At 55.8% G+C, this 57,671-nt stretch carries 47 protein-coding genes and 1 pseudogene (2 of these 48 running past the window's edge); 15 read left to right on the top strand and 33 right to left on the bottom strand.

Annotation, left to right across the window (positions count from 1 at the left end):
* From AC13E3_RS17030 to cap3, 6 genes and pseudogenes are all read left to right on the top strand, one after another.
* A pseudogene (locus AC13E3_RS17030) lies at positions 1 to 611 on the top strand (IS3 family transposase) (its annotated part extends 316 nt beyond the left edge of the window); the annotation flags it as partial.
* A 38-nt stretch (positions 612 to 649) separates the two neighbouring features.
* Positions 650 to 850 (top strand): group II intron maturase-specific domain-containing protein, encoded by a 201-nt coding sequence (locus AC13E3_RS17025; protein ID WP_482902270.1) that lies wholly within the window; start codon positions 650 to 652, stop codon positions 848 to 850.
* A 119-nt stretch (positions 851 to 969) separates the two neighbouring features.
* Entirely contained in the window at positions 970 to 2,475 is a 1,506-nt protein-coding gene (istA, locus tag AC13E3_RS17020) for an IS21 family transposase (RefSeq protein ID WP_482902267.1), read from the top strand.
* Entirely contained in the window at positions 2,462 to 3,202 is a 741-nt protein-coding gene (gene istB / locus AC13E3_RS17015; RefSeq protein ID WP_482902266.1) for an IS21-like element helper ATPase IstB, read from the top strand. Before istA ends, istB begins: the two co-directional genes overlap by 14 nt.
* 164 nt (positions 3,203 to 3,366) lie before the next feature.
* A complete protein-coding gene (locus tag AC13E3_RS17010) occupies positions 3,367 to 4,248 on the top strand; it encodes a ThiF family adenylyltransferase (RefSeq protein WP_482902265.1) in 882 nt (293 codons plus the stop codon).
* Entirely contained in the window at positions 4,223 to 4,684 is a 462-nt protein-coding gene (gene cap3, locus AC13E3_RS17005) for a CBASS system CD-NTase/cGAS isopeptidase Cap3 (protein ID WP_482902264.1), read from the top strand. The genes AC13E3_RS17010 and cap3 overlap by 26 nt, the downstream gene beginning before the upstream one ends.
* A 93-nt stretch (positions 4,685 to 4,777) precedes the next feature.
* Here cap3 and AC13E3_RS17000 read toward each other — a convergent pair whose 3' ends face one another.
* The 21 genes from AC13E3_RS17000 to AC13E3_RS16900 form a co-directional block, all read right to left on the bottom strand.
* Complete coding sequence (locus AC13E3_RS17000) at positions 4,778 to 6,388, bottom strand: Tn7-like element transposition protein TnsE (RefSeq protein WP_482902263.1); 1,611 nt, start codon at positions 6,386 to 6,388, stop codon at positions 4,778 to 4,780.
* Positions 6,342 to 7,880 carry a TniQ family protein gene (locus tag AC13E3_RS16995; RefSeq protein ID WP_482902262.1) on the bottom strand — a complete coding sequence of 513 codons (1,539 nt, stop codon included), beginning with the start codon at positions 7,878 to 7,880 and terminating at the stop codon, positions 6,342 to 6,344. The genes AC13E3_RS17000 and AC13E3_RS16995 overlap by 47 nt, the downstream gene beginning before the upstream one ends.
* A gap of 13 nt (positions 7,881 to 7,893) precedes the next feature.
* Positions 7,894 to 9,549, bottom strand: a complete 1,656-nt coding sequence (locus AC13E3_RS16990) for an AAA family ATPase (protein WP_482902261.1) — start codon at positions 9,547 to 9,549, stop codon at positions 7,894 to 7,896.
* Positions 9,546 to 11,618: an integrase catalytic domain-containing protein gene (locus AC13E3_RS16985; RefSeq protein WP_482902260.1), complete on the bottom strand. Its 2,073-nt coding sequence runs from the start codon at positions 11,616 to 11,618 to the stop codon at positions 9,546 to 9,548. The genes AC13E3_RS16990 and AC13E3_RS16985 overlap by 4 nt, the downstream gene beginning before the upstream one ends.
* Positions 11,602 to 12,423 carry a TnsA endonuclease N-terminal domain-containing protein gene (locus AC13E3_RS16980; protein WP_482902259.1) on the bottom strand — a complete coding sequence of 274 codons (822 nt, stop codon included), beginning with the start codon at positions 12,421 to 12,423 and terminating at the stop codon, positions 11,602 to 11,604. The genes AC13E3_RS16985 and AC13E3_RS16980 overlap by 17 nt, the downstream gene beginning before the upstream one ends.
* Before the next feature lie 141 nt (positions 12,424 to 12,564).
* Positions 12,565 to 14,397 (bottom strand): glutamine--fructose-6-phosphate transaminase (isomerizing), encoded by a 1,833-nt coding sequence (gene glmS, locus AC13E3_RS16975; RefSeq protein WP_008172600.1) that lies wholly within the window; start codon positions 14,395 to 14,397, stop codon positions 12,565 to 12,567.
* A 30-nt stretch (positions 14,398 to 14,427) separates the two neighbouring features.
* Complete coding sequence (glmU, locus tag AC13E3_RS16970) at positions 14,428 to 15,792, bottom strand: bifunctional UDP-N-acetylglucosamine diphosphorylase/glucosamine-1-phosphate N-acetyltransferase GlmU (protein WP_008172598.1); 1,365 nt, start codon at positions 15,790 to 15,792, stop codon at positions 14,428 to 14,430.
* A gap of 149 nt (positions 15,793 to 15,941) precedes the next feature.
* Positions 15,942 to 16,364, bottom strand: coding sequence for a F0F1 ATP synthase subunit epsilon (locus tag AC13E3_RS16965; protein WP_008172596.1), 423 nt, complete (start codon positions 16,362 to 16,364; stop codon positions 15,942 to 15,944).
* A 47-nt stretch (positions 16,365 to 16,411) separates the two neighbouring features.
* The gene (gene atpD, locus AC13E3_RS16960; protein ID WP_008172594.1) at positions 16,412 to 17,806 is read right to left on the bottom strand and encodes a F0F1 ATP synthase subunit beta; all 1,395 of its coding nucleotides are present in this window, start codon (positions 17,804 to 17,806) and stop codon (positions 16,412 to 16,414) included.
* A 55-nt stretch (positions 17,807 to 17,861) separates the two neighbouring features.
* Positions 17,862 to 18,725 (bottom strand): F0F1 ATP synthase subunit gamma, encoded by an 864-nt coding sequence (gene atpG / locus AC13E3_RS16955; RefSeq protein WP_117618961.1) that lies wholly within the window; start codon positions 18,723 to 18,725, stop codon positions 17,862 to 17,864.
* Between the two features lie 75 nt (positions 18,726 to 18,800).
* Entirely contained in the window at positions 18,801 to 20,345 is a 1,545-nt protein-coding gene (gene atpA, locus AC13E3_RS16950; protein ID WP_008172590.1) for a F0F1 ATP synthase subunit alpha, read from the bottom strand.
* Between the two features lie 28 nt (positions 20,346 to 20,373).
* Positions 20,374 to 20,910 (bottom strand): F0F1 ATP synthase subunit delta, encoded by a 537-nt coding sequence (locus AC13E3_RS16945; RefSeq protein WP_008172588.1) that lies wholly within the window; start codon positions 20,908 to 20,910, stop codon positions 20,374 to 20,376.
* A 15-nt stretch (positions 20,911 to 20,925) separates the two neighbouring features.
* Entirely contained in the window at positions 20,926 to 21,396 is a 471-nt protein-coding gene (locus AC13E3_RS16940; RefSeq protein WP_482902258.1) for a F0F1 ATP synthase subunit B, read from the bottom strand.
* A gap of 69 nt (positions 21,397 to 21,465) precedes the next feature.
* Entirely contained in the window at positions 21,466 to 21,723 is a 258-nt protein-coding gene (gene atpE, locus AC13E3_RS16935) for a F0F1 ATP synthase subunit C (protein WP_012138088.1), read from the bottom strand.
* Between the two features lie 75 nt (positions 21,724 to 21,798).
* Positions 21,799 to 22,671: a F0F1 ATP synthase subunit A gene (gene atpB / locus AC13E3_RS16930; protein ID WP_008172580.1), complete on the bottom strand. Its 873-nt coding sequence runs from the start codon at positions 22,669 to 22,671 to the stop codon at positions 21,799 to 21,801.
* Between the two features lie 19 nt (positions 22,672 to 22,690).
* Positions 22,691 to 23,089, bottom strand: coding sequence for a F0F1 ATP synthase subunit I (locus AC13E3_RS16925; RefSeq protein ID WP_008172578.1), 399 nt, complete (start codon positions 23,087 to 23,089; stop codon positions 22,691 to 22,693).
* Between the two features lie 272 nt (positions 23,090 to 23,361).
* Entirely contained in the window at positions 23,362 to 24,237 is an 876-nt protein-coding gene (locus AC13E3_RS16920; RefSeq protein WP_039881967.1) for a ParB/RepB/Spo0J family partition protein, read from the bottom strand.
* 60 nt (positions 24,238 to 24,297) lie between these two features.
* Positions 24,298 to 25,092 carry a ParA family protein gene (locus AC13E3_RS16915; protein WP_459421147.1) on the bottom strand — a complete coding sequence of 265 codons (795 nt, stop codon included), beginning with the start codon at positions 25,090 to 25,092 and terminating at the stop codon, positions 24,298 to 24,300.
* 50 nt (positions 25,093 to 25,142) lie between these two features.
* On the bottom strand, positions 25,143 to 25,787 hold the full coding sequence (gene rsmG / locus AC13E3_RS16910) for a 16S rRNA (guanine(527)-N(7))-methyltransferase RsmG (protein ID WP_273157817.1): 645 nt from the start codon (positions 25,785 to 25,787) through the stop codon (positions 25,143 to 25,145).
* Between the two features lie 9 nt (positions 25,788 to 25,796).
* On the bottom strand, positions 25,797 to 27,683 hold the full coding sequence (gene mnmG, locus AC13E3_RS16905) for a tRNA uridine-5-carboxymethylaminomethyl(34) synthesis enzyme MnmG (protein ID WP_273157815.1): 1,887 nt from the start codon (positions 27,681 to 27,683) through the stop codon (positions 25,797 to 25,799).
* A gap of 339 nt (positions 27,684 to 28,022) precedes the next feature.
* Entirely contained in the window at positions 28,023 to 29,321 is a 1,299-nt protein-coding gene (locus AC13E3_RS16900) for an MFS transporter (protein WP_062783728.1), read from the bottom strand.
* A 228-nt stretch (positions 29,322 to 29,549) separates the two neighbouring features.
* Between AC13E3_RS16900 and AC13E3_RS16895 the strand changes: the two genes are divergently transcribed.
* Positions 29,550 to 30,815 (top strand): EAL domain-containing protein, encoded by a 1,266-nt coding sequence (locus AC13E3_RS16895; protein ID WP_405417674.1) that lies wholly within the window; start codon positions 29,550 to 29,552, stop codon positions 30,813 to 30,815.
* Between the two features lie 12 nt (positions 30,816 to 30,827).
* Here the strand turns inward: AC13E3_RS16895 and AC13E3_RS16890 are convergent, their stop codons facing one another.
* Genes AC13E3_RS16890 through AC13E3_RS16880 form a run of 3 tightly spaced genes read right to left on the bottom strand, consistent with a single transcriptional unit; the run spans position 30,828 to position 35,671 of the window.
* Positions 30,828 to 33,974, bottom strand: a complete 3,147-nt coding sequence (locus AC13E3_RS16890; RefSeq protein WP_405417677.1) for an efflux RND transporter permease subunit — start codon at positions 33,972 to 33,974, stop codon at positions 30,828 to 30,830.
* 3 nt (positions 33,975 to 33,977) lie between these two features.
* A complete protein-coding gene (locus AC13E3_RS16885; protein WP_273157808.1) occupies positions 33,978 to 35,072 on the bottom strand; it encodes an efflux RND transporter periplasmic adaptor subunit in 1,095 nt (364 codons plus the stop codon).
* A 38-nt stretch (positions 35,073 to 35,110) separates the two neighbouring features.
* The gene (locus tag AC13E3_RS16880; protein ID WP_273157807.1) at positions 35,111 to 35,671 is read right to left on the bottom strand and encodes a DUF3833 domain-containing protein; all 561 of its coding nucleotides are present in this window, start codon (positions 35,669 to 35,671) and stop codon (positions 35,111 to 35,113) included.
* Between the two features lie 247 nt (positions 35,672 to 35,918).
* Here AC13E3_RS16880 and AC13E3_RS16875 point away from each other — a divergent pair, with 247 nt between their 5' ends.
* Positions 35,919 to 37,739, top strand: a complete 1,821-nt coding sequence (locus tag AC13E3_RS16875; RefSeq protein ID WP_482902269.1) for an acyl-CoA dehydrogenase C-terminal domain-containing protein — start codon at positions 35,919 to 35,921, stop codon at positions 37,737 to 37,739.
* 165 nt (positions 37,740 to 37,904) lie between these two features.
* A complete protein-coding gene (gene thpD, locus AC13E3_RS16870; protein ID WP_288365730.1) occupies positions 37,905 to 38,840 on the top strand; it encodes an ectoine hydroxylase in 936 nt (311 codons plus the stop codon).
* Between the two features lie 2 nt (positions 38,841 to 38,842).
* Here thpD and mnmE read toward each other — a convergent pair whose 3' ends face one another.
* From mnmE to rpmH, 5 genes are all read right to left on the bottom strand, one after another.
* On the bottom strand, positions 38,843 to 40,213 hold the full coding sequence (mnmE, locus tag AC13E3_RS16865; protein ID WP_288365729.1) for a tRNA uridine-5-carboxymethylaminomethyl(34) synthesis GTPase MnmE: 1,371 nt from the start codon (positions 40,211 to 40,213) through the stop codon (positions 38,843 to 38,845).
* Positions 40,214 to 40,283: 70 nt separating this feature from the next.
* Positions 40,284 to 41,999, bottom strand: a complete 1,716-nt coding sequence (gene yidC / locus AC13E3_RS16860) for a membrane protein insertase YidC (protein WP_288365728.1) — start codon at positions 41,997 to 41,999, stop codon at positions 40,284 to 40,286.
* A gap of 4 nt (positions 42,000 to 42,003) precedes the next feature.
* Positions 42,004 to 42,297 (bottom strand): membrane protein insertion efficiency factor YidD, encoded by a 294-nt coding sequence (yidD, locus tag AC13E3_RS16855; protein ID WP_008172546.1) that lies wholly within the window; start codon positions 42,295 to 42,297, stop codon positions 42,004 to 42,006.
* Positions 42,297 to 42,704 carry a ribonuclease P protein component gene (rnpA, locus tag AC13E3_RS16850; protein ID WP_008172544.1) on the bottom strand — a complete coding sequence of 136 codons (408 nt, stop codon included), beginning with the start codon at positions 42,702 to 42,704 and terminating at the stop codon, positions 42,297 to 42,299. The genes yidD and rnpA overlap by 1 nt, the downstream gene beginning before the upstream one ends.
* Before the next feature lie 14 nt (positions 42,705 to 42,718).
* Positions 42,719 to 42,853 carry a 50S ribosomal protein L34 gene (gene rpmH / locus AC13E3_RS16845; protein WP_008172542.1) on the bottom strand — a complete coding sequence of 45 codons (135 nt, stop codon included), beginning with the start codon at positions 42,851 to 42,853 and terminating at the stop codon, positions 42,719 to 42,721.
* Positions 42,854 to 43,510: 657 nt separating this feature from the next.
* Between rpmH and dnaA the strand changes: the two genes are divergently transcribed.
* The 5 genes from dnaA to gyrB all read left to right on the top strand — a co-directional run bounded on the left by dnaA (position 43,511) and on the right by gyrB (position 51,125).
* Positions 43,511 to 44,953 (top strand): chromosomal replication initiator protein DnaA, encoded by a 1,443-nt coding sequence (gene dnaA / locus AC13E3_RS16840; protein ID WP_228743933.1) that lies wholly within the window; start codon positions 43,511 to 43,513, stop codon positions 44,951 to 44,953.
* 55 nt (positions 44,954 to 45,008) lie between these two features.
* Positions 45,009 to 46,112: a DNA polymerase III subunit beta gene (gene dnaN, locus AC13E3_RS16835; protein ID WP_288365727.1), complete on the top strand. Its 1,104-nt coding sequence runs from the start codon at positions 45,009 to 45,011 to the stop codon at positions 46,110 to 46,112.
* A 15-nt stretch (positions 46,113 to 46,127) separates the two neighbouring features.
* Entirely contained in the window at positions 46,128 to 47,399 is a 1,272-nt protein-coding gene (locus tag AC13E3_RS16830; RefSeq protein ID WP_421866669.1) for an ABC1 kinase family protein, read from the top strand.
* A gap of 128 nt (positions 47,400 to 47,527) precedes the next feature.
* Complete coding sequence (gene recF, locus AC13E3_RS16825) at positions 47,528 to 48,655, top strand: DNA replication/repair protein RecF (protein WP_273083953.1); 1,128 nt, start codon at positions 47,528 to 47,530, stop codon at positions 48,653 to 48,655.
* Positions 48,656 to 48,710: 55 nt separating this feature from the next.
* Positions 48,711 to 51,125: a DNA topoisomerase (ATP-hydrolyzing) subunit B gene (gene gyrB, locus AC13E3_RS16820; protein WP_288365725.1), complete on the top strand. Its 2,415-nt coding sequence runs from the start codon at positions 48,711 to 48,713 to the stop codon at positions 51,123 to 51,125.
* A gap of 100 nt (positions 51,126 to 51,225) precedes the next feature.
* Here gyrB and AC13E3_RS16815 read toward each other — a convergent pair whose 3' ends face one another.
* The 3 genes from AC13E3_RS16815 to AC13E3_RS16805 form a co-directional block, all read right to left on the bottom strand.
* Positions 51,226 to 51,990, bottom strand: a complete 765-nt coding sequence (locus AC13E3_RS16815; protein WP_008176596.1) for a VC0807 family protein — start codon at positions 51,988 to 51,990, stop codon at positions 51,226 to 51,228.
* A gap of 205 nt (positions 51,991 to 52,195) precedes the next feature.
* Positions 52,196 to 53,473: a 4-aminobutyrate--2-oxoglutarate transaminase gene (gene gabT / locus AC13E3_RS16810; RefSeq protein WP_008176599.1), complete on the bottom strand. Its 1,278-nt coding sequence runs from the start codon at positions 53,471 to 53,473 to the stop codon at positions 52,196 to 52,198.
* A gap of 89 nt (positions 53,474 to 53,562) precedes the next feature.
* Entirely contained in the window at positions 53,563 to 55,293 is a 1,731-nt protein-coding gene (locus AC13E3_RS16805; protein ID WP_039882150.1) for an ABC transporter transmembrane domain-containing protein, read from the bottom strand.
* Between the two features lie 252 nt (positions 55,294 to 55,545).
* Here AC13E3_RS16805 and AC13E3_RS16800 point away from each other — a divergent pair, with 252 nt between their 5' ends.
* Positions 55,546 to 57,369, top strand: a complete 1,824-nt coding sequence (locus AC13E3_RS16800) for an ABCB family ABC transporter ATP-binding protein/permease (RefSeq protein WP_482902257.1) — start codon at positions 55,546 to 55,548, stop codon at positions 57,367 to 57,369.
* On the opposite strand, the gene recD is transcribed toward AC13E3_RS16800, so the two are convergent.
* Positions 57,366 to 57,671, bottom strand: the 3' end of a protein-coding gene (recD, locus tag AC13E3_RS16795; RefSeq protein WP_482902256.1) for an exodeoxyribonuclease V subunit alpha. Its footprint extends 1,962 nt past the window's final position; 306 of the gene's 2,268 nt are visible here — the last part of the coding sequence; the start codon falls outside the window, past its right edge — the gene reads right to left on this strand; its stop codon occupies positions 57,366 to 57,368. The genes AC13E3_RS16800 and recD overlap by 4 nt on opposite strands.

Below are 57,671 nucleotides of genomic sequence, written 5' to 3'. Positions count from 1 at the left end.
GTATCTGCGCAATGTGAAGGACTACACCTGGAACCATAAGCGCATGTATCGTATTTATCGGGAGCTGGAGCTGAACCTACGCATCAAGCCACGTCGACGAATCCAGCGGGATTATCCGGGCGAGCTGGATGTTCCGACGGCATCGAACCAGGTCTGGTCGATGGACTTCATGAGTGATCAACTAGTCAGCGGTAAGACGTTCCGGACCTTCAATGTGATCGACGACTACAACCGGGAAGGACTGGGCATCGAAGTCGACTTGTCATTACCCGCACTGCGGGTGATTCGTGCTCTGGATCAGGCCATTGAATGGCAAGCCCGCCGCCATTCGCTGTGACAATGGGCCAGAGTATATCTCACAGTCATTGATAGACTGGGCCAACAGAAACCGGATAACGCTGATCTACATTCAGCCCGGCAAGCCCACTCAGAATGCCTACATCGAGCGCTTCAATCGAACTGCACGGCATGAATGGCTGGATTTGCACCAGTTCGAAAGCATTGCCCATGCTCAGCTTCTGGCAACTCAGTGGCTGTGGCAGTACAACAACGAACGACCGAACACGGCTATTGGAGGAGTTCCACCTTCCAGACTGCGGAAGGCAGCTTAACCTCTACTCAAAAGAGCGGTTAAAAATGGGGGGATTACATAGCCAGCAAAGCCATCACGAAACTGAAAACCCAGATCCGGATACTGAGCCGCCGAACACGGGGCCACTCACTGGCCCAGGTGATCACAGATCTGAAAGAGACCCTGCTTGGTTGGAAAGCGTACTTCGACACAGCCGAAGTGCTGAGCCCGCTGCGGGACTTGGACAAGTGGATAAGGCGGATGTTAGTGGCCAATTAAAATGACCCACTACTGGCCATTAGTTTTGACCCACCCCCGGGTGGCCGTCAGGCCACAGAACCAGCTACTGTCCCCGGCTTTTATCGATGGCCGGGGGCATGTTAGTGAAGGAGTGGGTTGTGATACACAAGATCAAGGCACTGCACGATAACGGCAAAGGGTTGTCGATCCGCGCCATCAGTCAGGAACTGGGGTTGTCCCGCAATACCGTTCGCAAGTATCTGCGGATGGATGAGAGCGCGATTTCGGAACAGATAGAAGATCCCTCACGCACCAAGCGCCTCGATGATCACCGGGATTATCTGATTCATCTTCTCAAAGAATTCCCCAAGCTCAGCGCCGTCAAAATTGCCCGCAAGCTGCAAGCGAAGGTTGGTGAGTTGCCAGCTTCGGATCGTTCCATTCGCCGCTATGTGCGAACGCTCAAGGAGGAAGTGGCCTCAGCCCAGATGCGCTACTACGAACCCATTCTGGACGATGTGCCGGGTGTTCAGTGTCAGGTGGATCCGGGTGAGTTGCGCGGCGTGCTGATCGGTGGCGAAGAGCGGATTCTCCACTTCGTGGTGTTCGTGCTGTCCTTCTCACGGCTGATGTACGTGGGTCTGGCCTTCCGCCCGCTGGATACCCAGACGTTTATCCAGCTCCATGACGAAGCCCTGCGTTACTTCGGTGGCCTGCCAGAGGAGTGCGTCTACGATCAGACCAAGCTGGTGGTGATCAACGAGCAGTACCGGGAACTGACGCTAAACCAACGGTTCCATGAGTATGCCACCACGGCCGGGTTCCGGATCCATGCCTGCGAAGGCTATGACCCGGAGAGCAAGGGCAAGGTGGAAGCTGGCGTGAAGTACGTCAAGCAGGATTGCCTCTACGGTGAAGTCTTCCGGGACCAGGAGCACGTGCGCCAGCACGTGCAGGACTGGCTTGAGAGCGTAGCCAATGTCCGCATCCACGGCACCACCGGAGAACCACCCCGGGAACGCTTCGAACGGGATGAGCGAGAACACCTGGAGGCTTACCTGTCACCAGCTTGCGTGCAATCTGTGGCCCACGAGACACGTCGAGCCGACAAGACCGGCCTGATCGCCTGGAAGGCCAACAAGTACTCTGTGCCCATGGCCTGGCAGCAGGCCCGGGTGGGCGTTCTGGAGTCCGGCGGCCAACTCCACATCAGCGACCTGAACACAGGGGAAGTCATTGCCAGCCATGCTCTGTGTGCCGATAAAGGCAAGGTAATCAAGAACACCCACCACTACCGGGATCATGCCCAGCGGGTGGCCACCCTTGAGGGTAAGATCAACGACCTGATCGGCAGTGACATCGGGCCACGGTTGTGCCAACAGCTCAAGCGTTCCGAGCCCAAGATCTACAAGGACCAGCTGGTGGCTGCCCGTGACCTGCTCAAGCGCCATGCGCCCGTGGATCCGGCATTAATTACGACGCTGGCAGAGCGTCCCGGCATGACCGCGACACGGCTGCAAAGTTATCTGGAAGCAGCCCAGGCCGCCGTTCTCCGGGAGCGACAGCCGGAACCGCTATCGGAACCAAAAGAAACACTGGATCTGAGCGCTTACCGCCATATTGGCCGCTCCAGTGGCCAGGGGGTGACCCATGAGCCAGCTTGAACAGACCGTGGCCCGTTACCGCAGCCTGCGCCTGAGCGCGGCCGCCGACGAACTGACCAACCTGCTGGCCGAGGCTGAAGCCAACGAGATGTCCTATCTCAGCTTCGCGGACCGGCTTGCCGAGCACGAACTGACCCAGCGCCAGGACAAACGCATCCGCCGGAACCGGAAGATGGCGGCGTTCCCAGCGGAGAAGCGCCTGGAGGGCTTCGACTACCGGCACCAGACCACCATTACCAAGCGCCAGGTCAATGCCTTGCTGGACTTCCAGTTCATCGACGAGCGAAACAACCTGGTGTTCATCGGTCCGCCCGGTGTAGGCAAGACCCACCTGGCCATCGGCATTGGCCACAAAGCTGTGGAGGCCGGCTACCGGGTGCTGTTCCGCAACGCTCTCGATCTGGTGGAAGAACTAGAGCTGGCCGAGATGAAGGGTGAGCTGAAAAAGCGGGTCAGCCAACTGGCCAAGTACGACCTGCTGGTCATCGATGAACTGGGTTACCTGCCCATGACGCGGCAGGCCCGATACAACCTGTTCCAGTTGATCAACAGCCTATACGAATACCGTTCAATCATCCTGACCACCAACAAGGACTTCACCAGCTGGGGCGAGTTCTTCCACGACGACAACGTGGCGGTGCCGATCATTGATCGGGTCATCCACCATTCACACATCTTTATGCTGGGAGGAGAAAGCTATCGGCTGAAGCAGAAGACAACAAGCTAGACTATGAAAGGTGGGTCAATTTTATTGGCCAAAGGTGGGTCAAAATAAATGGCCATTGACACCAACAGGATATCGTTGGACTTTACGTAGACATAAACCTTAAGGCGACATCGTTAAGCACCTACTCAAAAAGGAGCAGTCACCAAAAAGGCAAGCGGCGCCCAGTGAAGCTTAAAACGTTGGCAGCGAGTTTATCGAGCGGTCGTGCCGTCGAAACATTTCAACGTCTTGGCGTCATCAGGGCTGATAAACAATCCATTTTGAGTCGCAACAGAAAGCGCCCCGAAATTGGTGACCTGAGCTCAAAACGCATTGCTCTAATCGGTTGTGGCACCACTGGGGGAAACCTCGCCAGCTTATTACTGCGTGCAGGTGCCGGCTGTGGAGCCGCGCATTTTCATCTTTTCGATGATGACACTTTCAACCCACACAATTTTAGCCGCCACCCACTTTCAACCTCTGACTTCGGCCATTGCAAGTCGATTGCCTTAGCCAATGCACTCAACTCCTCCACCCACATAGCCTGCAACGTTACTGGGCAAAGGCGTAACTTCACGATCACACCCGAAACGATGGAACAATATGACATTATCATTGATGCAACTGGCCGTCCTCCGGTTGCGAGGCGTCTAGCTGCGGTCGTTCGTGAACTGAAAACTGATCAACTACCGGTTTTGATCCACGGATTCAATGACGGAAATGGTCGTGCATCAAAGGTGTTTATCGACAACGGACAAAGCTGCTATGGCTGTTTACTCTCAGAGCCTGCATTTTACAAAAATGAAAGCGATATTAGATTTGGTGATATCGATCAACATGCAGAAAGGCATGTCAGTTGTGGCAGTACATACACACCATACGATGCTGCCGTTAGTGTCATTACTGCCGGCCTAATGCAAGAGGCCGCACTCAATTGTCTGGAGGATCAATTTCCTTGGACCTACAGCGAACATATGCTTGATGGCAGCCGATCAAGGCGGCCTCGAAGCATACTAAGTCAACCGAATTGTGAAATCTGTTATGGCCAACGCCGAACTAACGTTTAAAGATACCGATGCGCATCTCGTTGTGGTCATGCCTTCCGTCGTTGAGCGCTTATTGGATCACAGACAGCTAGATCCTCTTAGTGACGAGGCAGCTGGGGTATTAATTGGCGAGCGCAGAGGGCCTCACATTGTCATTCAGAGGCTATCTGAGCCGGGGAAAGGCGATATCAGGAATCGTCATTCTGTCAACCGCCTTGGGGCCCACCATCAGATCGCTGTAGACAAAGCCTTTGCCAATTCTAAAGGTACTTTTCAGTATCTTGGTGAATGGCATACACACCCTGAAGATATCCCCTCGCCTTCTCAAACCGATACGAGTAGCTGGACAATTAACCTTGTCGATGTAGAGCCAATGATCTTAATCATTGTGGGGCGTCGAAGAATATGGGCCGCTAAAAAGATTGGCCGGAAACTCATTCCACTTACCGAAGTATAATTCGTAGGAAAGTGAGGTAACCCTATGGCTGATCTGTTCTGTAATCTCTCTGACTCGCATTATCCAACAGGATTGCACGATAACTAATTATCTTCACACCATCTTCGCAAGCACCCTGTCTGCCCAATGTTGCAATGAACCAGATTCTAAAAGTCCTTTGTTGCCTGAAGGCATTCGAGGATGTGAAATGCGCTCGTGATGACCAGAAAACACCAAATTGAGGTGCGAGGACGGCCAATTCAATGATTTTTTGAGTAAATGTTGCTCTAAGGTAGCTATCTCAGCCTGCCAATCGAAATGTGGGGAAGGTTGCTTCAAGAGCAAAGTCGACAACCGGTTTTTATTATCCGATGTATCAACCTCCAAGAGAGCATAACTCTGACCACGCTTAGCCAGCAGGTGAAATGATATGCATCGCGGATTACCATCCTCTAGCAAGTGTTTCGAGTAGCCTGCAAGTACTGGCAACTTTCTGATGCCTCCATACACTTGCCGACACCCCTTTGTTAGAAGCAGTTCAACCATGGCGGAAAATGCGTCAAATTTGCGAGCGTACAGATGCAAATCATCACTTTGGTCGTCAACCGCATCAAACCCGGCAGCCGGCAACTGACCTCGGATTGTCGGTTCGTCTGTACTGACGTCTGTTTGATCGTCACCTGCCTCGCTCTCTGTTTCCTCGCTTTTTTCCGCGCCAGAACGACGACGACCAATATAGGCTTTGCGAGTCGTCATAACTGGCTGGGAAAATGAAAGCTTGACCGGTGGAACATCAAGAATGTATTCCTCCGAGTCCAGCGACGGCAGCTCTTCGTCATCAATCAGTGGCTGAGTTACAGGCGCTGATGCACCCTGAGCACCCGCACCCTTGTTTGCCTGCTGTTCTGCAAACCTGGGATCAAAAAATTCAACCGTTGTAGAACTCTGAACGGTCAAGTTCTCAACACTGTCGATCTCATAAACAAAGAATGTCCGCGATTCCTTTTGAAACTGTCCCCGCATCGTGAACTTCACGTTCGCCAATGCCGGAGGATCAAATCGAAACTTCCAACGTCTATGGCCATTTGACTCTTCACCCCCTTTTAGTTGATGTTGGGCGATGCTGCTGAAGGAGCTCCGAGTTTCTTCATCCAGCAGGATCCAGGCCAGCACTCTGCGCTGTTCGTGATCCCCACGCGCTTTCAAAGGGAGCGTGCTGGTCGGCAGGATATGAATTTCTGTTATGTCTGGCTCATCGCCCGTCTGGATATCAAACTCTTCGCTCAATCCATTGGGAAGCATCGCGAGGCGGGTCATGTAGGCGCTGTGAAAAAAGAGCACACGGGCCAGCTCTATTTGGGGCAAGAAAAACTCGATACCATCGGATTCAAAACTGAAACACCACTGGTTCTGATCTTCCTGTTCACTGACATTCTTGATCGGACATTCACGTATTCTGCGATGCGACCACATAGTTGCATCATCTACGTGTATCGTCGCTGGATACCCGGCTGGTTTGAAATTTTCCGTCGCATTCAAAACCCGTCGCCTGGCCAGCACCGTCAGCTGCGAAATAGCAAAGTTCTTTTTGTGCTGGCCTGGGTCTAGACTGATATTAATACGCCAGTCTGAGCCATCCAGACGCCGATAAACTGAGCCGAATTCTTTAACCCGACTGTTATCCTTGATTCCTTTGATGCGCAGTGTGGCTTTCTTCGAGGCCATTCAGGTAGTCCCATGCTTCATTGGTAAGTCGCATTTCACTGAGCCCGGCACGACGCAACAATCGCCAACGTGGCGGGTGCTCAAAATTCTGTTGGAGTTCATAACACGCGTTCTGCAACCGACGCACCTGATATTGAGCAACACTCTCAGAATACCGCAACAGAAGCCGCCTAGTTCGCGGCAACAGGTGTAGTTTCTTTTCCAGGGTAGAGCTCTTCCCCAACCATTTCAGGAGATAGGTTCGTGACTGCCGGGGCCCAGACGTACCTGATCGTATAAACCGGAGTATTTCTCGCAATTTTGCCAAGTAATACCGATCTCGCTGTCCCCAATCGACTCGCTGTTTTCCGTTTTCTGTTCTTGCTCGCTGTTGATCACGATTTACCTGTTTCAGCCAGAGTCGTTCAGATCGGTACAGTCTTGCATAGAGCGCCGGCTTGGCAGCCCTCGCTGCTTTCGGTGGCCACTCCTCCAGTGCTTTCATCCACCCCTGCTGATCTTCCGTTAAATCAGGTGTGGCTTCAATATTTGCTCTTGTAGGTATTGCCACCGCTGATTGAACAGGTAAATTCCGTACACGATCAATAACTTCACCAATACGCCAGAACTCCGGCAACAGCGCTTCGTGAACAATGATGTGCTGGAGGTAACTGAAAGATTTCCTGTGTTTTCGGAATATGGCCTGCAGCCACAAATTGCCTGCTTGACCTTCTATTCCCAATCGATACCGCCGCAAAAATTTCGAAGACCATTTGACTGACACGGCCTCAAGGATAGCGGTATGGTCAATTTGGGAATACCCACGGATAAAGCCATACTGTCGAGCCAGGCAATGGTAATGAACTGTCCACTGCTCAAAGCTCGGAGAAATAGTCGGCCTTTGTAACAGTAGCTGTCGGATTTGATCCAGAATTCTCACTGATTCGTCACAAACCGGCTTTTGGGGAAACAACGGGCATGCGCCAGGCGACGCTGCATGATAACGGTGTCGATCTTTCAGAGGTCGACTAAAAGCGGTATTCAGCAACACTCCATGCCTTTCACAGCACTCCACACCGGCCACTTGCCATTCACGTTGCCAGAAATACTCGCCAACAGAGTGTTTTTGCTCTTTGAGACACCCTGGGCAATATCGAATGTGGTCCGGCGCCTTCACAATTGAAGCTGCCACGCCCATCGCGAGGTGGACTGCACCCTGAGATTCGCCAGATATCCATTTCAAACAACGTTTGCGGCGCTCTTCGGGGATGAACGGGGCATACAAGGGGAACAGGGTATGCCGGTAGGCTATTGCTTCTAGGTCATAGCCCTGTGGCAGCCAGCGCACAACCTTTGCCAGCTGATTGGGTAGATCCAGCGTTGCTATAACTTTGCGGTTGTCATAGATTTCGTCCAACAACTGCTTGGGGCTAAGAATCCCATGCCGAATGCCTGCCCTGGCTAATGTGCTATATAGCAGTTCTTCAGGGTAGGGGTTCGGAAAATTCAGCATACGGATTTATCGCCTACTCACCAGAGGCGAGCCACCGATCGGTGCTAAACATCAAGCCGGATTGCTGGGCAGCCTTCAGCATCTGCTCCTCGTTGGCTGCTTGAGAATGCATAAAGCGAAGGTCATCTGAGTCGAGTGTATGCCAGTCTTTTGCCTTGATCGATTTGGGTTTTCGTTGCTTTTTCGCCGGTGGTGATTGCTCTGAAAACTGATACCAGTTCAGGATGATGGGCATCAGATCTTTAATCTGTAAGTCTGGATTTTCCTCGAACGCACTTTCAATCAGAGGTTTCAATAAATCCGACTCGTAGCCCATATCAACCAGCATATTGTGCAGCCTGATTGCCTGGTCGTTGCCGCCGTAGCGAATTGATTTTCGAATCTGGTCCTTACTGGATTCCAGCAAGTTGCTCAGTTCCAATATTTTCTTATCAATATCAGGAATCGTGAGATCAGAATAGCGGGCAATTTTACTGGGGTCGCCGGATCGCAACGCATCCATCATAGGATGAATTGGTTTCAGCTCATCTTGATAGACCGCTTTCAGAATGTTGGCCGTAATCCGTTCCGTACCCGTCACCACAGCACGTATTTGTGCAAGCACAAACAACTTGATCACAACGTCCATGATGCCCTGAGAAAGATCAAACCACAGACCTCTTAATTCGTCGGAGATCTCCTCAGTGGCCTTGGTCAGCCATTGGTATTTCCAGAGCTTGCTCGTGAACGCGCCCCATTCGGTACGCAATACATTTTCGCCAAGTGCCGGCTTTCCCAAAGGCTCCCACAATATAGAGCCAAATCCGGCACCGCGGCGTGCAGAGCGCAAGTCCATTTCAAATATTGGTCTGGCTTTTGGTGTGCCAACCATTACAACCGGGATAGAAATCTCATTCACCAAGGTCACGAAAAAATTCAACATTTTTTCAGCACCACCCGATGCCCGTATACTCAAATGTTGAATCTCATCAATCACCAGCAGCCCGATAGCGTGGGTATTTGCCAAATGCGACATCACGGCAATCAGTGTTTCTACGCCATGACGCTTTTCAGCATAGCGCTTGACGTAATTTGTGGCTAAAACGGAATCAATTTCCCGGAAAAAATTGTGGCACAGGCTCTTTAGGGAGCCATCGTGCGGGCAGTCAATTTTCAAAAATACGATTTGTGTGAAGTTATGCTCTGGGTGGTGTATCAATTGCGGGTAGGTTGCCAAAATGCGATTAAGTGAACTGGTCTTTCCAGAACCAGAACACCCGATAAACGCCAGGCTTTTCGCGGTCGATTCAACATGGTCAAACCGGAATGCTGACAAGTTTCCCTGCATGATGCGTTCGTACCCATTCTGGATATGGGTCGAGAGATCTCCGGTGGCTAGATTTCTTCCAACATAACCCTGACGCAGCATGATCGAGATTTTGGATTCCAGTTCCACGTGTCGCGCTAACGGCTGAAAGAAGCCATCCAGAAGATGGGAGATAATATGTATTCTGGTCTCGCCATCGAGATAGATATCAGCCGGTCGGAGCTCTATGCTCCCACCAAGCCCGTCTCTAAGCTGCTTGCGCTCAAGGATGGGTGGCAACGCCTCGATGAACGGATTTCCCTGGTAGCTCGGAACGCCCGTCTCCCGGTAAACAGCACTCACCATGCCTGAGGGTAGAGTCATTCATCATCTCCAAACAGCTCATCCAGGAAATCCGGGAAAGCACCGTCGTCTGGTTTGCCATGAAGGTAGGTTACATCAGATTTCGGCTTACTACTGTCAGGCTGCCGGGCTTTTGTTTGCTTGTCTCTCTGAGCATCCCGCTCTTGCCTGCGATTATCGCGTATCCCTCTGATTGTTTCGGCTTTAGATTGTTTATGTATGGCTGGGCGGAAACGCTCAGCATCTTTTAGAGTTTCACTGACCAGGTTTTCGAGGTCTCGCTTGCTTATTGTCTCGGCTACTTTCGCAACGCTGATAGCTTTTCGCTGCTCTTCCTGGCTGGCCCATAACTCCCATATCGACTTGCCGCGGTACTGGCGTGAGCGATCCGTCAGAGAGCACACCCAGTATTCCGAACTGCCCTTTTCGGGGAACAGATAGATATGATCAGCCACCGCCGGGTCATAGGCTGCTTGCAGGTTAGTGACTCTGCGATCTCCATTACGATGCAGCCAACCGGACCCCAATAGCTCCTTCGATGTGTAGTAAGCGCCAAAACAGCTGACGCCCAGATCAGAAAGGTAGACTTTGTTACGCGGCAGTAAAGCAATCCGAAGTGCGTCTTCTGATACATTCTTCAATCGACCGGTTCGGTATTGTATGCCCCAATTCCAGATGTTGAGCGGGGTTAACGCCATATCGTTTGGAATATCTGGGTCACGGTCGTACTTCGACAGTACCGCAAATTGGTTCCGGTGAAGGACGGAGGCGAGCATGATGCGAGTGAAATCTTCCAGAGTCAGTGTTGCATCGAGCCGGTAGTCTTTTCCGCCCTGCTTTCTGACTTTTGTGGCTGTCACCACACCAGGCACAAAGGGTTTGAATTCCGCCTGAAGAGTTCGGAAATAACGCTCAACAATCCCTTTTGCATCGCCTCGGTAAGGCGGCGTGATTTCAATGCGGACACCGAAAGCCTTCTCCAAGGATTCAATCTGGTGCCCAAGTAATTCCCCACGATCGGCTAGGATCGCATCTGGCACCCCAACGGTGGGCCACTGCTCCGGAGTAATCTCCACGCCATAACGGGCACATAGTTCGGACTTGTCTGACATCGACGTAGCCAGAGCACTCATGGCCGTGACATAGGATGGGTTTTCCAAACCTATATAAAAGCCCGTCACCATGCGGCTAAAAACATCAACTACCACGTACAGAGTAGGACGACCAATGACTCGTTGCCGATCAGCGGATAACAGGTAAATATCCGCAATCGTCGCATCAATTTCATACCTTGAGCCGGGTCCCAGCACTCCTGCTGTGGCGGTCCCTATCAACGGCCGGATATCTTTTTGGTAGGAGATTTTGTTTGCCCTTAGGCGAATGCGGTCGGCGTTCTCATACTCCCTTCGGTAAAAATATCTTATTTGATCCAGTGTTGGATAATCTTCTGGCCGTACAGTCGGGTTGGCGGCCTCGAACATATCGATGAATCGTCGATGGGCGTATGGCAATGAGTAGCCCTTGTCGTTCACGTAGTATCGGTCAAGCGCCAATCGGAACATCTTTTCAATGGGGGCGTCGACGGTAACCCCAGTACCCAGCGAGATTTTTCGAGGCCGACCCAATTTCTTCCTGGAACTTTTTTTCTGACCTTTTCCACCGGATTTGCGGTAATCAGGCAACAGCGCGTTGGGCATCGCGCCACGCTGCCAATACTGCCGAAGGTATTTATAAAGCGATTTCCTCGGCTTGCCGGTTTCGTCGCTACGCGACTGAACCAACTGCCCCCTGCCACTGCGGTAAAAAACTTCCTCATCAGCCAGCAAAGGGGCTATTAATTCGTACCGTTGATCTCGAATTATCTGGGCTTTACTTCCGTGTTCCACAGGTAACGAGGCGAGTTCCTGATGTAAATCCTCTGTCCGGCGAAGTGTTTCATCAAATATCCACTGTTCAATCTGAACCGTTGTAACCACCTCCGGCCAGGCTTTATCTGAGTCAATATGTATCCAGATAGCATGCTGACCCGCCAGTGCCAATATCCGGTACCGCTCTTGCCCCAACTCGAAGACGTCATTGATTCGCAGCATAACTTGCTCTCAGCAACGCGATGTCCTCGACCACTTGCAGGTCTTGTGATACCAGCTTGGTCCATGGGATCGATATATCAAACGTCAGCGCTCTTAAAGCCGCTAGCGCCCGTAACCGAGCGAGCGAGGTCCCAGGCTCAAGCGAGTAAGATTGGTCAACCAGCATGCCTATCTCCGGAAGTCTGTTGTTGGGGTTTTCTGCCAACATATCAACGTAGATCGGCAAGCTTTGAAACAAGACTTCCATGCTTTCGCTTTGAACTCGTGCCGAGTAAAGAAGATCCAGATTTTCCATTATGGTGCGAGGCATCTGCTTCTCGGTTATCAGATACCAGGGGATACCTTTAAGTTTCCAATATCGGCGCTCAAGTTCGAGCTTTTCGACAGTTCGAGGATCCATCAGGTCAGATGAGACTTTCACTTGAATGGCCAATCTCTGTGGCCCAGTATGACTGGAGAGGTCGACCACGAAATCGCTGGACATGATCTGGTGGTATCCGCCGGCTTCAGGGTGGCGGATATTAGCTTGCTCAGCCAGTGAAAGGGTGTCTTCTATTCGGAGAGGAAATTGCTCACGGATATCAATGACAGCCGGGTTCCATTCAAGCAACAGGAACGCTGCTAGCTCTGTATCGGATAAGAAATGATGAGTTCGTCCTGTCAGGTGACCCATCACCCGGTGCGAGCGCCCCTTAGAGGATAGGTCTCTGACCGTCAGCCAAGGACGGTAATCTTTACCACGGCCTCGGCCACGTTCTTCTTTGATCCACTTTTCGGCTTTCTTGTCGAGTTTGTAGTTGGCCATTCCCAATAGCTCTTAAAGGAGAATAGCCAAACTTTGCCACATCGCTCTCAAGTTACCAACCTTATTCCAAAGTTACCAACTCTTTTACATTGTTACCAACTTTATTACGATCCCACATCGAGGCCTTGCTGGCCTGCGGGGCTATTCTACAGTGACGCTCTTGGCCAGGTTCCGCGGCTGGTCCACATCGGTACCCTTCAACACGGCCACATGGTAGGACAGCAGCTGCAGTGGCACGGTGTACACGATCGGCGCGGTAATCGGATGCACGGACGGAATCTGCATCACGTGCAGGCCCTCTTCCGCTTTGACGTCGGCCTTTTTATCAGCAAAGACAAACAGTTCACCGCCGCGGGCCCGGACCTCTTCCAGGTTGGATTTCAGCTTCTCAACCAGGTCATTGTTGGGAGCGACAGTGACCACTGGCATTTCGCTGTCGACCAGGGCCAGGGGGCCGTGCTTGAGCTCGCCGGCAGGATAGGCCTCGGCGTGGATGTAGGAGATTTCCTTGAGCTTGAGGGCACCTTCAAGAGCCACCGGGAACTGGGAACCGCGCCCCAGGAACAGGCTGTGGTTCTTATCCATGAATGCCTTGGACATCTCGGCGATCTCGCCATCCAGGGCCAGCACATCGCTGACTTGGCCAGGCACGAGGTGAAGAGCCTCGACGATTTCAGCTTCCTGCTCCTCGGGCAGCCCATTATGACGGGCCAGGGCCAGGGTAAAGATCAGCAAAGCCGTGAGCTGGGTGGTGAACGCCTTGGTAGAGGCCACGCCGATTTCCGGTCCCGCCTGGGTCATGATCACCAGGTCGGATTCGCGAACCAGGGAGCTGCCCGGCACGTTACAGATGGCCAATGCTGCCCGGAAACCTGCTTTTTTCGCCTGACGCAGGGCCGCCAGGGTATCGGCGGTTTCGCCGGACTGGGAAATACAGAGGAACAGGGTGTCCTGCTGGATCACGTGTTTGCGATAGCGGAATTCGGAAGCCACCTCCACGGAACAGGCAACGCCCGCCAGTTCCTCAATCCAGTAACGGGCCACCATACCGGCATGGTAACTGGTGCCGCAGGCAATGATCTGGACGTGGCGAACGTTCTCCAAGAGGTTGGCGGCCTCAGTACCCAAGGCCTGCTCCAGCACCCGCGTCTTGGTAACCCGACCTTCCATCGTGGCCTTGATCACTTTCGGCTGCTCGTAGATTTCCTTGAGCATGAAGTGACGGTACTCGCCCTTATCCGCCGAGTCGGTGCCGTGCTCAAAGCGGGTTACCTCCCGCTCGACGGGGCTGCCATCGCGATCGAGTATGGCAATGGCGTCCTTTCGGATATCGGCGATATCGCCTTCTTCCAGGAACATGAACCGGTCGGTCACTGGCAGCAGCGCCAGCTGGTCAGACGCGATGAAGTTTTCGCCAATACCCACACCAATGACCAGGGGGCTGCCCTCACGGCATACCACGAGGTGCTCCGGTTCGTCGGCGTGTACCACCGCCAGGGCATAGGCTCCACGCAAACGGGCGATCGCCGAACGCACGGAATCATGGAGATTACCCAGTGTGCGGTAGTGTTTCTCAATCAGGTGCGCGACGACTTCGGTATCGGTCTGGGACGTAAACTCGAAACCGTCAGCCCGCAATTCTTCACGCAGCTCCTGATAGTTTTCGATGATCCCGTTGTGGACAATAGCCAGCCGGTCGCCGGACATGTGCGGATGGGCGTTGATCTGAGAGGGCTCGCCATGGGTTGCCCAGCGGGTATGGGCAATGCCCAGGTGGCCCGCGAGAGGGTTTGCTTCCATGGCATCGCTGAGTGCGGCAACTTTACCCACTTCCCGAGCGCGCTGGACACTGTGGTCGCCACCGATTACAGCCATACCGGCCGAATCATATCCCCGGTATTCCAGACGGCGCAGACCCTCAAGAAGGATACCCTGAACGTCCCTTTCCGAAACCGCGCCTACAATTCCACACATGCTGTTCTACCTGTCTGTTGATCGTTTGTATCAGTGTTTCTTCGGCTTTTCCCAACCGGCGATATTGCGCTGCCGGCCCCGTGCGACAGCCAACTCGTGGTCGGCAACGTCGCGAGTTATGGTCGATCCTGCGCCAATGGTGGCCTCGGCCGCAACGGTAACCGGGGCGACCAGCGAACAATTAGAACCTACGAAAACACCATCGCCGAGCACCGTCCGGTACTTGTTCACACCATCATAATTACAGGTGATGGTTCCTGCACCCACATTCACATTACGGCCCAGTGAGGCATCACCCACATAGCTGAGATGGTTGATCTTGCTGCCCTCACCCACAATGGCCTTTTTGGTTTCCACGAAGTTGCCCACTTTGGTGTTGGCCGCCAGTTCCGTGCCCGGCCGGATACGTGCAAACGGCCCGATTTGGGCGCTGGCGCCAATTACGGCCCCTTCAATCACGCTGTTGGCCTTGATCTCCGCGCCATCTGCAATGGTGGCGTCCTTGATGACGCAACCGGGGCCAATGGATACATTACTGCCAAGGCTGACCTTGCCCTCGAATACCACGTTCACATCAATCCAGAGGTCATTGCCGATACTCAGCTCGCCACGGACATCTATCCGGGAGGGGTCCGCGAGTGTCGCTCCTTCTGTCATCAGCCGGTCAGCCTGCTGGCGCTGGAACCAGCGTTCCAGTTCAGCCAGTTGCAGGCGATTGTTGACTCCCTGGACTTCATAGGGATTCTCCGGCTGGGACACCGCAATACGGAGACCCTGTTCCACCGCCATGGCAATGATGTCGGTCAGATAATATTCGCCCTGGGCGTTGCTGTTGGAGAGCGTCGGCAACCAGGTTTTCAGGTGTTTCGCCGACACCGCAAGTATCCCGGTGTTCACTTCGCGGATCTGCTGCTGCTCGGGAGAGGCGTCTTTCTGCTCGACGATCGACTGCACGTCGCCATCAGCACTCCGGACAATCCGTCCGTATCCCTGGGGATTGTCCATGGTGACGGTCAACAAACCCAGGGTGTGGTCATCAAGTGTCCCAACCAATCCGTCGAGCGTCTCATGACGAGTCAGAGGCACATCGCCGTAAAGCACAAGAACACGGGCGTCATCGGGAAGATCCGGCAGGGCCTGAGCCACAGCATGGCCGGTACCCAACTGCTCACTCTGGGTGACCCAGTTTACCGAGGCCTCATCGGTGGTTTCCCGAACCTTGTCAGCACCATGACCTATGACCGTATGGATCCTCTCGGCGCCAAGCTGTTTGGCGGTGTCGATCACGTGATGAAGCATAGGGCGGCCGGCAATCGGATGCAGCACCTTTGGCAGTGCGGATTTCATTCTGGAACCCTGGCCAGCGGCCAGAATGACGACGTGTAGCGGGCTCATGGAAAAGTCAGGCTCCCGGAGTGTTTACTCTCTGAATGCTGAAAATAAAAAAACCGCACCCTTCAGGGCCGGACGGCCAACGCAACACGTTGGTCTTCCAGCCGCTCAGGATGCGGCTTCGGTGTTCGGCAAACCCGAAACGGAAATGCTTAGCGCATTTTGTTACGCAGCTGCTGGATGGTACGAAGCTGGGCAACAGCCTCGGCCAGCTCTGCAGCGGCACGGGAGTACTCGAATTCACCAGTCTTGTTGGCAAGTGCTTTCTCGGCTTCTTTCTGAGCTTCGAGCGCGGCTGCTTCGTCCACATCCTTTGCACGAACAGCGGTATCCGCCAACAAAGTCACCAGATTGGGCTGGACTTCCAGATACCCGCCGGACACGTAAAGAATTTCTTCCTCACCGCCCTGCTTGATAATCCGAATAGGGCCCGGCTTCAGCTGGGTCAGCAGTGGGGTGTGACCCGGGGCAATACCCAGGTCACCTTCAGAGCCCGCTGCGATCAGCATTTCCACCAATCCGGAATAGATCTTTGTTTCGGCACTTACCACATCACAATGCACGGTCATACCCATGTCAGTTGCCTCTTTGATCGATCCGGAAACAAATGCGTCGGCTCAGATTAGCTCTTTGCCTTGCTCTTCATTTCCTTCGCTTTCTCGACCGCTTCCTCAATGGTACCAACCATGTAGAACGCCTGCTCGGGCAGTTCATCATAGTCGCCATTCAGGATGCCCTTAAAGCTGCTGATGGTTTCCTTGAGGGAAACGTACTTACCGGGGGAACCGGTGAATACTTCAGCAACGTGGAACGGCTGGGACAGAAAACGCTCGATCTTACGGGCACGGGCTACAGTCAGCTTGTCTTCTTCTGACAGTTCATCCATACCCAGGATGGCGATGATGTCTTTCAGCTCCTTGTAGCGCTGCAGGTTGGTCTGCACGCCACGGGCCACTTCGTAATGCTCCTGACCGATGATCAGCGGATCCAGCTGACGAGAGGTGGAATCCAGCGGATCGATCGCCGGGTAGATACCCTTGGAAGCGATGTCACGGCTCAGTACAACGGTAGCATCCAGGTGCGAGAAGGTGGTTGCAGGCGACGGGTCAGTCAAGTCATCCGCCGGTACGTATACCGCCTGGATGGACGTGATGGAACCGTTCTTGGTGGAGGTAATACGCTCCTGCAGCTGACCCATCTCTTCAGCCAGAGTCGGCTGGTAACCTACCGCAGACGGCATACGGCCGAGCAGTGCGGATACTTCGGTACCTGCCAGGGTGTAACGGTAGATGTTGTCGACGAACAACAGTACGTCACGACCTTCGTCCCGGAACTTCTCGGCCATGGTGAGACCGGTCAGGGCCACACGCAGACGGTTTCCAGGGGGCTCATTCATCTGGCCGTAAACCATGGCAACCTTATCGAGAACGTTGGACTCCTTCATTTCGTAGTAGAAGTCGTTACCTTCCCGGGTCCGCTCACCAACACCTGCGAATACGGAGAGACCGGAGTGCTCTTTCGCGATGTTGTTGATCAGCTCCATCATGTTTACGGTTTTACCAACACCGGCACCACCGAACAGGCCAACCTTACCACCCTTGGCGAACGGGCAGATCAGGTCGATAACCTTGATGCCGGTTTCCAGCAGGTCCGCAGACGCTGCCTGATCGGCATAGCCCGGTGCCTTACGGTGAATCGCCCAACGCTCTTCTTCGCCGATCTCGCCGGCTTCGTCGATGGGACGACCCAGAACGTCCATGATACGGCCCAGAGTCTGGGTACCAACCGGTACCGAAATCGGGTTGCCGGTGTTTTCTGCTTTCAGGCCACGCTTCAGGCCTTCGGTGCTGCCCATGGCGATGGTACGAACAATGCCGTCACCCAGCTGCTGCTGGACTTCCAGAGTTGTTTCGCCACCTTCAAGCAGCAGTGCGTCATATACTTTGGGTACGGAGTCACGTGGGAATTCCACGTCGATAACCGCGCCAATGATCTGAACGATTTGTCCGCTACTCATGCTCGGTTCCTCGTTATCTTGATAGTCAATAAAACCAGTTGGATTGTGGGCCGGATCAGACCGAAGCGGCGCCGCTCACAATCTCCGATATCTCTTGGGTAATGGCTGCCTGACGCGCCTTGTTATAGGCCAGCTGAAGTTCGTCGATAATGCTACCGGCGTTATCAGTTGCGCTCTTCATGGCGATCATCCGGGCTGCCTGTTCACATGCCAGATTTTCTACCACACCCTGGTACACCTGGGATTCAATAAAACGTGGCAGAAGGCCATCGAGGATCTGCCTGGCATCGGGCTCGTAGAGATAATCCCACTGGTTCTTGATCTCTTCTTCGTCTTCGCTCGGAGGCAGGGGCAGAAGCTGCTGTACCTTCGGGCTTTGGGTCATGGTGTTGACGAATTCGTTGCTCACCACGTACAGGCGATCAATCTTGCCCTCGGAGAACGAATCCAGCATGACCTTGACGTTGCCGATGAGTTTTTCAGAGCTCGGGCTGTCACCCAGGTGGGTCAATGCCGCAATGACATTACCGCCATAGCTCCGGAAAAAGGAAGCCCCTTTCTGCCCGATGGCGCACAGATCGGTTTCCACTCCTTTTTCTTTCCACGCTTTCATTTCACGGACAAGCGCTTTGAACAGGTTGATGTTCAGACCACCGCAGAGGCCACGATCAGTTGACACCACGATATAGCCCACGCGCTTAACGTCGCGCTCGAGCATGAACGGGTGCTTGTACTGAGCGTTCGCCTTGGCAATGTGCCCGATCACCTGACGCATCTTGTCGGCATACGGGCGAGTCGCCTGCATGCGTTCCTGAGCCTTGCGCATCTTACTCGCCGCCACCATTTCCATGGCGCTGGTGATTTTCTGCGTGCTCTTGATGCTTGAAATCTGGTTACGTATTTCTTTGCCGACGGCCATAACTCACTGCCTTCTCAAGTTAGACACTCGTTGCTATGAAAAGCGGCCCGCGACAGTCGCCGCAGGCCCGTTTTCTTACCAGCTCTGAGTGGTCTTGAATTTCTCAAGTGCAGCTTTGAGGCCGGCAGCGATTTCGTCGTTGTAATCGCCTTTCTCGTTGATCTTGTCGAGGAGGTCTTTCTGCTCGGAGCGCATCCAGTCGAGCATCTGCGCTTCAAACTTCACTACCTTGTCGACATCAACGTCGTCCAGGAAGCCTTCGTTGGCTGCGAACAGAACCGTACCCATTTCAGCCACAGACATCGGGCTGTACTGGTTCTGCTTCATGAGTTCCGTTACACGCTGACCGTGCTCAAGCTGCTGACGGGTTGCTTCGTCGAGGTCGGAAGCAAACTGTGCGAAAGCTGCCAGTTCACGATACTGGGCCAGAGCCAGACGGATGTTACCGCCGAGCTTCTTCATGATCTTGGTCTGGGCCGAACCACCTACCCGGGATACGGAGATACCGGCGTTCATCGCCGGACGGATACCGGAGTTGAACAGGTTGGTTTCCAGGAAGATCTGACCGTCGGTAATGGAGATTACGTTGGTCGGTACGAACGCGGATACGTCACCAGCCTGGGTTTCAATGATCGGCAGAGCGGTCAGGGAACCGGTCTGGCCTTTCACTTCACCGTTGGTCAGCTGCTCAACGTAATCAGCGTTAACACGGGACGCACGCTCCAGCAGACGGGAGTGCAGGTAGAATACGTCACCCGGGTATGCTTCACGGCCTGGCGGACGACGCAGCAGCAGGGAGATCTGGCGGTAAGCCACAGCCTGCTTGGACAGATCATCATAGATGATCAGGGCGTCTTCACCACGGTCACGGAAGTATTCACCCATGGAGGTACCGGAGTACGGAGCCAGGAACTGCATCGCTGCAGGATCGGCGGCACCGGCGGCAACCACGATGGTGTGATCCATGGCACCGTGCTCTTCCAGCTTGCGCACAACGGCGGCAATGGAAGACTGCTTCTGACCGACGGCAACGTAGATACACTTGATGCCGGTGTCTTTCTGGTTAATGATCGCGTCGATGGCGACAGCGGTCTTACCGATCTGACGGTCACCGATGATCAGCTCACGCTGGCCGCGACCGATCGGCACCATGGTGTCGATTGCCTTCAGACCAGTCTGAACCGGCTCATCAACGGACTGACGAGCGATAACACCCGGTGCAACCTTTTCGACCGGAGAGGTCAGGTCGGTACCGAGGTCGCCCTTGCCGTCGATGGGGTTACCCAGAGCGTCGACCACACGGCCCATCAGTTCCGGACCAACCGGTACTTCCAGGATGCGGCCGGTGCAACGAACTTTCTGGCCTTCAGCCAGATCTTCGTAGTCACCCAGCACAACCGCACCAACGGAATCACGCTCCAGGTTCAGAGCCATGCCGAACGTGCCGTTGGCAAATTCAATCATCTCGCCGTACATAACGTCGGCCAGACCGTGGATCAGCACGATACCGTCGGATACCGACAGGATCGTACCTTCGTTCTTTGCTTCGGAAGAGATGTCGAGTTTCTCGATTCTCTTCTTGATGATGTCACTGATCTCGGATGGATTCAGTTGCTGCATGCCAATATCCTCAAACCTTGTGCTGAAATCAGGAGCCCAGAGCGTCGGCCAGCTTGGTCAGCTTTCCGCGTACAGATGCGTCAATGACCAGATCGCCGGTGCGAATAATCACGCCGCCAATCAGAGACTTGTCCAATGACGCTGCGAGTGACACTTGCCGCTCGAGTTTCTTCGAAAGTGCCTGGGCGAGCTTCTGTTGCTGTTCGTCCGTCAGCTCGAAAGCCGCGGTAACTTCGATATCAACAGTGCGCTCCAGATCAGCCCGGTACGTGTTGAAGAGCGCTGCAATCTCAGGAAGAAGAGTCAGCCGGCGGTTTTCAGCCAGTACAGCGAAAAAGTTGCGGACCTGATCGGTGACGCCATCTTCAGCGACCTCCAGAATCAGTTCAGCCTTCTTCTGCTCTTCCAGACCCGGATTCGCGAGAAGCTGTCGAATGTCTTTGTTCGCGGTGACCTGCCCGGCGATCGTCAGCACCTTGGACCACTCAGCCAGCTGTTCATGCTCCTGAGCGGCACTAAATGCTGCCTTTGCGTAGGGACGGGCCAGCGTTCTCAGTTCTGCCATGATGAACCTCGTCGTTTAAAGTTCTGCCGCCAGTTTTTCCAACATCTGGTTGTGCTTGGAGGCATCGACAGAGGTTTCCAGGATCTTCTCGGCACCGGCAACGGCAATGCTGGCAATTTCTGCACGCAAAGCGTCACGAGCCTGATTCCGCTCCTGTTCAATTTCGGCCTTGGCCTGCTCAATCAGCTTCTGGCCTTCCTTGCGGGCGTCATCCTTGGATGCTTCCACAATCTGGGCCGCGCGCTTGTTGGCCTGTTCAATCAGACCAGCAGCTTGCTGCTTGGCTTCACGCAGTTCCTGAGCTGACTTTTCCTGAGCCAGTTCCAGATCGCGCGCAGCGCGGTCTGAGGCAGCCAGTCCGTCAGCGATCTTCTTTTGACGCTCCTGCAGTGCGGCCATGATTGGCGGCCACACGTACTTCATGCAGAAGACGACAAAGATAAAGAACGCGATGGCTTGACCAATCATCGTCAAATTAATGTTCACGTCTTCACCTCTCGCCTGTTTTGTTAAGAATCATCTGACCGGGGCAAAACCCCGGCTCTGGCGACTCGATTAACCGGCGATCTGGCCGACAAACGGGTTGGCGAAAGTGAAGAACAGTGCGATACCAACACCGATCATGGTTACGGCGTCCAGCAGACCTGCAACGATGAACATTTTAACCTGCAGCATCGGGGTCATTTCCGGCTGACGCGCAGCGCCTTCCAGGAACTTGCCACCGAGGATACCAAAGCCAATCGCAGTACCCAGGGCACCCAGGCCAATCAGCAGTGCAACGGCAATAGCGGTCATTCCAACTACAGTTTCCATGATAACTCCCAGTTTTCAGTTAGGTTTTTCAGTTTAAGGGTTTAGGGTTTAGAACTACGGCTTAATGGTGTCCGATCAGTGACTGTCTTCGTGAGCCATGCTCAGGTACACGATCGTCAACATCATAAAGATGAATGCCTGCAGGGTGATAACCAGAATGTGGAAAATCGCCCAGGGTACAGACAGTGCCCACTGTGCCCAGAACGGCAGCAGTGCAATCAGGATAAAGATCAGCTCGCCTGCGTACAGGTTACCGAACAGACGCAGCGCCAGTGAGATCGGCTTGGCGATCAGGCTCACGCCCTCCAGCAGGAAGTTGATCGGGACAAGCAAAATCTTCAGGAACAGGTTGTCTGAAGAGAAGGGGTGCAGGGTCAGCTCACCAACGAAGCCACCCACGCCCTTCACTTTCAGGCTGTAATAGATGATCAGAGCGAATACGGACAGGGACATGCCCAGAGTTACGTTTACATCCGTAGTCGGAACGACCTTCATGTATTCCAGACCCATCAGGTGGAACAGCTGGGGCAGGAAGTCCACGGGCACCAGGTCCATCAGGTTCATCAGGAATACCCAGCAGAAGATGGTCAGCGACAGCGGCGCAATCACCTTGTTCTTGCCGTGGAAGGTTTCCTTGACGCTCTGATCGACAAACTCAACCATCACTTCAACAAAGTTCTGGAGCCCGCCGGGCTGGTCTGAGGTGGCGCGCTTGGCGGCCAAGCGGAAAATAAACAGGAACAGGGCACCGAGGGCGACTGCCCAGCCCAGTGAATCGATGTGCAGAGCCCAGAAGCCCATGTCGGATGCTTCCCTGCCGGTGTGAGCCAGCGTCCAGGTTGCATCTTGAAGTACGGTACCGTCGGCACGCTCATAGCCTGCCGGAAGTTTACCGTAGGTGAGGTTCTGGAGGTGATGCTGGATATATTCGGATGCACTTCCTGCCATAACGGTTTCCCAGGTCCAGTTAGCTTTGCTGCGTATTGCTGCCCGCCAGAAGCGGTGTCAACCAGTTGGTGACCAGCATGATCGCAAATGTTAAAAAAAGTGCCGCAATATCAAGCGGCTGAATCCATTTGAACACCATCGTGAAGAGGATGGCGCACAGGATGAGCTTGCCGGCCTCACCCTGATAAAAAGACGTCATGATCTTCTTGGCAGACCGCGCGCCGGCGTAGCGGAATGCCTTGAGCGCAAAATAACCATGGGGGATCAGAAAGATAAGTCCACCCAGCAGCGCTGAATAACCGGAAACCTCGCCTCGCAAGAGAAACGCCAGGCTGACGAAGACAAGTACCACACTCTCTATAACAAACCATCGTGCGATGGGTGGACGGCCAATGCCGCCTGAAGCTGCCTTCGTCATGTTCGTTCCGGAAGTACGGTGCTTTTCGGTCGATGTCGTTTAAAAAGCAAGCAAATACACCGACACGAGCGCCGCAGATTATATGTGTTCAATGTGCACGAATCAACAAAACCGGGAACCGGCTGATCCGTCAAAAGCGGCGTAATAACTGGGTTTTGGCAATTTTCGTCACAAATAGACGGCCGTTCAGTTTTTCACCACTACATGTTGTGTACGTAACCAGATACGAACTTTCGTAGGGGGGTCGGACGACGCACAAAACCCCGACGATTTTATTTGATGTGGCCCAGTATGCCGTCGAGTTCGTCAAGGGAACTGTACTCGATCACCAGCTTGCCTTTGCCACGCTGGCCATGATCGATCGACACTCGCGCACCCAGTCGCTCCGCGAGATCATCCTGGAGCGCGCGAATGTTGGGGTCCACCACTCCTTTTTTCCGGGATTTGCTGTCCGGTGTTTCCTGCTGCACCCGCCGAACCAGGGCCTCGGTCTGACGAACCGACAGGGATTTGGCCACCACCTGTTTGGCCACCTGCATCTGCAGTTCCGGCGCCAGGGTCAGCATTGCCCGGCCATGGCCCATTTCCAGATCGCCATGCTCGAGCATAATACGAACGTCTTCGGACAAACCGATCAGTCGAAGCAGGTTGGTGATGGTCGTACGGGATTTGCCCACGGCTTCGGCCACCTGGGCCTGGGTCAGGCCAAACTCGTCCTGCAGGCGCTGAAGAGCGAAAGCTTCCTCAATAGGATTGAGGTTCTCACGCTGGATGTTCTCGATCAGCGCCATGGCGATGGCGGCTTCATCGGGGACATCCCGGATAATGGCAGGGATGCTGTCCAGGCCGGCCATCTGGGTGGCCCGCCAACGGCGCTCACCGGCGATCAGCTCGTAACGGCCTTCAGCGATGGGACGAACCACCACCGGCTGCATCACGCCTTGTTGGCGGATGGAATCCGCCAGTTCCTGCAGGGCGGCGGGGTCCATGTCGCGCCGGGGCTGGTACCGGCCGCGCTGGATCAGATCAATGGGAACTTCGCGGAGCTCACCGTCGTGGTCTTTCAGCTCCTGGTCAAGATTGACCTTGGAGCCCGCCAGCAGGGCGCCCAGTCCGCGTTCACCCAAACCTCGTTTCTTCGCCGCCATGGTGTCAGTCATTCTTCCCGTTGAATATCGTTGTGCTTAAGTGAGTGACAGGGCGGTATGTTACACCGCAACCGGCGCGGATGTCTTTTTTGAACCGTGGCGGCGTACCATTTCGCCGGCCAGGGCCAGGTAGGCGATCGCACCCTTGGAGGCGCGGTCGTATTTCAGGGCCGGAACCCCATAGCTGGGGGCCTCGGCCAGACGGACATTGCGGGGAATCACTGCACGATACACCTTGTCGCCAAAGTACTCGCTCAGCTGGCCGGAAACGTCCAGGGTAAGGCTGTTGCGAGGGTCGTACATGGTACGCAGAATGCCCTCCACCTGCAGATTCGGATTGACCGTTTCCTGAATCTGCTCAACGGTGTTCATCAGCGCCGCTAACCCCTCAAGGGCGTAGTACTCGCACTGCATTGGAATCAGCACAGAGTCTGCCGCCGACAGGGCATTCACCGTCAACAGGCTGAGCGATGGTGGGCAATCGATGAGGATGTAATCGTAATTATCACGAACGGTGTTCAACGCCAGTCTCAGGCGGTGTTCGCGACCAATCTCGTTCATCAGTTCCACTTCGGCCGCCGTCAGGTCGCCGTTTGCCGGAAGGATATCGAAGCCGGAAGCCTCGGCGGGAATGATCACCTCGGCGGCGCTGGAGCGCTTGGTCAGCATGTCGTAGCCGGACACTTCCAGGGCGTTTTTATCCACACCGCTGCCCATGGTGGCGTTGCCCTGGGGATCCATATCCACCAGCAGCACCCGGCGTTTGGTGGCGGCCAGGGAGGCAGCAAGGTTGACGCAGGTGGTGGTTTTGCCCACACCGCCTTTCTGATTGGTCACTGCAATCACGCGCGCCATGTCCTGCCTCCTTGTTTGTGGGTTAGCGGTTCAGAAATTGGACTGCCAAACTACCGGGAATTCACGGCCCGGGCGATCACCAGCAGATGGCGGTCACCATCGGCGCCCGGTACGTCCAGGGAATGGCTGGATGTTACCTGCCAGCCAGCCGGAAGGGCAGACACTTCATCATCCGGAAACTGACCTTTCATGGCAAGGAACTCACCCTCATTTGCCAGCAGATCACCGCACCAGCTCACCAGATTCTCGAGCGCGGTAAAGGCTCGGCTGCTGATCTGGCTGAAGGGTTCCGGAGGATTGCAATCTTCCGCGCGCCCGTGAACAACCTCGACATTTTTCAGGCCGAGCTCCAGCACACACTGGTTGAGAAAGCGGGTCTTCTTGCCGTTGCTGTCGAGCAGGGTAAAGCGTTTTTCGGGCAGGGCGATCGCCAGGGGAATACCGGGCAGGCCGCCGCCGGCGCCCACATCCAGAAGATGGTCCGTCGTTACCCACGGCAGAATGCTCAGGCTGTCGAGCAGTTGCCGGGACACCATCACACGCTCATCACGTACAGCCGTGAGGTTGTAAGCCCGGTTCCACTTGTTAAGCAGGCCCAGAAAAGCCAGCAGCTTTTCCTGCCGATCCTCATCCAGGGACAGGCCCATCGTGGCCAGTCCATCCCGGAGCTGGCCGTGCCAGAGTGACTTGGTCATGGGCGCGGATCAGGCCGACTGTTTGCGCAGCAGGTCGCGCTTTTTCAGGTGCACCAGGATCTGGCTCACCGCCGCCGGGGTCACACCCTGGATACGTGAGGCCTGAGCCACGGTTTCCGGCCGCACGGTCTTGAGCTTCTGCTTGATCTCGTTGGACAGGCCGCCGATGACGTCATAATCCAGATCCACCGGCAGGGCGGTGTTCTCGTTTTTACGGAGCCGCTCAATCTCGTCCGTCTGACGGGAAATATAACCCTCGTACTTGATCTCGATTTCCACCTGATCCGCGACCACCGGATCTTCAGCTTTCTCGGCACCGATCTCGGCAATGTGGCTGTAGACAATCTCGGGCCGGCGCAGCAGCTCTGCCAGGGACTGATCACGGGTCATCGGCTGCTTGAGAAAGCCGTTGGCGCGCTCACCGGCCTCGGTATTCGGGTGAATCCGGGTGGCCTCGAGGCGGCTACGCTCGGTTGCGATCGCCTCGCGCTTGTCATTGAACTTCTGCCAGCGCTCATCATTAACCAGGCCGTGCTTGCGACCGGTTTCGGTCAGACGCAGATCGGCGTTGTCCTCGCGCAGGATCAGGCGATACTCGGCGCGGCTGGTAAACATGCGATAGGGCTCGGACGTGCCCATGGTGATCAGGTCATCCACCAGCACACCCAGGTAAGCCTCGTCCCGGCGCGGGTACCACTCGTCTTTTTCCTGCGACCGCAGGGCAGCGTTGATCCCGGCCAGCAGCCCTTGGGCGCCCGCTTCTTCATAGCCGGTTGTGCCGTTGATCTGGCCGGCAAAATACAGGCCCTGGATAAACTTGGTTTCCAGGGTATGGCGCAGGTCCTGCGGATTCAGGTAGTCGTATTCGATGGCGTAACCCGGCCGGGTGATATGGGCATTTTCAAAACCGGGAATCGAACGCACCGCCGCCAACTGGATATCAAACGGCAGGCTGGTGGAAATCCCGTTCGGGTAGAGCTCGTTGGTGGTCAGGCCTTCCGGTTCTACAAAGATCTGGTGCGAATCCTTGTCAGCAAAGCGGTTTACCTTATCCTCGATCGACGGGCAGTAGCGGGGGCCCACACCTTCGATGCTGCCGGCAAACATCGGCGAACGGTCGAAACCGCTGCGGATAATATCGTGGGTCTGTTCGGTAGTCCGGGTCACGTAGCAGCACACCTGTTCCGGATGCTGGCTACGGCTGCCGATGAAGGACATCACCGGGGTGGGGTCATCCCCCCACTGCTCCTGCATTACCGAGAAATCCACAGACCGGGCGTCGATGCGAGGCGGCGTGCCGGTTTTAAGGCGACCAACGTTGAACGGCAGTTCCCGCAAGCGCTGTGCCAGGGCATTGGCCGGCGCATCACCGGCACGGCCGCCGGCATGGTGCTGCATACCAATGTGAATAACGCCGCCCAAGAAAGTACCGGTGGTAAGCACCACGGTCCTGGCGTTGAAGCGAATACCGGTCTGGGTCACGACACCGGTCACCTGGTCGTTTTCCACAATCAGATCGTCCGCCGCCTGCTGGAACAGTGTCAGGTTCGGCTGGCTTTCCAGGGTATGGCGGATGGCGGCTTTGTAAAGCACACGGTCAGCCTGGGCACGGGTGGCACGCACGGCCGGTCCCTTGCGACTGTTGAGGACCCGGAACTGGATGCCAGCCTTGTCCGTGGCCTCGGCCATGGCACCGCCAAGCGCATCGATTTCTTTCACCAGATGGCTTTTACCAATACCGCCGATGGCCGGGTTGCAGGACATCTGGCCCAGGGTCTCAATGTTGTGGGTCAGCAGCAGGGTCTGGGAACCCATGCGCGCAGCCGACAGCGCGGCCTCGGTACCGGCATGGCCACCACCAATGACAATGACATCGAAACGGGTCGGAAAATCCACAGCTCACCTCGGAAATCGGGGGATAAAATCGGGCGGCGAGTATAACGCTTCACCCGGGAAATTGCAGTCAGGATGTGCAAATTTTAACCAGAGACGAATCACGTTGAAAGCGGCAGTGGCCTGGTCAGGGCTCAAAGGGGACTTTTCCGAGCGTTAAATGGATAGTGGAAAACCGAAACTTACGGCTTTTCATGGGTTTGGATCACTCTTCTCAGAAAAGTTTTCAAGAAAGTTATCCACATGCAAGACTACTTATTAATCACCCTAAAAAAACACCTAAGCTATTGTTTTATTTTATTTTAAAGAAAGTAATCCAAAGGCTTTCCGTAGGTTGTCCAACTAATTATCCACAGAACTGCCGGCTGTTTTTCGTCGAAGCCGCCAGACCACCAGCAACACCAACCCGTTCAGGAGCGAGAGCAGGAGGAAAAACCCCGGAATGCTTACCTCCAACACACCAAGCACCACAATTCCGGCCAGGGCACTCACTACCATGAACAACGCATTAATGACATTCAGCGCAGCAATGATACGGGCACGTTTGGTCCGTGGCGTTTCGTGCTGGATAAAGGCGTACAGAGGCACGATGAAAAGACCGCCGCAAATCCCGATACCGACCAGATCCATCAAAACCCTCAGATAGACAGGATCGGTCAACAGGGTCCACCAGGTGGAGGCCATGGGATCATCCGGCACCGCAAAATACAGGTCTATTCCGAACAGGCTCAGCCCCAGGGCGCCCCAGGGCACGGGTGACAGGGTAATGCGGTGTTTGGTGAGTCGCTCGCACATCATGGAGCCGATGGAAATTCCGATCGTGAACATGGCCAATAACAGGGTCACCACGGTCTCGTCACCCAGGAGGTTGGTGCGGGCAAAATTGGGAAACTGGGTCAGATAGGCGGCTCCAAGGAACCAGAACCAGGAGATCGTCAGCACCGCCAGCAACACCTGCCGGCGCTCGGCCGCCAGAGCCATCAGTTTCCAGGTTTCGAGCACCGGGCGAAAACGGACATTGACACCGGAACCATCGGATTCGGTCACCGGAACCTGACGCGCCGCGAGATAGCCGAACACCGCCATGACAAAAACGGCAACCGCCGTCAGCCGGGCCGCCATCTCAAAGCCCATCAATAGACCCGCCGCAATGGTGCCCAGAAGGATCGCCACAAACGTGCCCATACCAACCAGGCCATTGCCGCCCACCAGCTCATCGTCCGCCAACACCTGGGGCAGGATCGCGTATTTCACCGGACCGAAGAACGTGGACTGGGTACCCATCAGGAACAGCAGAACCAGCAACAACTCGTACCAGCCGAACCACAGTCCGAATGCGGCAACGGCCATGATGACAATTTCCGCCAGCTTCACATTCCGGATGATTCGGGATTTTTCGTAGCGATCCGCCATCTCGCCGGCAATACCCGAAAACAGGAAAAACGGCAGTATGAAGAGGAAAGCGGCCAGGTTAACCACCACATTCACCGACAACCCCATCAAACCGCCGGCACTGTAGGTGATCAGCAGCAGCAGCGCGTTCTTGAACAGATTGTCGTTGAAGGCGCCAGAGAACTGGGTCAGATAAAACGGCAGGAACCGGCGTTGGCCAAGCAAACGGAACTGACTTTTCGATGGCATCAAGAAACCCTGTTTTGGTGCGTTGCCGGCGTTGCGACCGAAAATTTGCCCGAATCCGGTGCAATAGCGCAAAAAGCGGCAATCATGTTCATTTATTTGACGGGGTTAAGCATTTTCAAACGCTTGATTTTTGGCCGTCTGGTACGAAATTCGCTTGGTCTCCTTGTTCAGACACTTTTTCATCGGGCCAGGATGGCTGGATTATTGGCACTATAAAGGTTCCTGACCATGAGCAGCGTAGTCCGACTTCCACGGCGCATCTATCGCGGAGCCGAAATATCCAGGACTCCAAAGATCATCGACGACTATGATTTCAGTTCTGTTTACCAGCCTATCCTGAGCCCAACCCATCGAAAACTGGTTGGCTACGAGGCATTGGTCCGGGTCAGAAAGAACAATGAGAGCATCTCTCCGTTTACGCTTTTCGAACAGGCCGAAAAAAACAACCAGACACCGGAGCTGGATCGGCACCTGTTGCAGCTCCATCTGGACAACTTTGCGGCCAGCTCCCAGGCCGTCTGGCTGTTCCTGAATATCAATCCCGGTACCTGCATCCATCCGGAAGCCTCCCTGGAAAAGCTTGCTCTGCAATGCCAGCGTAGCGGAATCGATCCCGAGAAAGTGGTTCTGGAACTGGTCGAAACCGCGTCCGACAACCCGACCGCACTTCTGGAATTCATCCTCAAGGCCAAAGCACACGGCTTTCAGATCGCTATCGACGATTTCGGTATGGGCGATTCCAATTTTGAGCGCCTGTGGCGTATCAATCCGCTCATTGTGAAACTCGACCGGAGCCTATTGGTAAACGCCGAGAACAACAGTCGCGCCCGAATGCTGCTGGAGAGTCTGGTAAAGATGATCCGCGAAAGCGGCAGCCTCGTGCTTTTGGAAGGGATCGAGAACCACACCCAGGCTCACATTGCCCTGCAAACGGAGGCCGATCTTCTGCAGGGCTTCCTGTTCGCAAGGCCGTCCAACCTGAAACAACACGAGCCGGAGCTGACCGAACAGGCGCTAAAACGCATCATTGCCGATTCCAGCGAGTCATCAGCCCAGGACATACGGGATCAGGAGAGTTATTTCCGCCTTCTGCGTTTCGAAATTCTCGAAGCCTGCCATTCCCTGAGCCGGGAGTTGCCGTTCAGCACCGCCTGCAACAAGCTGTTGGAAGTGGATGGCGTGAAACGCTGCTTCCTGCTGAATCCCCAGGGCATTCAGCAAGGCAACCTTGCCCGCGCCAATCCGGACATTCATCGCGGAAAGTTCAATCCGCTGTATCATTCCGCCGGCGCTCAATGGACCCACCGGGAGTACTTCCGGAATGCCCTGGAACGGCCCCAGCACATCAGCAGCTGTCGGCCCTATGTCGGTCTGCCGGATGCAAAACGTACCGTCACCCTCTCAACAATGCTGCCGGGGCAACAGGTCTTCTGCGTCGACATACATCCGGATGAGATATTTGGCGGCCAGCTGGAGTTCCCGGCCACCCTGTAATCATCCGGTCAGTCAGAAATCGTCGGCGCGTTTCTGTGGCGCGGCGGCCAATCCAGTGCCACCCGCCTGTCCGGACGCCTGACGTTCCAGTTCTTTTTCCACCGCATTGGAAGACTTGGCAAACCGGGCCAACAGGTTGTAGAGCACCGGAATGATGAACAGGGTCAGCGTGGTGGCGAAGATCAGCCCGCCCAGAATGACCATACCAATCGACTCCCGGCTCTCGGCTCCGGCGCCGGTGGCAATCACCAGGGGCACGGCACCGAAAATCGTTGATATGGTGGTCATCAGTACCGGACGGAAACGCAGACAGGCGCCTTCGAGAATCGCCTCTCGCACCTCGTAGCCTTTGTCCCGGAGCTGATTGGCGAACTCCACGATCAGTATCCCGTTCTTCGCCATCAACCCCAGCAACATGATGATGCCGATCTGGCTGTAGATGTTCAGACTGATACCCGTCCACCAGAGCGCCAGGAGAGCCCCGGTTACCGCCAGCGGCACCGACAACATGATGATCAGCGGATGGATCCAGCTTTCAAACTGGGCTGCCAACACCAGGAACACGATGACGAAAGCCAGCGCAAAGGTAACGTAGATTGCCGCCGAGGATTCCTGGAATTCCCGGCTCAGGCCTTTGTAACTAATGCGGGCTTCCGGCGGCAGGTTATCCACAGCCAGATTGTTCAGGTAGGTCAATGCCGAACCCAGGTCGTAACCATCCGCCATAGACGCACTGATCACCACAGCGGGCAGGCGGTCGATGCGGCGGAGGTCCGGGTTGGCGCCGATCTCCTGCACGGAAACCAGTGCCTGCAATGGGATCAGGTTACCGCCCTCCCGGGGCCGCAGGAAAATCTGGCCGAGGTCTTCGGGCGTTGCCCGGTTGGCATCTTCCGCCTGAATGATTACATCGTATTCGCGGCCTCGATCGATGTAAGTCGTTACCTGCCGGGAAGCCAGCATGGTCTGCAAGGTGAGGCCCACGTCTTCTACCGTGATATCCAGATCCGCGGCCCGTTCCCGGTCGATGTTCACCCGAAGTTCCGGCCGGGTCAGCTCGAAATCAGTATCCAGGTTCTGGAGATTCGGGTTTTCCTTGGCGCGCTCCACGATCTCCTGGCTCCAGGCCTGAACCGACTCATAGTCCGGACCAGCCACCACGAACTCGATCGCCTGGCTGAAACCCCTTTGGCCCAGACCCGCCGGATTGACGGCCACGGTCCGGATGCCGGACACATCAGCCAACTTCCTGCGGATTTCGCTGGTCACCTCCTGCTGCTTGATATCCCGCTCTTCCCAGGGTACCAGGCCCATGATCATGAACGCGTTGTCCTCTTCATTGCGGAATCCGACGATAGCAAGCAAACGGTTGGCTATCCCCTCGTCCAGATACGGGAGCAGTGTTTCTTCCACCTGCCGAACGTAGTGGTCGGTGTATTCCACCGTTGAGCCACGGGGCGCGCTGGTGGGCATGATAATCACGGCACGGTCTTCGGTAGGCGCCAGCTCCTGAGGCAATTTCGGATACACCACGGCGGCAATGACCAGCCCGACAAGTCCAAGGCCCAGTAACAAGCCCGGCTGCCTCAGGGAAAACTCCAACAGCCTGCGGTAACCATTGGTCAGGCCATTCAGGACCTTTTCACTGGCGGCCCAGAAACGATGACCTTCTGCCGATTCGGGGCTGTGCCTGAGCCACTTGGAACACAGCATCGGCGCCAGGGTCAGGGCCACGAGGCTCGAAAACACCACTGCCGCCGCCAGGGTAAAGCCGAATTCGGCAAACAATCGGCCAATGTTGCCGCCCATGAAGGAGATGGGAACGAACACCGCCACCAGGGTCAGAGTGGTCGCAATCACGGCGAAGGCAACCTGCTTCGCGCCCCGGTAGGCGGCAAGCAACGGGGGCTCGCCCTCGTCAATCCGGCGCTGGATGTTTTCCAGCATCACGATGGCATCGTCCACCACCAGGCCGATGGCAAGAATCACCGCCAGCAGGGTCAGTACGTTGATGGAAAAACCCAGGAAGCCCAGACCGATAAAGGCACCAATCACCGCAACCGGAATGGTCACCGCGGGAATGAGAGTCGCCCGCCAGGAGCGCAGGAACAGGAAGATAACCAGGATAACCAGGGACACCGCAATGGCGAGCGTGGTGACCACTTCCTTGATGGAAGCCCGGATGAAAATGGATTCGTCGTAGCTTTCCGCGATGGTGACTTCCGGTGGCAGTGTCTCCCGGATCTTCTCCAGCTCGGCGCGGACGGCATCGGAAACCGCAACGGTGTTGGCCTTGGACTGGCGGATAATCCCCATGCCGATGGCGGTCTGGCCATTGGCGCGCAGGCGGCTCACATCCGACTCCACACCCATCTGGACATTGGCCACCTCACCCAGGCGCAACAGATCATTACCATCCCGGCGAACCACAAGCTCCCGGAACTGTTCCACGTTCGACAGCCGGCCCTCGGCCCGCACGGTGAAATTCCGGGTGGACGAATCCACCGATCCTGCCGGCAGCTCCACGTTGTTGGCACGCAGGGCCCGTTCGACTTCCGCCACGGTGATATCCCGGGCCGCAAGACGTTCGCGGTCCAGCCAGACCCGGATGGCATAGCGCCGTTCGCCGCCAATACGCACGTCGGCAACACCATCAAGTACCGACAACCTGTCCGCCAGGACCCGGTCGGCAAAGTCACTCAATTCGGCACTGTCCCAGACATCACTGCGCAGGGTCACCCACATCATCGGGCGTGCATCGGAATCCGCCTTGCGCACCACCGGTGGATCGGCTTCGTCTGGCAGCTGGTTCGCCACCCGGGACACCGCATCGCGGACATCATTGGCGGCAATATCCACATCGCGCGCCGTGGTAAATTCAATACTGGTTCGGGACTCGCCCTGCTCGGTGGATGATTCGATCGACCGAATACCCTCAATGCCACTGATGGCACCCTCGATCACCTGGGTAATCTGGGTGTCTACCACCTCGGCCGCCGCGCCGGTGTAGTCGGTGGAGATGGAAACAACGGGTGGGTCAATATCCGGGTACTCGCGCACCGGCAGGCCCATCAGGGCTGCCAGACCGAACACAACGATCAGAAGACTGAGGACCGTAGCGAACACCGGCCGCTTGATGGAGACGTCAGAGAGGACCACCGGTTACGACTCCCTGGCCGTAATAAAACGATTCTCGGGAATGGCTTTGTCGTCTTCCAATACCCGAACCCGGTCCCCACTGCTGAGCCGGTCCTGACCGGTCACGATCACCGGGTCTTCCTGGCTCAAACCGTTCGAAACTTCCACAAAACCGGGCATGCGCGAGCCCAGGCTCACCGAAACACGCCGGGCCACACCGTCTTCAGCCACAAACACATATTGTTCATCACCCCGGATCATCACCGCCTGCTCGGGGATTACCAGCGCCTGCCGTTGCCGGAGTGTAAGCGTCGCAGACATGAACTGTCCCGGCCGGAGCAAACCATCCGGGTTATCGATCAGTGCCCGGACAGGCAGCGAACGGCTCAACTCACTGACCCTGGAACCCAACTCCACCAGCTGACCGGAAAAGGTCTGGTCCGGATAGGCCGGCGATGCGCCCCTTACCTCTTGCCCGAGACTCACCTGCCCCAGGAAACGCTCCGGGATCGAAAAGCCCAGTTCCATACGGTCGGTGGTATCCAGAGTAGTCACCGAGGTCCCGGCAGTAATATAGGCGCCGACGCTGATGTCACTCAGCCCGACCACACCGGCGAACGGCGCCTCGATCCGGTGGTTTTCCAGACGAACTTGAGCTGACTGGCGCTGAGCCTCGGCGACATCGACTGACGTTCTCAGTTGATCCACCTGGGACTGGGAAATGCTGTTGTTCGAACGCAACCGCTCTGCCCTTTCAAGCTGTCGGCGGGCATCCGCCAGTTGCGCCTCGATCACCTGCAGGTCTGCCCGGGCCTGGCGATCATCAAGCCGCAACAGGACGTCGCCCTGCCCCACCCGGCGGCCGGTTTCCAGATTCGATTCCACCACCCGGCCACTGACCTCCGTGGTCAGTTCCACCGCGTTCAGGGCTTTGAGACTGCCAACGGCATTGACCACGTCCCGTACTGCCTCCATCTGCGGAAGCATGGTGTTAACCGCGCTGGCGGGACGTTCTCGGCCGCTCTGGGCGGCGGTCCCATCATCGAAGTTCTGATACACAAAGGCGCCGCCGATAGCGACAGCCACCAGTACCAACGCAATCAACCACTGTTTCCACATAGGATTTCCAGGTATTTCGGGGTCAGGTTAGTCGTCTGTTACTTTTTCTGGATGACCAGAACCACCTCGCCCACGTCGATTCCCCACTTGCTCATGGTGGTCTGATTGATCAACGTGTCGGGCGTAATCAGGTACATCCAGTCATCCATGCGTACGTCCAGGGTACCGTCGCCATAGGCCACCTGGAGCACATAATTCATGTGAATTGCATTGCCACTCCAACGCATGGTTCCGGGTTCAACCACGTCACCGGCGTCAGCATGGTAGCCGTCTTCCGCGGGAGTCAGGGTCCAGACGCGGGTCTGCACTTCGCCGTCATCGAAACGGAACACCTCATCCAGAGTGCCTACGCCCTCGTCATCCCATGACGCGCTGATATCCGCATCAAAGGTGCGAATCACCTCACCGGAAAAATTCTTGACCACCCCCCGGGCGGAAAGTTCGCCGGTAAAGAACTCTTCAGGGACCAGTTGTGGCGTGCGGTCGGCGTAGTCCTCGAGCGAGGGACTGGCACAGCCACTGAGCAGCAGTGCCGAAAACAATACCCAGAGTATAGGTGTCGACAGGCGTTTCAATATCTCAGTAAACAGGCTTTGCATGACTTTTACACTCTCTAAACAGGAATATGTGGGGGTCCTCGGCGCAAGGAAATACGCCGAAAGCCTCTTTAACGATCATTACCCGGAATCCACGATCTCTGCTACGTCATCTCGGCCAATTGTCCATTCTGACAGTCTGCCCGGTGCTTTTCGTCAATGGCAGTGCCCGGGTATTGGCGTAAAACACAAGGCAACGAACGGTGGTTGCCCACCCAAGATTGTTGAGAAAGACACAGAGGATTCCGCTATGCCGGTTTACAAAGCACCCCTGCGCGACATGAAATTCCTGCTGAACGAGGTGTTCGATTACCCGGGTCATTACGCCACCCTGACCAGCGGTGAAAACGCCTCGCCCGATATCGTGGACGCGATACTCGGCGAATGCGGAAAGTTTTGTGAAGAGGTGCTGAGCCCACTTTACCTCTCTGGCGACGAAGAAGGCTGCAAACTGGACAACGGTGAAGTCACCACACCCGCCGGTTACCGAGACGCCTACCAGCAATACGCCATGGGGGGCTGGCAGGGACTCTCAGCGCCCGAGGAATACGGCGGCCAGGGCCTTCCCGCGTCCATGGGACTGCTGAAACAGGAAATGATGGGTACCGCCAACTGGCCTTTCTCCATGTATCCGGGGCTGTCCCTGGGGGCCATGAACACGATTTTCCTTCATGGTACGGAAGACCAGAAACAGACCTACCTTGCGCCACTGACGGAGGGCCGCTGGGCCGGCACCATGTGCCTGACCGAACCCCAGTGTGGCACCGATCTGGGCCAGGTAAAGACCAAAGCCGAACCCCAGGCCGACGGCAGCTACCGGCTTACCGGAACCAAGATCTTCATCTCCTCTGGCGACCACGACCTGACCGAGAACATTGTCCACATTGTACTGGCCCGTCTGCCCGACGCCCCCAAGGGCACTCGGGGTATCAGCCTTTTTATCGTACCCAAGTTCCTGCCCGACAGTAACGGCGATGTCGGTGAGCGCAACGGTGTCGTCTGCGGCAGCCTGGAAAAGAAAATGGGCATCAAGGCCTCGGCAACCTGTGTACTGAATTTCGATGGCGCCACCGGTTTTCTCATTGGTCCCGAGAATGAAGGGCTCAATTGCATGTTCACTTTCATGAACACCGCCCGTATCGGCACCGCCATTCAGGGCGTCGGGCCGGCGGAGCTGTCCTATCAGTGGGCGTTGGCCTATGCAAAAGATCGGCGCTCCATGCGGGCACTCTCAGGAAAGAAAGAGCCGGACCAGGTCGCCGACAGCCTGATCCATCATGCTGATGTGCGCCGGATGTTACTGACCCAGAAGGCCATCGCCGAAGGCGGTCGGGCCATGCTTTATTACTCGGCCCGGCTGGCCGATCACATGGTCGAGGGATTCACCGAAGGTGACGATAAAAAGGCGGAAAAGTACGATGACAAACTCGGCTTCCTGACGCCAATTCTGAAGGGCTTTCTCACTGAACTCGGCTGCGAAGCGGCCAACCTGGGGGTCCAGGTTTTTGGCGGCCACGGTTACATCCGCGAACACGGCATGGAACAGATTGTCCGGGATACCCGCATCGCCACCCTGTACGAGGGCACCACCGGAATCCAGGCGCTGGACCTTCTGGGACGAAAAGTATTGCTGACGACCCAGGGCGGCGCGGTGCGCGAGTTCACCCTGAACATTGCCAATTTTGCCCGTAAGCATCTCACCGATAAACGGCTACGGCCCTGGGCTCTGGAACTGCTCAAGCTGACCGGGCAATGGAACCTGCTGACCGTCCGTATCATGCTCGCGGCGCGCAAGGATCGCGATGTGGTGAGTTCCGCATCCTACGATTTCCTGATGTATAGCGGCTACGTCACCATGGCCTATATCTGGCTGCGTCAGGCTGCGGTGGCTGTGGATAAACTCGATAACGGTGGTGAGGAATCCACCGGATTTTACCAGGCCAAGCTCGCCACCACCGAGTTCTATTTTGAACGTTTGCTGCCCCGGGCCCAGAGCCACGCTGCCAGCATGCTCAGCCCGAGCAAAAACCTGATGCAGCTCGACGCCGAAGATCTGGCCTTCACCGGGTAGGGTATCCGGTACACCTTATCCCCGGGCCTCGGCCCGGGTTTTTTTGCCCTTGAAATACGTCCGCCTGAACCCATATTACAGGTGCATTTCCGCATTGGAGTTATTAACTTACTGAATTAAATAGAAATGTTCTGATTTCTCAAATAAAAGTAAGGAGGTTCGAATATGGAGACTCGTACTGACGACTTTTATCCCACCCGCCTGGAACGCCCCACCAAAAGCTTTGAACGTCAGGATCCCGTGGTGCACAGCAGCGGCTCGGACCGTTCCGACGGACCACTGAGCGAGACTGAGCTGGCACGGTATGAGCGCGACGGTTTTCTGGTCATTGACAGTTTTCTCGACCAGGCCACGGTGCGCCAGTTCCGGGAGGATTTGCGGGGCTATGAGGACGATGAAAGCATTCTGCGCTCGGAAGGCACCATTACTGAACCCGGCAAGCAGGAGATCCGCTCGATTTTTGGCATTCACGAACTGTCGGACCGATTCGACCGGCTGACCCGGGATCCCAGGATTCTGGCCATGGTGCGTCAGCTTCTGGGCAGTGAAGCCTACATCCACCAGTCCCGGATCAATTTCAAACCCGGCTTCCACGGCAAGGGTTTTGACTGGCACTCGGATTTTGAAACCTGGCACGCCGAGGACGGCATGCCACGGATGCGGGCAGTCAGCTTCTCCATCGCCCTCACCGACAACACGCCTTTCAACGGCCCCCTGATGCTTATTCCCGGTTCCCACAAGACCTTTGTGCCCTGCGTTGGCCGCACACCGGAGGACAACTACCAGTCGTCGCTGAAAAAACAGGAACTTGGTGTTCCCAACAATCGGGACCTGGCAGCCATGGCGGATGACTACGGTATCAAAGCGCCAACCGGCCCTGCCGGCTCGCTGATCATCTTCGAGTGCAACACGCTCCACGCCTCCAATGCCAATATGTCGCCCTGGCCGCGCAGCAACCTGTTTTTCGTCTATAACAGTGTGGAAAACCAGCTCCAGGCCCCATTCTGCGGCAACAAACCGCGCCCGGATTTCCTGGGCAACCGCAACAGCACTGAGGCATTGGTGCCAGTCACCTCCGAGGAACGCCGGAAGACCGGTTAGCGCTATTTACCGATACAGAAGCTGCTGAAGATCTTGCCCAGTAACTCATCAGGCGTCAGATGCCCGGTGATCTCGCCAAGGCTATCCTGGGCGGCACGCAGGTCTTCAGCCAGAAGCTCGCCGGCACCGAAACCCTCCAGCTGGCTCTGGCCCTGGATCAGCAGGGCCTGGGCGCGCTCCAGGGCATCAAGATGGCGGCGCCGGGCGAGGAAACCACCTTCTGTGGTGCTGGCAAACCCCATGCATTGTTTGAGATGGTCCCGGAGTATCTCCAGGCCCTCGGCAGACTTTGCTGCCAAACGGATCACCGGCGCGCTCTGATGCTCTTCGGCACTGATACCGATCGTTTCACCAGAGAGGTCCACCTTATTCCGTATCACCGTCACCGGGGCGTTGGCCGGTAGCTGGTCGATGAAATCCGGCCAGATTTCATGGGGACTGGTTTTATCGGTGGTAGTCGCATCCACCATCAGAAGAATGCGATCGGCCTGACGGATTTCCTGCCAGGCCCGGGCAATACCGATCTGTTCCACTTCGTCCGGGCTGTCCCGCAGGCCGGCGGTATCGATAATGTGCAGGGGCATCCCATCGATGTGGATATGTTCCCTGAGTACATCACGGGTTGTGCCCTCAATCGCCGTCACAATGGCCGCTTCGCGACCTGCCAGGGCATTGAGGAGACTCGATTTGCCGGCATTGGGCCTTCCGCCGATCACCACTTTCATGCCGTCACGAAGCATCGTTCCCTGCTGGGCTTCGGCCAGGATTTTCCCGAGCCGCTCCAGGAGGTTTTGAAGGTCACTGGCTACCTTGCCGTCAGCCAGGAAGTCGATCTCCTCCTCGGGAAAATCGATCGCCGCCTCCACGTAGATCCGTAGATGCGTGACCGCCTCCACCAGATCTTCGATCTGCCGGGAGAACACACCCTGCATCGAACGAACCGCGCAGCGCGCCGCCTGCTCGGAACTGCTTTCAATCAGATCGGCAATCGCTTCGGCCTGGGCCAGGTCCAGTTTGTCGTTCAGAAACGCCCGCTCGGAGAACTCTCCGGGCCGGGCGAGTCTTGCCCCCTGGCTGCAAACCTCACGGAGCAGAAGATCGAGAATCACCGTACCACCGTGCCCCTGAAGCTCGAACACGTCTTCGCCGGTGAACGAGTGAGGGTTGGGGAAAAACAGGCCGATGCCTTCGTCTATTAACTCGTCATGGCTGTCATGGAAGGGGCCGTAATGGGCATATCGCGGTTTCGGCTCAAATCCCAGCATCTTTTTTGCAATGGCGAGGGCCCTGGGCCCAGAGATACGAACAATGCCAACTCCGGCCTGTCCCGGTGCGGTGGCGATGGCTGCGATGGTGTCAGAACTCTGGCTCATGCTTTTTCCACAGGCTGAAAACAACAAAGGCTCCATACAGGAGCCTTTGCCGGGTCGGTTCGGGCACCGGTCAGTGCTTCTTGCCGGCCATTTCTGCTTCGATCTTGCGGGTAATGTACCACTGCTGGGCAATGGACAGAATATTGTTCACCAGCCAGTACAGAACCAGACCTGCCGGGAACCACAGGAAGAAGACCGTAAAGATCAACGGCATCATCTTCATGATCTTGGCCTGCATCGGATCCGGCGGCGTCGGGTTCAGACTCATCTGCAGGAACATGCTGGCACCCATCAGAATCGGCAGGATGAAGTACGGGTCCATGACCGACAGATCCTGAATCCACAGCATGAATGGCGCGTGACGAAGCTGAACACTCTCGAACAGAACCCAGTACAGGGAGATGAACACCGGCATCTGCACCAGTATGGGCAGACAGCCACCCAGCGGATTGATCTTCTCCCGCTTGTACAACGCCATCATTTCCTGGGACATGCGCTGCCGATCGTCTCCGTACAGTTCTTTCAGCCGGGTCAGCTGAGGCGCAACGGCCCGCATCTTGGCCATGGACTTGTAGCTGGTAGCCGACAGATGGAAAAACACCGCCTTGACCAGAACCGTCAGCAGGATGATGGACACGCCCCAGTTGCCAACCAGGCTATGGAACCAGTCCAGAATGATGAACAGCGGCAGCGAAATGAAGAATAGCCAGCCGAAATCAACGGTACGGTCCATGTTCGGTGCCATTTCTTCCAGGCGTTCAATGATCTTTGGCCCAACGTAGGCCCGGGCACCGATCTCTGCGGTTTCGCCCGGCGCCACATTGGTAGCCGGATAAACAAAGCCCATTACATAGTTCGGGCCACGGCGCGTGGTCTGGTACTGGGCGGGAATATCGCGCTCCGGTACCCATGCCGACAGGAAGTAGTGCTGCAGGAAGGCCAGCCAGCCGTTGGTAACAGACTGATTGATCTGGTTTTCCTGGAGATCTCCGAAATCAAACTTCTCGTAGGGGTCTTCCGGGGAGCTGATGACCAGACCCAGGAAGGCCTGGATACCCATGCTGGTCTGGGAGGTCGGGTCCGGGGACTGATCCCGGACGATCTTGCCGGTGAAATTGGCCTGCCATTCTTCACTCGACTGGTTTTCAACCAGATATTTGACGCCAATTTCGTAGCTGTTGCGTTCAAATTCATAACGCTTGGTGATCTGGACGCCATTATCAGAGGTGTAAGTCAGATCTACCTGAAGCTGATTGTCGCCTTCCGCCAGTTCATAGCTTGCAGCGTCAGCACTGTAGACCGGAGCCGAACCGTTTTTGCGACTATCCGGGCCATCACGACCAATCAGCCCACTTTCCAGAACGTACAGGCGATTCTGCGTGTTGTTCAGGAGCGTCAACGGCTTTTCGCTGTTCAGGGTATCGTCGTAATCAAGCAGCCGTGCTTTTACCAGGTTACCGCTGACCCGATCGATCTGCAGATCGTAAACATCGGTGCGAACTGTGATGAACTGATCGCTGACCGTGGTGGTGGTTTCGGTTGAGCTGATGACAGCCCGACCAGTCTCCGGAGTGGTGAACTCGCCATCACCATCAACCTGAGCGGAGCTGTCCTCCGGAAGCACCATATTGTCGGAATTGCCCATGTTGCCAGCGGTTTGCGAAGGCTGGGATTCAGCGACCTGAGCCGTCTCGGGCGGCTGATGGTAGTCCTCATTCCAGGCAAGCACCATCAGATAACTGACAATAGCCAGGCCGGCAAATAATACGATGCGTTGAATATCCATAGAGTTACTGTCTGGTCTGGGTTGTTGTATGGGAGTGATCAGCGTGTACGCAGGCTGTTGCGGTTTCCGGAGCCCGGGGTTCTGCCGTTCCCGGTACAGGATCATAACCGCCTTCCGCCCAGGGATGACACCTTAACAGACGCCGGATTGCGAGAAATAATCCTTTAAGCGCGCCATGGTGGTTAATGGCTTCAACGGCGTATTGTGAGCAGGTGGGGTAGTGGCGGCAGTGACTGGCCATCAGCGGGCTGATTGCATACTGGTAGAAGCGGATGGGCAGAAGCAGAAGCTTGCGCATTAACCCGTTCCTCGATTGGCAGATTCCGATGATGCTGCCCGGGATGGCTGAGATTGAGCGTACTTTTTCCTGAGACGTCGCCAGAGGTCATCCATGGATGCCCGAACCGAGTGGTTGTCCAGGGAAACCAGCCCCTGGCGTCCCAGAACCACAAGATCCAGGCCGGGCAGGTCCGTCTGGTGACGGAAACTTTCCCTGACCTGGCGCTTTACCCGGTTTCTCTGGACTGCAAGCTTCAGGTTTTTCTTCGAGAAGATCAAACCGATCCTGGCGTGACCGAGATTATTCGGTGTCGCCAGGATCAGAAAATTCCGGTGTGGAACTTTCAGCTGCACGTCGTTGAAGACTTTGCCGTAATCAGCAGGTCGCAAGAGACGATGTGATTTCGGGAAACTCAAAGCCTTCATGAGGCAATCAGAGCTTACGCGGACAGACGTGCGCGGCCCTTGGCACGACGACGGGAAATAACCTTGCGACCGTTGGCAGTGGCCATACGGGCACGGAAACCGTGAACGCGCTTACGCTTCAGGACGCTTGGTTGAAACGTTCTTTTCATGGTGATGATCTCACAATTCGTAAGTTGGAAATTCAGTAACTGGCTGGAAAATGAACAGCCAAAACAGGAGCGGCATTCTATGCAAATACCGGGGGGAATTCAATGCTTATTGCTAGGGGGTTATGCGCATGCCCGAAATTCGGAATCAGCCAGGTCAGCTAATAAATTCAGTAAGTCTTTTTAGAATTCTTTTAAGGATTAATTATTACTGTTATTAGTACCGCAGGTTTCTGTGGATAAGCGAAGAAAAGATCAGAAAAACAGTTCTTTGGGCGGTTTATAAGGGTATTGATAAGGCACCCTGAGATCTGTGGACGATGGCAGGGTGAAATGTGGGTAAGTCGTTTTCGAAGGGAGGTTCAAAGTTATCCCCGGTTGCATCCTGTGGTTCCTAACAGGGTTAAACCCGGGCTGTACACACAGGGCTGTGGGTAACTTTCATTGCAGGAATTTTCTGTACACAAGGTTGTAGGTAAGTTCGTAAAAAATTGAAATACAAAGAAATAAATTTCCACAGGCTGTTCATGAACTGGCTTTAGCCCTTTCACTGGAGGGCCGGTCGGGTTAGAATTCGGGGTCATCTCACAGGACAGGAAGTCCCTTGTCCGTTCAGAGACATTTCAGGGTTATCGGGAGCAGGCTGTCGTGCCAAACAGTATGTGGCATCAATGTCTTGAAGTACTCCGGGACGAGTTTCCCGCACAACAGTTCAATACCTGGCTCAGGCCCCTGCAGTCCGATCACCGGGAGGGGCAGCTGATGCTGTTCGCCCCAAACCGTTTTGTCATGGATTGGGTAAACGAAAAGTACCTGCGACGTATTGAAGAGGTGCTCAAGGATCTGAACGGTGGGCAGGCGCCCCGGGTCAATATGAAAGTGGGTTCTGCACCCCGTGAAGGCGAACCGGTCAAACGGTCGGAAGTACCTGCCCGCGTTAACGGTCAGGTTCAGGAAGAGGCCGGCAGCCGGGTAACCGAAGAAGAAAAAGGCGTGGCCGCCACCGTTGCATCCACACCATCCGTGCGCCCGAAGAGTGACACCCAGCGGCGTCCGGTTCAGGTTGAAGGTGACATCAAACACCAGAGCTTCCTCAACGAGGGGTTCACCTTCGAAACCTTTGTGGAAGGCAAATCCAACCAGCTCGCCCGTGCCGCATCCATGCAGGTGGCCGAGAATCCGGGTGGAGCCTACAACCCTCTGTTTTTGTACGGCGGGGTTGGTCTTGGTAAAACACACCTGATGCATGCGATCGGCAACGAAATTGTCCGTCGTAACCCCAAGGCGAAGGTGGCCTATCTCCGTTCGGAGCGTTTTGTTGCCGATATGGTGAAGGCATTGCAGCTTAACGCCATCAACGAGTTCAAGCGCTATTACCGTTCAGTGGACGCGCTGTTGATTGATGATATCCAGTTCTTCGCCCGCAAGGAGCGTTCTCAGGAAGAGTTCTTCCATACCTTTAATGCGTTGTTGGAAGGCGGGCAGCAGGTAATCGTTACCTGCGATCGGTTTCCGAAAGAAATTGTGGATATGGAAGAGCGACTCAAATCGCGGTTTGGCTGGGGCCTGACGGTGATGGTAGAGCCGCCCGAACTGGAAACGCGGGTTGCCATTTTGATGAAAAAGGCCGATCAGGCCAACGTTAAGCTCAGCAGCGAAGCGGCCTTTTTTATTGCCCAGAAGATTCGTTCAAACGTTCGGGAGCTTGAAGGCGCGCTTCGTCTGGTGATAGCCAATGCTCACTTCACCGGCTCTGAAATCACTCCGCCGTTTATCCGGGAGAGCCTGAAGGACCTGTTGGCGCTGCACGAGAAACAGGTGAGCATCGACAACATTCAGCGCACGGTGGCGGAATATTACAAGATCAAGGTGGCCGATCTGCTATCCAAGCGCCGGACTCGAACGGTGACCCGGCCAAGGCAGGTCGCCATGGCGTTGTCGAAGGAGCTGACCAATCACAGCTTGCCGGAGATTGGTGATGCCTTTGGCGGGCGTGACCACACCACCGTATTGCATGCGTGCAAGAAAATCGTGGAGTTGCAGGAGACTGATCCGGGCATCCGCGAGGATTATCAGAATTTTATGAGACTGCTGACCACCTGATGCCGGGCGTTGGCGAACAACATTCACCCTTCCAACATAAAGAAAGCTGAGTGCCATGAAACTGACGATCAGCCGTGAATCCCTGCTTACCCCGCTGCAAAGCATTGCTGGCGTGGTGGAAAAGAAACAGACCATGCCCGTGCTCTCCAACGTGTTGCTGGTGGCCGAGGACAATACCCTGACCCTGACCGGTACCAATATGGAAGTGGAACTGGTGGCGCGGGTAACACCGGTGCATGTAGATCAGCCCGGCCGGATTACCGTCCCGGCCCGCAAGCTGTCGGATATCTCCCGGGCCCTGGGTGACGAGGCGCCGATAGAGTTGTCGCTTGAAGGCGATCGGTTGCACCTGCGTTGTGGCGCCAGCCACTTTACCTTGTCGACCCTGCCGGCGGAGCACTTTCCGAACGTGGAAGACGAAGACGAGAGCTTCCGTCTGGAATTGCCCCAGAAAGAACTCGGCCGGATGCTCGATGCCACGGCGTTCGCCATGGCTCAGCAGGACGTTCGCTATTACCTGAACGGACTGTTGCTGGAAGTGGACAAGGACCATGTGCGGACGGTAGCTACCGACGGCCATCGATTGGCCATGGCACATCTGGAACTGGCCACCAACTGCCCGGAGCTGCGTCAGGTTATTGTTCCGCGCAAAGGGGTACTGGAACTGGCCCGGTTGCTGGATGATGTGGAAACACCGGTGACCCTGGTTATTGGCGATAACCACCTGCGAGCGACGGTGGGGTCTTATACCTTCACCTCGAAACTGATTGAAGGCAAATTCCCCGACTACAATCGCGTGATTCCGCGCGGGGGCGACAAGATCGTCCTGGCGGACCGGGCCACCTTGAAGAACACCCTGCAACGGGCGGGCATCCTGTCCCACGAAAACATCCGCGGCGTGCGCCTGAACCTGGCATCCAATGAACTCCAGGTATTTGCCAACAACCCGGATCAGGAACAGGCCGAAGACGCGCTGCCGGTGGACTATCAGGGCGAATCCCTGCAAATCGGTTTTAATGTAGGCTATCTGGTGGATGTTATGAATGCGCTGGATGAGGACCAGGTAAAAATAACCCTGTCGAATCCGAACAGCAGTGCGTTGATAGAGGCGCAAAACGATAACCGTTGCCTCTATGTTGTCATGCCCATGAGGCTGTAGGAGGAGATGAGATTGATGAGTACCGTAACGAATGGAATCAAAGGCGCTTTCAGGATTGGCCAGACTGTGTCGGTACTCGGGCGCACCGGGATCAACTGGCTTCGGGGGGATCGCCCTCCAACGCCGCGCTTGCTGAGGCAGACGTTTGAATCCCTCGGTGCAACCTACATCAAACTGGGACAGTTCATTGCCAGCTCCCCGACGTTTTTCCCTAAGGAGTATGTGGAGGAGTTCCAGCACTGCCTGGATAGAACACCCAACCTGCCCTTTGGTGTGATCAAGAGAATTATCCGCGAAGAGCTTGGCCGGCCCCTGGAGGAAGTCTATTCAGAAATCGATCCGGTGGCCCTGGCGTCGGCATCGATTGCCCAGGTTCACGCCGCGCGTCTGGTCTCCGGTGAAGAAGTGGTGATCAAGGTTCAGAAGCCGGGTGTGGAAAACATTCTCTTAACCGATCTGAACTTCCTGTACCTGTCTGCCCGTATTCTGGAAACTCTGGCGCCAAAACTGTCCTGGACGTCGATGTCCGGTATCGTCGAGGAAATCCAGCGGACCATGATGGAAGAATGCGATTTCATCAAGGAAGCGAACAACCTGAAGGTGTTCCGGGAGTTTCTGCACGATACCCATAATGAAGATGCGGCAGTACCGAGGGTGTTCGAACACTGCAGCACCCGGCGGATCCTGACCATGGAGCGGTTCCACGGTGTGTCCCTGACCGATCTGGAAAGTATCCGCGGTTACGCCCGTGATCCGGAGCGTACCCTGATCACGGCCATGAACACCTGGTTTTCCAGTTTGACCCAATGTGAGTTTTTCCACGCGGATGTGCATGCCGGCAACCTGATGGTTCTCAAGGACGGTCGGGTGGGCTTTATCGACTTCGGAATTGTTGGTCGTATCAAGCCGGATACCTGGCAGGCGGTGAGCGATTTTATTTCAGCCGTTATGGTTGGGAATTTCGAGGGAATGGCCGACGCGATGATCCGCATCGGTATTACCCGCCAGACGGTTCGGGTAGATGATCTGGCCAGCGATTTGAGACGGCTCTACCAGCAGATGGACCGAATGGTGCCCGACGAGGTTCCCTATGAGGCGGAGCAGGCAGAAGACGACGTTAACCATATCCTGATGGATATGGTTAAGATCGGCGAAAGCCATGGCCTGCATTTTCCAAGGGAATTCGCTTTGCTACTGAAACAGTTCCTGTATTTCGATCGCTATGTTCACATCCTTGCACCAGAAATGGATGTGTTCATGGACGAACGGTTGAACATGCTCCACTGAGGCTGTCGCCTTGAGCGATTGGCTTTTGTACACTAGGGCAGCGTTACCGACGGGAAGGTAACGCTGCCTTTTTCGTTAAAGGGTTTTGTGTTGTTTCCTGCCCTCGTCCCCTTCGAGTCTGCTTTTCTATGGCGCTTGTAAAATTCCAGACTGAGAACTTCCGTAACCTGTCGTCGGCGCCGGTCAGCTTTTCATCGTCGTTTAATCTGCTTTACGGAGAAAATGGAAGCGGCAAAACAAGCGTGCTGGAAGCCATCGGTTATCTGGGATTGGGCCGTTCGTTTCGGGTGAACAGACACCAGGCAGTGGTGAGTCATGGCGAACAACGGCTGACAGTGTTTGGTGGTCTCGATCATGGGTTGGACTCACGCAGGCATGGCAGCGAGACCGATCTGGTGCATCGCCTGGGAATATCCCGGGATGTGGGTCAGAAGGAAACGATGTTACGGGTGGATGGTGAGGCGGTCAGGAGTCTTTCTGCCCTTGCCAAGCATCTGCCGGTATCTGTGATCGATCCTGGTGTTTTTGATGTGGTGGCAGGTGGACCCGGCAAGCGGCGTCAGTTTCTGGACTGGTTAGTGTTCCACGTGGAACCTTCCTTTGGATCTCTCTGGCAACAATGCCAGAGAGTGACATCACAGCGGAATCAAACGCTGAGAAATGGTAGACTAGACGAAGCTTTAATGCGTGTCTGGGATCATCAGTACGCTACCCTGAGTGAGCGCATTACTGAGGCCCGTACCGGCACCTTTGGCCGGTTCAAGTTGGCTTTTGAAAAGCTGGTTCGGGAAGTAGAGGTACCCTGGACCGAAGGTCTGAAGCTCGAGTATTACCCGGGCTGGGATGTCAGTCGGCCGCTGGCAGAATTACTGGTAGACCATCGGGATCAGGAGCGAAAAGTCGGGCACACATTATATGGTCCGAATCGCGCAGACATCCGGTTGAAGTTTCAGGGCAGGCCTGTTGCCGAAACGTTCTCCCGGGGCCAGCAGAAAACCCTGGTGATTTTGATGAAGATTGCCCAAGGCATGGTGTTGAGTGACATGGGCAAGCAGGTGACCTTTTTGCTCGACGATATTAACGCCGAGTTGGATGAGGGCCATCGCGCCATGCTGGCGATCAGGTTACAGGCATTACGTTGTCAGGTGTTTATCACGTCGATTGAGCGTCCCATGGTGGATCAGCTCTGGCCCGAGGGTAATGCACCGGATTACAGATTGTTCCACGTGGAACATGGCAAATTGACGGAAGAATAAGACCGGTGCGAAGAGCAAAGAATGCCCCGGCCTATCACGCTTCAGGAGTTTCCGAATGAGTGAATCGAACTATAATTCCTCCAGTATCAAAGTCTTGAAAGGACTGGATGCGGTGCGAAAGCGGCCAGGCATGTACATCGGGGATACCGATGATGGCACTGGCCTGCACCACATGGTCTTTGAATTGGTGGATAACTCCATCGACGAAGCGCTTGCGGGCTACTGCTCAGAAATTGGTGTGATTATCCACCCGGACGAATCGGTAACCGTGAAAGACAACGGCCGTGGCATCCCGGTGGACCTCCACGAAGAGGAAGGCGTTTCTGCCGCGGAAGTTATCATGACCGTGCTGCACGCCGGCGGTAAGTTCGACGATAATTCCTACAAGGTGTCCGGCGGTCTTCACGGCGTGGGCGTCTCGGTAGTCAACGCATTGTCCTCTACCCTCACCCTGACCATTCGTAGAGACAACAAGGTTTACGAGCAGACCTATACCCACGGTGTTCCAAATGCGCCTCTGGCAGCTGTCGGCGAGACCGACGCATCGGGTACCAAGGTGCATTTCATTCCTTCGCCGGAAACCTTTACCCACATTGAATTTCATTACGACATTCTCGCCAAGCGTCTACGTGAGCTTGCGTTCCTGAACAGTGGCGTGCGCATACGTCTGACCGACGAGCGTTCTGGCAAGGAAGAAGTTTTCGAATATGAGGGTGGTCTGCGGGCATTTGTTGAGCATCTGAACGCTAACAAAACCCCGATTAACCGGGTATTCCACTTCAACCGTGAGCGGGAAGACGGTATTGCTGTAGAAGTGTCCATGCAATGGAATGACGCTTTCCAGGAAAACCTTTACTGCTTCACCAACAACATCCCCCAGCGGGATGGTGGTACCCATCTGGCTGGTTTCCGGGCGGCCCTGACCCGTTCACTGAACAACTACATTGATCAGGAAGGTCTGGGTAAGAAGGCAAAAGTTGCGACTTCCGGTGATGATGCCCGAGAAGGCCTGACTGCCATCATCAGCGTGAAAGTTCCGGACCCGAAGTTCTCCTCCCAGACCAAGGACAAGCTGGTCTCCTCCGAGGTAAAAACTGCGGTCGAGCAGGAGCTGTACCAGAGTTTTGCGGAGTACCTGCAGGAGCAGCCGAATGAAGCCAAGCTCATCGTCAATAAGATGATCGAGGCGGCACGGGCCCGTGAAGCCGCTCGCAAGGCACGGGATATGACCCGCCGCAAAGGCGCCCTGGATATTGCCGGCCTGCCCGGCAAACTGGCCGACTGCCAGGAGAAGGACCCCGCCCTTTCCGAACTTTACATTGTGGAGGGTGACTCGGCCGGTGGTAGCGCCAAACAGGGCCGTGATCGCAAGACTCAGGCAATCCTTCCGCTGAAAGGTAAGATCCTGAACGTGGAAAAAGCCCGATTTGACAAGATGCTGTCCTCTGCAGAAGTGGGCACTCTGATCACGGCTCTGGGCTGTGGTATCGGCCGGGAAGAATTCAATCCCGATAAACTGCGTTACCACTCCATTATCATCATGACCGACGCGGACGTGGACGGTTCTCACATCCGGACACTGCTGCTGACCTTCCTGTTCCGTCAGATGCGCGAAATCATCGAGCGTGGCCATGTCTTTATCGCCATGCCGCCGCTTTACAAGGTCAAGCGTGGTAAGCAGGAGCAGTACCTGAAGGACGAGAAGGCCAAGGAAGCTTACCTCACCCAGACCGCTCTGGAAGGTGCCCAGCTCTATGTGAACCCGGAAGCCCCGGCGATCAAGGATTCCGCTCTGGAAACCATGGTCAAGGACTACCAGGCGGTCATGAACATGATTGGGCGACTGTCCCGGGCCTACCCGGCCAAGGTGCTGGAGCAGATGCTCCAGAACGTCACGCTCAAGCCTGAGCATCTGAAGGAAGAAGCTTCCGTGGCTCGCTGGGTTGCGCGTCTCGGCGATGGCCTGGACCTGGATACCCGCACCGGTACCAAATACACCTTCTCGGTCACCAAGGATACCGAGCGGGCGCTGTACCTGCCGAAGGTAACCATCTACGTGCATGGCATTCCCTACGAGCATGTATTCAGCCATGAGTTCTTTGAATCATCCTCGTACGCAGCGATCGCCCGCATGGGTGAAACCCTGGATGGCCTCATTGAAGACGGCGCCTATATCCAACGTGGCGAGCGTAAGCAGCCGGTGCTGTCGTTCGAAGGTGCCCTGGACTGGTTGATGAAAGAGGCCCAGCGTGGTCTGAATATCCAGCGCTATAAGGGTCTTGGCGAGATGAATCCAGAGCAGTTGTGGGAAACCACCATGGATCCGGAGACCCGCCGAATGATGAAAGTGACGATCGAAGACGCCATTGCGGCAGACCAGATCTTCACAACCCTGATGGGCGACGATGTCGAACCGCGTCGTAACTTCATTCAGACCAATGCCCTGGAAGTGACCAACCTGGACGTCTGATCACAACCGTCCAAAAGGCACAAAAAAAAGCGGCGAAGGCTTCAAACCTTCGCCGCTTTTTTTGTTTTCGATCCCGTGCGACAACGATCCACCGGAGGTTTTATTTACCGGTGCTCGATTCCGACGATTCGTTTCGCTCCCTCTCTTTCTCCGCCAGATGCGGTGCCATCACCTCTTCCAGCGTGTACCCGGTCAGCCGGCGGATGGTGCGCCAGAGATAATAAAAGATCAACATCATCATAATCATGGAAGGAATGGCGATCATGGGATAGCTCACCAGGGTCATCCGACCAAGCTCCTCATTGAACGCCTCGGTACCGGACGGGCTGACCACGATCCATTTAGCAATCACGTAGTTCATGATGGATGAAAACAGGAAGGTGCCCGCAAAGAAGTAACTCGCCTTTAGCAGGCGGGCCTCGAATTCCTCAACCCGATTGTGTTCTTCAAGGGTTTTGTGGATCTTATCGACATCCAGAACACTCGGGTTATACAGAAGGGTGCGTACCAGAGGGTACTTGGTTCGTGTGGAAGCCAGTACCGCCAGACCTATGATCGCGGGAATCGCGGCTTCCTTGATGGCTAACCAACCCGCATCCAGCTCAAGCAGGCCAATGCCGCCTGTCAGCCCGACACTGACCAGACCGAGTACCGCAATGAAGTTTTTCTTGCGGTACTTGATCAGTTCGAACAACCCCCAGCCCAGTGGAAACGCCAGGCCGATGACCAGTGCGTTCACGCTGCCCAGATGTTCTTCGCCACTGAACTTCATCAGGATAACGGATGGAATGATAATGCTGACCAGCAAGTCGACCCAGGGCCTTGGTTTGTGGTCCGGAACGTTGGCGGAGCTCGGAGACGTCATGTTCTAGCCTGATTGGTGAAACTGGAGCAGGCCGGAAGGCACTGCCGGAGTAGTCTGGGCAGTATACGATGAATCCAAGTGTGGACGTAACCGCCGTCACCGCACACAGAAGCGGCGGGTTGACTGAATAGACGCTTTCCAAACGGGCATAAAAAAACCGGGCTTATGCCCGGCTTTTCTGTTTCTTCTTGAACGTCAGCGCCGATCAGGCACCCACTTCCTTGAGGCTTTCTTCCACAATCGCCAGCCCTTCTTCCAGCACCTCGTCTTCGATGGTGACCGGCATCAGGAACCGCAAGGTGTTGCCGTACATACCACAGCTCAGGAGAATCAGACCCTTCTCCTTCGCCTTCTTGGTTACCACCGCTGCCAGTTCCGGCTTGGGCGTACGGCTTTCCTTGCTTTCCACCAGCTCAAACGCAGCCATGGGACCGAGGTTGCGCACATTGTCGACGTGGGCAAACTGTTCCTGCCACTGGCTGAAGCGCTGCTTCAGTTTTTCGCCCAGCGCCTGGGACTTGCCGAGAATGTCCTCTTCCTTGAACACGTCGAATACGGCCAGGGCTGCTGCACAGGCGGTCGGGCTGCCCGTGTAGGTGCCGCCCAGAGAGTTCGGACCGGACGCGTCCATATACTTGTCGGTACCGACGATGGCGGAAATCGGCATGCCATCAGCCATACTCTTGGCCATGGTCATCAGATCCGGCTCAACGCCACTGTGCTCGATGGCAAACATCTTGCCGGTCCGGCCAAAGCCGCTCTGCACTTCGTCTGCGATCATCAGGATATCGTTCTCGTCGCAGATCTTGCGGATTTCCTTGAGGAAGCTGGTCGGAGCCGCGTAGAAGCCGCCCTCACCCAGCACCGGCTCGATAACGATCGCTGCGGTGTTGTGGGCCGGGGAATCGGCTTTCATGGCCATTTTCAGGCCACGCAGTGCTTCATCTTCACTGACGCCGTGGTACGGAACCGGATAAGGCGCGCGATAAACGGTGCCGGGCATGGGGCCGAAATCCGTCTGGTACGGCGCTGCCTTACCGTTCATGGCCATGGTGTAGAAGGTCCGGCCGTGATAACCACCGTCGAAGCAGATGACGTTGGTCTTGCCAGTCGCTGCACGGGCGATCTTCATGGCGTTTTCCAGGGCCTCGGCACCGGAGTTGGCCAGCATTACCTTGGCGTGGCCACGCACAGGAACCACACCGCTGAGCTTCTCCGCCAGTTTCACGTAGCCCTCATAGGGCATAACCGTCTGGCAGGTATGCATCAGCTTGTCCAGCTGTGCCTTGACCGCTTCTACCACCTTCGGGTGGCGATGGCCGATGTTCAGTACGCCGATGCCGCCGGCGAAATCGATCATGCGCTTGCCGTCTGCATCCCACAGCTCTGCATTCGTTGCATGGTCGGCAAACTGTTCATTGGGACTTGCCGCGCCCGCCGCAACGTAGCGTTCTTTGAGTGCCTGCAATTCTTTATTGCTCACTTTGCCATTCTCCCTGGGTTCAGGTTCGAAAGTTTCACCTAACAGTGTAAGTAGTACGGTCACAGGAAACAAACCGACTATTGTCGCCCTCAGGCCGCATTGTCCCGGAATTGCAGTTTTGCCAGGCGTTGATAGAGGGCGTTATGGCGCATCAGTTCATCATGGGTGCCCACCGCCAGCAGGCGTCCCTGGTCCATAACGGCAATCCGGTCCGCGTCCCGGACCGTGGCCAGGCGATGGGCAATCACCAGGGTGGTACGCCCGGCAGTGAGAGCTGGCATCGCTTGCTGGATCAGATTCTCGCTCTCTGCATCCAGTGCGCTGGTGGCCTCATCCAGCAACAGCACTGGCGCATCGGCCAGCAGCGCCCGGGCGATGGCAAGACGCTGCTTCTGGCCACCGGACAGCCCCAGGCCGGCATCTCCGAGCAGCGTGCCGTAGCCCTTTGGGAGGCTCTGGATGAAATCATGGGCATGGGCGACCTTCGCAGCCTGCTCGACATCCTGCTGGCTGGCATCAGGCCGGGCGTAACGGATGTTGTCGGCCACCGTGCCATGGAACAGGGCTGGATTCTGGGGCACCAGGGAAAAACACCGGCGCAGCGCATCGAGAGACAGATCGGCAGTGTCGACGCCATCGAGTAGAATTCGGCCCTCTGTCGGCTGATAGAAGTGCAGCAGCAAATCGAACAGCGTGGATTTTCCGGCTCCGGACGGCCCCACCAGGGCCAGGGTCTCGCCGGCCCTGACCTCCAGCGAAAGATCTGTCAGCGCGGGCTGTTCCAGCCGCCCCGGGTAACTGAAGCTCAGCCGCTCAATCCGGATTGCCCCCTGAACGTGTTCAGGGAGTGTCAGTGTCGACTCCTTGCGTTCAAACGCCGGCTCAGTCTGTAACAGTTCAAACAGCCGCGCCGCCGAGCCTGCAGCCCTCTGCAACTCGCCGATGACCTCGCTGATGGCGCCGGCAGCAACACCCACCAGCAGACTGTAGAAGACAAAGGCCGCCAGCTCACCCGGGCTGATCCGGCCGTGAATAACGTCCAGGCCCCCTATCCAGATAACGATGCCCACAGCGCCCATCACCAGGGAAATAGCCAGCGTGGTCAGCCAGGCCCGCTGCCGGATACGCTGCCGGGCTATGTCGAAGGCCCGTTCCGACACCTCGGAAAAATACCGACGGTCGTGGGGCTGATGGTTAAAGGCCTGCACGGTCTTGATCTGGGTAAGGTTCTCGCCCACATAACTGCCAACATCGGCCACCCGGTCCTGGCTGAGCCGGGACAGCGCGCGAACTCTCCGGCCAAAGAACAGGATGGGGGCAATCACCAGTGGAAAGCCCAGTAGAATGATACTCGCCAGCTTGGCGTTGGTAATGAACAGCAGCAGCAACCCGCCGACCAGCATCAGGGCATTGCGCAGCGCAATGGAAACCGTGGAGCCAATCACCGACTGCAGAACCGTGGTATCAGCGGTAAACCGGGACTGGATTTCCAGGGCCCGGTTCTGCTCGAAAAAGCCCGGATGAAGATCAATCAGGTGGTTGAAGACTTTTTTGCGGATATCCGCCACCACCCGTTCGCCGATCCAGGACACCAGATAGAACCGGGCAAACGAGCCAAATGCGAGCCCCAATACCAGTATGAAAAACAGACCGATGGCCCTGGCCAGGTTCTCCGGCGACTCGGTGGCTAATCCCTGATCGACAAGAATACGTAGACCCTGTCCTAACCCGAGTGTAATTCCGGCCGTAAAAATCAGCGCCACCAGGGCACCGGCGACAGCCCGGCGATAGGGGCTGATAAAGTCGATGACCAGTCTCAGGGCCTTGCGGTGACGAGTGTTAATGATGTGCCTCCTGGATACGGGGTGCTGTAGACTCCGCTAACAATACGGTTTGTACTCCATACAAGACCTATCATACAGCTACGCAAGAGCGTGCGGGTGGAGCAGCTTGCCAGGACCGTCGAAAGCCAGGGATGGCTTTCGCCGAGCGTACAGGGACGTATTTACAGCGTGTCCTGGCAAGCTGCTCCACCCGCGCGCTCGACTACTCCGAAGCGGAAGGAACATGAATTGAGAGCCTACGCCGACAACGATTACCCGGCAGATCATAAACCGGACTGGAAAATCATTTCAGGCCTCTGGCCCTATCTGGCCGAATTCCGCGGCCGGGTAGTCCTGTCCCTGGTTTTGCTGGTGTTGGCCAAGCTGGCGACCGTTGCCACGCCCATTGCCCTGAAATACATCGTCGACTACCTCGACCAGAACCGCGGCGCGGACATGCTGCTTTGGATCCCGGTGATCCTTGTGGTGGCCTACGGCGCGTTGCGCTTTGGCGCCACCCTGTTCAATGAGCTTCGGGATGCGGTATTTGCCCGGGTAGCTGAACGGGCCATGCGCCGGGTGTCCCTGCGAGTGTTCGAGCACCTGCACCAGCGGGAACTGGCCTTCCACCTGGATCGAAAGACCGGTGGCCTGGCCCGGGATATCGAGCGGGGTACCAACGGCATCAGCTTCCTGCTGCGTTTTACCCTGTTCAACATTGTGCCCACCCTGCTGGAGATCCTGATGGTCGCCGGCATTCTTTTCGTGGTGTTTAACGTGAGTTATGTGCTGGCGATCCTGGTAGCCGTGGTGGTGTATGTGGTCTTTTCCATCAAGATCACGGAATGGCGGACGAAATTCGTGCGCGAAGCCAATGCCCGGGATAACCAGTCCAACTCGCGGGCCATAGACAGCCTGTTGAACTATGAAACCGTCAAATATTTCAATAACGAGCGGTACGAGGCCGAGGTTTATGATCGGGATCTGGACGACTGGGAACAGGCCCGTCTGAAAAACCGCCTGTCCCTGGCCGCGCTTAACTCCGGTCAGGCATTGATTATCGGTTTGGCGATGATCGTGATCATGGCCATGGCGGTCCGGGAAGTGGCCAGTGGTGAGATCACCCTCGGTGACTTCACCATGATCAACGCCTACCTGCTCCAGTTGTTCATTCCCCTGAACGCCCTGGGGTTTGTCTATCGCGAAATCCGGCAGGCACTGGTGAATGTCGAGCGCCTGTTCAAACTGCTGGCGGACAAACCGGCGATTGAAGATGCTCCGGATGCTACCGAGCTGGCCGTGAATAGGGGCGAAGTGCAGTTTGACCACATCCACTTTGCTTACCGACCGGACCGCCCGATTCTGAAGGATGTGAATTTTTCCATCCCGTCCGGCCACAAGATTGCCGTGGTGGGAGCCAGTGGCGCCGGCAAGTCCACCCTCGCCCGCCTGCTGTTCCGCTTTTACGACGTCGATCAGGGCGCCATAAGGATCGACGGCCAGGACATTCGGCAGGTGACCCAGGACAGCCTGCGCTCGGCGATTGGTGTGGTGCCTCAGGATACGGTGCTGTTCAACGATACCCTTTACCAGAACCTGGCCTATGGCCGGCCGGAAGCCACGGAAGAAGAGGTGTACCGGGCAGCTCGAATGGCTCACCTGGAAGACTTTATCCACAGCTTGCCGGAGGGTTATGAAACCAAAGTCGGCGAACGGGGCCTCAAGCTCTCCGGTGGTGAAAAACAACGGGTGGCCATTGCCCGGGTGATCCTGAAGAACCCGCCGTTGCTGATCCTGGATGAGGCCACGTCCTCCCTGGATTCACTCTCGGAGCAGGCCATTCTTGGGGCTCTCAACGAGGTCAGCCAGCAGCGGACCACCCTGGTGATTGCCCATCGGCTGTCCACTATCCGCGATGCCAATACCATTCTGGTGATGGATGCGGGACGAATTGTTGAGGGTGGCAGTCACAACGAGTTGTTGGCCGCCGGTGGCTACTACGCCCATCTTTGGGCACAGCAGCACAGCCGTGACGAAAAAGGCAATGAAGACAAACAGGACGCCAGTGACTAGTTCGCCCTGAGCCTTTCGGCCAGGCCGGAGGCCCGGACTACCTGCTGCCCCACGGCGTCCCTGAGCACCTCCACGTTGCCGGCAATCAGGCTGAACCAGTTTCTGGCGCGGGTGATGCCGGTATAGACCAGCTCTTTTGTCAGGACCGGGCTCAAACGGTCCGGCAAGACCAGGCAGGTGTGGTTGAACTCCGAACCCTGGGATTTGTGCACCGTCATGGCGTACACGGTTTCCAGCTGCTGTAGACGACTGGGCGAGATCCAGCGAATACCGCCAGCGGTGTCGCTATCCGGAAACGCCAC

Source organism: Marinobacter sp. L-80, from assembly GCF_056859395.1.
This window is presented reverse-complemented; position numbering and strand designations above follow the sequence as displayed.

Bases quoted from the DNA above. Each gene is read 5' to 3' on its own strand.
- rnpA (WP_008172544.1), bottom strand. From the start codon at position 42,704: ATGAAGGCTTTGAGTTTCCCGAAATCACATCGTCTCTTGCGACCTGCT.
- cap3 (WP_482902264.1), top strand. From the start codon at position 4,223: ATGGCCAACGCCGAACTAACGTTTAAAGATACCGATGCGCATCTCGTT.
- AC13E3_RS16900 (WP_062783728.1), bottom strand. From the start codon at position 29,321: ATGCCATCGAAAAGTCAGTTCCGTTTGCTTGGCCAACGCCGGTTCCTG.
- atpD (WP_008172594.1), bottom strand. From the start codon at position 17,806: ATGAGTAGCGGACAAATCGTTCAGATCATTGGCGCGGTTATCGACGTG.
- AC13E3_RS16965 (WP_008172596.1), bottom strand. From the start codon at position 16,364: ATGGGTATGACCGTGCATTGTGATGTGGTAAGTGCCGAAACAAAGATC.
- AC13E3_RS16915 (WP_459421147.1), bottom strand. From the start codon at position 25,092: ATGGCGCGCGTGATTGCAGTGACCAATCAGAAAGGCGGTGTGGGCAAA.
- yidC (WP_288365728.1), bottom strand. From the start codon at position 41,999: ATGGATATTCAACGCATCGTATTATTTGCCGGCCTGGCTATTGTCAGT.
- glmS (WP_008172600.1), bottom strand. From the start codon at position 14,397: ATGTGTGGAATTGTAGGCGCGGTTTCGGAAAGGGACGTTCAGGGTATC.
- AC13E3_RS17000 (WP_482902263.1), bottom strand. From the start codon at position 6,388: ATGGCCTCGAAGAAAGCCACACTGCGCATCAAAGGAATCAAGGATAAC.
- AC13E3_RS16925 (WP_008172578.1), bottom strand. From the start codon at position 23,089: ATGACGAAGGCAGCTTCAGGCGGCATTGGCCGTCCACCCATCGCACGA.
- recF (WP_273083953.1), top strand. From the start codon at position 47,528: ATGGCGCTTGTAAAATTCCAGACTGAGAACTTCCGTAACCTGTCGTCG.
- AC13E3_RS16995 (WP_482902262.1), bottom strand. From the start codon at position 7,880: ATGCTGAATTTTCCGAACCCCTACCCTGAAGAACTGCTATATAGCACA.
- AC13E3_RS16895 (WP_405417674.1), top strand. From the start codon at position 29,550: ATGAGCAGCGTAGTCCGACTTCCACGGCGCATCTATCGCGGAGCCGAA.
- atpE (WP_012138088.1), bottom strand. From the start codon at position 21,723: ATGGAAACTGTAGTTGGAATGACCGCTATTGCCGTTGCACTGCTGATT.
- AC13E3_RS16920 (WP_039881967.1), bottom strand. From the start codon at position 24,237: ATGGCGGCGAAGAAACGAGGTTTGGGTGAACGCGGACTGGGCGCCCTG.
- AC13E3_RS16880 (WP_273157807.1), bottom strand. From the start codon at position 35,671: ATGCAAAGCCTGTTTACTGAGATATTGAAACGCCTGTCGACACCTATA.
- atpA (WP_008172590.1), bottom strand. From the start codon at position 20,345: ATGCAGCAACTGAATCCATCCGAGATCAGTGACATCATCAAGAAGAGA.
- atpB (WP_008172580.1), bottom strand. From the start codon at position 22,671: ATGGCAGGAAGTGCATCCGAATATATCCAGCATCACCTCCAGAACCTC.
- AC13E3_RS16980 (WP_482902259.1), bottom strand. From the start codon at position 12,423: ATGGCCAACTACAAACTCGACAAGAAAGCCGAAAAGTGGATCAAAGAA.
- AC13E3_RS16945 (WP_008172588.1), bottom strand. From the start codon at position 20,910: ATGGCAGAACTGAGAACGCTGGCCCGTCCCTACGCAAAGGCAGCATTT.
- rpmH (WP_008172542.1), bottom strand. From the start codon at position 42,853: ATGAAAAGAACGTTTCAACCAAGCGTCCTGAAGCGTAAGCGCGTTCAC.
- istB (WP_482902266.1), top strand. From the start codon at position 2,462: ATGAGCCAGCTTGAACAGACCGTGGCCCGTTACCGCAGCCTGCGCCTG.
- mnmE (WP_288365729.1), bottom strand. From the start codon at position 40,213: ATGAGCCAGAGTTCTGACACCATCGCAGCCATCGCCACCGCACCGGGA.
- dnaA (WP_228743933.1), top strand. From the start codon at position 43,511: ATGTGGCATCAATGTCTTGAAGTACTCCGGGACGAGTTTCCCGCACAA.
- dnaN (WP_288365727.1), top strand. From the start codon at position 45,009: ATGAAACTGACGATCAGCCGTGAATCCCTGCTTACCCCGCTGCAAAGC.
- glmU (WP_008172598.1), bottom strand. From the start codon at position 15,792: ATGAGCCCGCTACACGTCGTCATTCTGGCCGCTGGCCAGGGTTCCAGA.
- thpD (WP_288365730.1), top strand. From the start codon at position 37,905: ATGGAGACTCGTACTGACGACTTTTATCCCACCCGCCTGGAACGCCCC.
- AC13E3_RS16885 (WP_273157808.1), bottom strand. From the start codon at position 35,072: ATGTGGAAACAGTGGTTGATTGCGTTGGTACTGGTGGCTGTCGCTATC.
- rsmG (WP_273157817.1), bottom strand. From the start codon at position 25,787: ATGACCAAGTCACTCTGGCACGGCCAGCTCCGGGATGGACTGGCCACG.
- atpG (WP_117618961.1), bottom strand. From the start codon at position 18,725: ATGGCCGTCGGCAAAGAAATACGTAACCAGATTTCAAGCATCAAGAGC.
- yidD (WP_008172546.1), bottom strand. From the start codon at position 42,297: ATGCGCAAGCTTCTGCTTCTGCCCATCCGCTTCTACCAGTATGCAATC.
- AC13E3_RS16830 (WP_421866669.1), top strand. From the start codon at position 46,128: ATGAGTACCGTAACGAATGGAATCAAAGGCGCTTTCAGGATTGGCCAG.
- AC13E3_RS16985 (WP_482902260.1), bottom strand. From the start codon at position 11,618: ATGCTGCGAATCAATGACGTCTTCGAGTTGGGGCAAGAGCGGTACCGG.
- AC13E3_RS16875 (WP_482902269.1), top strand. From the start codon at position 35,919: ATGCCGGTTTACAAAGCACCCCTGCGCGACATGAAATTCCTGCTGAAC.
- AC13E3_RS16990 (WP_482902261.1), bottom strand. From the start codon at position 9,549: ATGACTCTACCCTCAGGCATGGTGAGTGCTGTTTACCGGGAGACGGGC.
- AC13E3_RS16815 (WP_008176596.1), bottom strand. From the start codon at position 51,990: ATGACGTCTCCGAGCTCCGCCAACGTTCCGGACCACAAACCAAGGCCC.
- gyrB (WP_288365725.1), top strand. From the start codon at position 48,711: ATGAGTGAATCGAACTATAATTCCTCCAGTATCAAAGTCTTGAAAGGA.